At 35.2% G+C, this 57671-nt stretch carries 54 protein-coding genes and 2 other annotated features (2 of these 56 cut by a window edge); of the genes, 46 read left to right on the top strand and 8 right to left on the bottom strand.

The annotated features are described in order from the left end of the window. The 6 genes from CD30_RS06240 to CD30_RS06215 all read left to right on the top strand — a co-directional run. Positions 1–128, top strand: the end of a protein-coding gene (locus tag CD30_RS06240; protein ID WP_036173982.1) for a FadR/GntR family transcriptional regulator. The gene continues 529 nt to the left of window position 1, outside the view; only the last 128 of its 657 coding nucleotides appear in the window; the start codon falls outside the window, past its left edge; the stop codon is at positions 126–128. A 23-nt stretch (positions 129–151) separates the two neighbouring features. Then, on the top strand, positions 152–1027 hold the full coding sequence (gene accD / locus CD30_RS06235) for an acetyl-CoA carboxylase, carboxyltransferase subunit beta (protein WP_036173979.1): 876 nt from the start codon (positions 152–154) through the stop codon (positions 1025–1027). Beyond that, positions 1020–1976 (top strand): acetyl-CoA carboxylase carboxyl transferase subunit alpha, encoded by a 957-nt coding sequence (gene accA / locus CD30_RS06230; RefSeq protein WP_036173976.1) that lies wholly within the window; start codon positions 1020–1022, stop codon positions 1974–1976. Before accD ends, accA begins: the two co-directional genes overlap by 8 nt. Before the next feature lie 189 nt (positions 1977–2165). Continuing rightward, a complete protein-coding gene (gene pfkA, locus CD30_RS06225; RefSeq protein WP_036173973.1) occupies positions 2166–3125 on the top strand; it encodes a 6-phosphofructokinase in 960 nt (319 codons plus the stop codon). A gap of 26 nt (positions 3126–3151) precedes the next feature. Then, the gene (gene pyk, locus CD30_RS06220) at positions 3152–4912 is read left to right on the top strand and encodes a pyruvate kinase (RefSeq protein ID WP_036173970.1); all 1761 of its coding nucleotides are present in this window, start codon (positions 3152–3154) and stop codon (positions 4910–4912) included. A 144-nt stretch (positions 4913–5056) separates the two neighbouring features. Further along, complete coding sequence (locus CD30_RS06215; protein ID WP_036173967.1) at positions 5057–5446, top strand: FxsA family protein; 390 nt, start codon at positions 5057–5059, stop codon at positions 5444–5446. Here CD30_RS06215 and CD30_RS06210 read toward each other — a convergent pair. Further along, entirely contained in the window at positions 5433–6395 is a 963-nt protein-coding gene (locus tag CD30_RS06210; RefSeq protein ID WP_052126066.1) for an AI-2E family transporter, read from the bottom strand. The two genes, CD30_RS06215 and CD30_RS06210, sit on opposite strands and share 14 nt — an antisense overlap. Before the next feature lie 254 nt (positions 6396–6649). Here CD30_RS06210 and citZ point away from each other — a divergent pair, with 254 nt between their 5' ends. The 21 genes from citZ (at position 6650) to thrS (ending at position 31894) form a co-directional block, all read left to right on the top strand. After that, the gene (gene citZ, locus CD30_RS06205) at positions 6650–7765 is read left to right on the top strand and encodes a citrate synthase (protein ID WP_036173964.1); all 1116 of its coding nucleotides are present in this window, start codon (positions 6650–6652) and stop codon (positions 7763–7765) included. An 85-nt stretch (positions 7766–7850) separates the two neighbouring features. Next, entirely contained in the window at positions 7851–9116 is a 1266-nt protein-coding gene (icd, locus tag CD30_RS06200; RefSeq protein WP_036173961.1) for an NADP-dependent isocitrate dehydrogenase, read from the top strand. Positions 9117–9348: 232 nt separating this feature from the next. Continuing rightward, entirely contained in the window at positions 9349–10287 is a 939-nt protein-coding gene (gene mdh, locus CD30_RS06195; RefSeq protein WP_036173958.1) for a malate dehydrogenase, read from the top strand. 241 nt (positions 10288–10528) lie between these two features. Beyond that, positions 10529–10966 (top strand): MaoC/PaaZ C-terminal domain-containing protein, encoded by a 438-nt coding sequence (locus CD30_RS06190; protein ID WP_036173955.1) that lies wholly within the window; start codon positions 10529–10531, stop codon positions 10964–10966. A gap of 51 nt (positions 10967–11017) precedes the next feature. After that, positions 11018–11731 carry a response regulator transcription factor gene (locus CD30_RS06185; RefSeq protein ID WP_036173952.1) on the top strand — a complete coding sequence of 238 codons (714 nt, stop codon included), beginning with the start codon at positions 11018–11020 and terminating at the stop codon, positions 11729–11731. Then, a complete protein-coding gene (pnpS, locus tag CD30_RS06180; RefSeq protein WP_036173949.1) occupies positions 11728–13176 on the top strand; it encodes a two-component system histidine kinase PnpS in 1449 nt (482 codons plus the stop codon). Before CD30_RS06185 ends, pnpS begins: the two co-directional genes overlap by 4 nt. Positions 13177–13407: 231 nt before the next feature. Then, positions 13408–14364 (top strand): FtsH protease activity modulator HflK, encoded by a 957-nt coding sequence (hflK, locus tag CD30_RS06175; protein ID WP_036173946.1) that lies wholly within the window; start codon positions 13408–13410, stop codon positions 14362–14364. Then, positions 14361–15392 carry a protease modulator HflC gene (gene hflC, locus CD30_RS06170; RefSeq protein WP_036173943.1) on the top strand — a complete coding sequence of 344 codons (1032 nt, stop codon included), beginning with the start codon at positions 14361–14363 and terminating at the stop codon, positions 15390–15392. Before hflK ends, hflC begins: the two co-directional genes overlap by 4 nt. Positions 15393–15576: 184 nt before the next feature. Beyond that, on the top strand, positions 15577–15999 hold the full coding sequence (locus CD30_RS06165) for a DNA polymerase I (RefSeq protein ID WP_235802010.1): 423 nt from the start codon (positions 15577–15579) through the stop codon (positions 15997–15999). A 262-nt stretch (positions 16000–16261) separates the two neighbouring features. Further along, positions 16262–18889 (top strand): DNA polymerase I, encoded by a 2628-nt coding sequence (polA, locus tag CD30_RS06160; protein ID WP_036173937.1) that lies wholly within the window; start codon positions 16262–16264, stop codon positions 18887–18889. Between the two features lie 12 nt (positions 18890–18901). Next, positions 18902–19774 carry a bifunctional DNA-formamidopyrimidine glycosylase/DNA-(apurinic or apyrimidinic site) lyase gene (gene mutM, locus CD30_RS06155; RefSeq protein ID WP_036173934.1) on the top strand — a complete coding sequence of 291 codons (873 nt, stop codon included), beginning with the start codon at positions 18902–18904 and terminating at the stop codon, positions 19772–19774. A 13-nt stretch (positions 19775–19787) separates the two neighbouring features. Further along, positions 19788–20384 (top strand): dephospho-CoA kinase, encoded by a 597-nt coding sequence (gene coaE / locus CD30_RS06150; RefSeq protein ID WP_036173931.1) that lies wholly within the window; start codon positions 19788–19790, stop codon positions 20382–20384. 242 nt (positions 20385–20626) lie between these two features. Then, on the top strand, positions 20627–20974 hold the full coding sequence (locus CD30_RS06145; protein ID WP_036173928.1) for a helix-turn-helix domain-containing protein: 348 nt from the start codon (positions 20627–20629) through the stop codon (positions 20972–20974). Between the two features lie 128 nt (positions 20975–21102). Beyond that, positions 21103–22731: a spore germination protein gene (locus CD30_RS06140; RefSeq protein WP_036173925.1), complete on the top strand. Its 1629-nt coding sequence runs from the start codon at positions 21103–21105 to the stop codon at positions 22729–22731. Then, the gene (locus CD30_RS06135) at positions 22724–23833 is read left to right on the top strand and encodes a GerAB/ArcD/ProY family transporter (RefSeq protein WP_036173922.1); all 1110 of its coding nucleotides are present in this window, start codon (positions 22724–22726) and stop codon (positions 23831–23833) included. The genes CD30_RS06140 and CD30_RS06135 overlap by 8 nt, the downstream gene beginning before the upstream one ends. Beyond that, entirely contained in the window at positions 23830–25035 is a 1206-nt protein-coding gene (locus CD30_RS06130) for a Ger(x)C family spore germination protein (RefSeq protein WP_036173919.1), read from the top strand. The genes CD30_RS06135 and CD30_RS06130 overlap by 4 nt, the downstream gene beginning before the upstream one ends. 283 nt (positions 25036–25318) lie before the next feature. Further along, a complete protein-coding gene (locus CD30_RS06125) occupies positions 25319–26341 on the top strand; it encodes a glyceraldehyde-3-phosphate dehydrogenase (RefSeq protein WP_036173916.1) in 1023 nt (340 codons plus the stop codon). Positions 26342–26652: 311 nt separating this feature from the next. Beyond that, positions 26653–27120 carry a transcriptional regulator NrdR gene (gene nrdR / locus CD30_RS06120; RefSeq protein ID WP_036173913.1) on the top strand — a complete coding sequence of 156 codons (468 nt, stop codon included), beginning with the start codon at positions 26653–26655 and terminating at the stop codon, positions 27118–27120. Between the two features lie 21 nt (positions 27121–27141). After that, positions 27142–28506 (top strand): replication initiation and membrane attachment family protein, encoded by a 1365-nt coding sequence (locus CD30_RS06115; RefSeq protein ID WP_036173909.1) that lies wholly within the window; start codon positions 27142–27144, stop codon positions 28504–28506. A gap of 10 nt (positions 28507–28516) precedes the next feature. Then, complete coding sequence (dnaI, locus tag CD30_RS06110) at positions 28517–29455, top strand: primosomal protein DnaI (protein ID WP_036173906.1); 939 nt, start codon at positions 28517–28519, stop codon at positions 29453–29455. A gap of 507 nt (positions 29456–29962) precedes the next feature. Then, on the top strand, positions 29963–31894 hold the full coding sequence (gene thrS, locus CD30_RS06100) for a threonine--tRNA ligase (RefSeq protein ID WP_036173901.1): 1932 nt from the start codon (positions 29963–29965) through the stop codon (positions 31892–31894). Positions 31895–31950: 56 nt separating this feature from the next. On the opposite strand, the gene CD30_RS06095 is transcribed toward thrS, so the two are convergent. Then, positions 31951–33315, bottom strand: a complete 1365-nt coding sequence (locus tag CD30_RS06095; RefSeq protein WP_036173899.1) for an S-layer homology domain-containing protein — start codon at positions 33313–33315, stop codon at positions 31951–31953. 258 nt (positions 33316–33573) lie between these two features. Then, positions 33574–33717, top strand: a sequence feature (ribosomal protein L20 leader region). A gap of 95 nt (positions 33718–33812) precedes the next feature. On the opposite strand from CD30_RS06095, the gene infC reads away from it, so the two are divergent. The 4 genes from infC (at position 33813) to CD30_RS06075 (ending at position 35374) form a co-directional block, all read left to right on the top strand. After that, positions 33813–34319, top strand: a complete 507-nt coding sequence (gene infC / locus CD30_RS06090; protein ID WP_036173896.1) for a translation initiation factor IF-3 — start codon at positions 33813–33815, stop codon at positions 34317–34319. Positions 34320–34350: 31 nt separating this feature from the next. Beyond that, on the top strand, positions 34351–34551 hold the full coding sequence (gene rpmI / locus CD30_RS06085) for a 50S ribosomal protein L35 (protein WP_036173894.1): 201 nt from the start codon (positions 34351–34353) through the stop codon (positions 34549–34551). A 69-nt stretch (positions 34552–34620) separates the two neighbouring features. Beyond that, on the top strand, positions 34621–34980 hold the full coding sequence (gene rplT, locus CD30_RS06080; protein WP_036173891.1) for a 50S ribosomal protein L20: 360 nt from the start codon (positions 34621–34623) through the stop codon (positions 34978–34980). 130 nt (positions 34981–35110) lie between these two features. Next, positions 35111–35374, top strand: a complete 264-nt coding sequence (locus CD30_RS06075) for a DUF1294 domain-containing protein (protein ID WP_036173888.1) — start codon at positions 35111–35113, stop codon at positions 35372–35374. Between the two features lie 74 nt (positions 35375–35448). Here CD30_RS06075 and CD30_RS06070 read toward each other — a convergent pair whose 3' ends face one another. After that, complete coding sequence (locus CD30_RS06070; protein WP_036173885.1) at positions 35449–35838, bottom strand: hypothetical protein; 390 nt, start codon at positions 35836–35838, stop codon at positions 35449–35451. A gap of 90 nt (positions 35839–35928) precedes the next feature. Here CD30_RS06070 and CD30_RS06065 point away from each other — a divergent pair, with 90 nt between their 5' ends. Together CD30_RS06065 and CD30_RS06060 are read left to right on the top strand one after the other, a co-directional pair. Then, complete coding sequence (locus CD30_RS06065) at positions 35929–36411, top strand: dUTP diphosphatase (RefSeq protein WP_036173882.1); 483 nt, start codon at positions 35929–35931, stop codon at positions 36409–36411. A gap of 59 nt (positions 36412–36470) precedes the next feature. Beyond that, positions 36471–37559 carry a M42 family metallopeptidase gene (locus CD30_RS06060; RefSeq protein ID WP_036173879.1) on the top strand — a complete coding sequence of 363 codons (1089 nt, stop codon included), beginning with the start codon at positions 36471–36473 and terminating at the stop codon, positions 37557–37559. Between the two features lie 87 nt (positions 37560–37646). Here CD30_RS06060 and CD30_RS06055 read toward each other — a convergent pair whose 3' ends face one another. Together CD30_RS06055 and CD30_RS06050 are read right to left on the bottom strand one after the other, a co-directional pair. Then, positions 37647–38828 carry a hypothetical protein gene (locus CD30_RS06055; RefSeq protein ID WP_036173875.1) on the bottom strand — a complete coding sequence of 394 codons (1182 nt, stop codon included), beginning with the start codon at positions 38826–38828 and terminating at the stop codon, positions 37647–37649. After that, positions 38825–39349, bottom strand: coding sequence for an RNA polymerase sigma factor (locus CD30_RS06050; protein WP_036173871.1), 525 nt, complete (start codon positions 39347–39349; stop codon positions 38825–38827). The genes CD30_RS06055 and CD30_RS06050 overlap by 4 nt, the downstream gene beginning before the upstream one ends. Positions 39350–39633: 284 nt before the next feature. Here CD30_RS06050 and rsgA point away from each other — a divergent pair, with 284 nt between their 5' ends. The 4 genes from rsgA (at position 39634) to argF (ending at position 45558) form a co-directional block, all read left to right on the top strand. Next, entirely contained in the window at positions 39634–40716 is a 1083-nt protein-coding gene (rsgA, locus tag CD30_RS06045) for a ribosome small subunit-dependent GTPase A (protein ID WP_235802008.1), read from the top strand. Between the two features lie 107 nt (positions 40717–40823). Further along, positions 40824–41660 carry an SDR family NAD(P)-dependent oxidoreductase gene (locus CD30_RS06040; RefSeq protein WP_052126065.1) on the top strand — a complete coding sequence of 279 codons (837 nt, stop codon included), beginning with the start codon at positions 40824–40826 and terminating at the stop codon, positions 41658–41660. Beyond that, the gene (locus CD30_RS06035; protein ID WP_170933641.1) at positions 41657–43192 is read left to right on the top strand and encodes an AMP-binding protein; all 1536 of its coding nucleotides are present in this window, start codon (positions 41657–41659) and stop codon (positions 43190–43192) included. The genes CD30_RS06040 and CD30_RS06035 overlap by 4 nt, the downstream gene beginning before the upstream one ends. Positions 43193–44592: 1400 nt before the next feature. Next, positions 44593–45558, top strand: coding sequence for an ornithine carbamoyltransferase (gene argF / locus CD30_RS06030; RefSeq protein ID WP_036173868.1), 966 nt, complete (start codon positions 44593–44595; stop codon positions 45556–45558). Positions 45559–45804: 246 nt separating this feature from the next. On the opposite strand, the gene CD30_RS06025 is transcribed toward argF, so the two are convergent. Beyond that, complete coding sequence (locus CD30_RS06025) at positions 45805–47184, bottom strand: FAD-binding oxidoreductase (protein WP_036173865.1); 1380 nt, start codon at positions 47182–47184, stop codon at positions 45805–45807. Between the two features lie 158 nt (positions 47185–47342). Then, the gene (gene sspI, locus CD30_RS06020) at positions 47343–47552 is read right to left on the bottom strand and encodes a small acid-soluble spore protein SspI (protein ID WP_036173862.1); all 210 of its coding nucleotides are present in this window, start codon (positions 47550–47552) and stop codon (positions 47343–47345) included. Positions 47553–47754: 202 nt separating this feature from the next. Here sspI and CD30_RS06015 point away from each other — a divergent pair, with 202 nt between their 5' ends. From CD30_RS06015 to CD30_RS06000, 4 genes are all read left to right on the top strand, one after another. Continuing rightward, on the top strand, positions 47755–48624 hold the full coding sequence (locus tag CD30_RS06015; protein WP_036173859.1) for a YitT family protein: 870 nt from the start codon (positions 47755–47757) through the stop codon (positions 48622–48624). 176 nt (positions 48625–48800) lie between these two features. Then, positions 48801–49565 carry a TrmH family RNA methyltransferase gene (locus tag CD30_RS06010; RefSeq protein ID WP_036173856.1) on the top strand — a complete coding sequence of 255 codons (765 nt, stop codon included), beginning with the start codon at positions 48801–48803 and terminating at the stop codon, positions 49563–49565. A gap of 96 nt (positions 49566–49661) precedes the next feature. Continuing rightward, the gene (locus CD30_RS06005; protein WP_036173853.1) at positions 49662–49856 is read left to right on the top strand and encodes a hypothetical protein; all 195 of its coding nucleotides are present in this window, start codon (positions 49662–49664) and stop codon (positions 49854–49856) included. Positions 49857–49940: 84 nt separating this feature from the next. Beyond that, positions 49941–50699, top strand: coding sequence for a DUF2935 domain-containing protein (locus CD30_RS06000; protein ID WP_036173850.1), 759 nt, complete (start codon positions 49941–49943; stop codon positions 50697–50699). 50 nt (positions 50700–50749) lie between these two features. On the opposite strand, the gene CD30_RS05995 is transcribed toward CD30_RS06000, so the two are convergent. Further along, positions 50750–52117, bottom strand: a complete 1368-nt coding sequence (locus CD30_RS05995) for a methyl-accepting chemotaxis protein (protein WP_036173847.1) — start codon at positions 52115–52117, stop codon at positions 50750–50752. Positions 52118–52353: 236 nt separating this feature from the next. Further along, positions 52354–52584 (top strand) — a binding site (T-box leader). A gap of 259 nt (positions 52585–52843) precedes the next feature. On the opposite strand from CD30_RS05995, the gene pheS reads away from it, so the two are divergent. The 5 genes from pheS to tnpC form a co-directional block, all read left to right on the top strand. Continuing rightward, positions 52844–53881 (top strand): phenylalanine--tRNA ligase subunit alpha, encoded by a 1038-nt coding sequence (gene pheS, locus CD30_RS05990; protein ID WP_036173844.1) that lies wholly within the window; start codon positions 52844–52846, stop codon positions 53879–53881. A 12-nt stretch (positions 53882–53893) separates the two neighbouring features. Then, complete coding sequence (gene pheT, locus CD30_RS05985) at positions 53894–56302, top strand: phenylalanine--tRNA ligase subunit beta (RefSeq protein ID WP_036173841.1); 2409 nt, start codon at positions 53894–53896, stop codon at positions 56300–56302. Positions 56303–56557: 255 nt separating this feature from the next. Next, complete coding sequence (locus CD30_RS05980; RefSeq protein ID WP_036173838.1) at positions 56558–56752, top strand: hypothetical protein; 195 nt, start codon at positions 56558–56560, stop codon at positions 56750–56752. Continuing rightward, on the top strand, positions 56742–57095 hold the full coding sequence (gene tnpB, locus CD30_RS05975; RefSeq protein ID WP_036173835.1) for an IS66 family insertion sequence element accessory protein TnpB: 354 nt from the start codon (positions 56742–56744) through the stop codon (positions 57093–57095). The genes CD30_RS05980 and tnpB overlap by 11 nt, the downstream gene beginning before the upstream one ends. A 62-nt stretch (positions 57096–57157) precedes the next feature. After that, positions 57158–57671: the 5' end (the start) of an IS66 family transposase gene (gene tnpC, locus CD30_RS05970; RefSeq protein ID WP_088350728.1), read on the top strand. It continues 1064 nt past the right edge of the window; 514 of the gene's 1578 nt are visible here — the first part of the coding sequence; it begins with the start codon at positions 57158–57160; its stop codon lies off the right edge, out of view.

Below are 57671 nucleotides of genomic sequence, written 5' to 3'. Positions count from 1 at the left end.
CAAAAGAAGAAAAACCTATTCTTCTAGTATTATTAAAATCACTCCAGCTAGGTTATACAAAAGAAGCATTAAATGCATACGACAGTTGGATGAATTATTTAAGAAATATTGATGAAAATGAGAATTAATATTCAAATTAAGGGGGATTATGATGGCGATAAGAAATTTTATATCGTTAAATCGTAAGAAATCGAAGGGCGGGGTCGTAATCGAACGAGATAAAGAAAATGAATTTCCCGCAGATTTAATGACAAAATGTCCAGAATGTAAAAAAATATACTTAACAAAAGAGCTAGAAAATAACAAAAAGGTTTGCCCAAATTGTGATCATCATTTTAAATTAACTGCCTGGGAAAGAGTAGATTGTTTCCTAGATGAAGGTTCTTTTGAATCATTAGATGATCATTTACAAACATCCAATCCGTTAAACTTCCCTTCTTACATAGAAAAAGTGGAAGTTGATGTGAAAAAAACAGGTTTAAATGAAGCTGTTCTTACTGGAATTGGTACTTTAAAGGAAGAAAAAGTAGTAGTAGCAATTATGGATTCTCATTTCCGTATGGGGTCTATGGGATCTGTTGTTGGTGAAAAGATTACTAGAGCAATTGAAAAGGCGACAGATTTAAAAGTTCCATTTATTATTTTTACAGCAAGTGGTGGAGCACGTATGCAAGAGGGTGTTATTTCTTTAATGCAAATGGGAAAAACAAGTGTTGCATTAAAGCGTCATAGCGATGCTGGGTTACTGTTTGTTTCGATTATGACACATCCAACTACTGGAGGAGTTTCAGCAAGTTTTGCTTCTTTAGGGGATATCAATATAGCTGAACCAAAAGCACTAATTGGATTTGCAGGGCGCCGAGTAATTGAACAAACTGTACGCGAGAAACTACCTGATGACTTCCAAACAGCTGAATTTTTACTTGCACATGGACAATTAGATGCAATCTTTCACCGAAAAGAAATGAGAGATAAAGTTGCAACGATTGTGAAGCTTCATCGTAAAGGAGGGGTTTCGAATGTCTAAAAACTTGGCATTTGAAGAGCCTGTTGTAAAACTTCGTGAAAAAATTGAAGAGCTGAAAGATATAGCGAAAAATGCAGAAGTAGATATGTCTGAAGAAATTGAAACATTAGAAACAAGACTACGTCAGCTAGAAATAAAAATTTATTCGAATATGGAGCCATGGGATCGTGTTCAAGTTGCAAGACACCCAGAGCGTCCTACTACATTAGATTATATTCAAGAAATTTTTACGGACTTTATCGAATTTCACGGTGATCGTTATTATAGTGATGATGAGGCAATCGTTGGGGGCATTGCATTCTTTGAGGAAGAACCTATTACGATTATTGGCCACCAAAGAGGTAAAGCGACTAAGGAAAATATTCGAAGAAACTTTGGAATGCCACATCCAGAAGGCTATCGAAAAGCACTTCGCCTGATGAAACAGGCTGAGAAATTTGGGCGTCCAATTCTTTGCTTTATTGATACAAAGGGAGCGTATCCAGGTAAAGCTGCAGAAGAACGTGGGCAAAGTGAAGCAATTGCTAAAAATTTATTTGAAATGGCAGGCTTAAAAGTACCGGTTATTAGTATCGTAATTGGAGAAGGCGGAAGTGGTGGTGCACTAGCACTAGGTATTGCAAATCGCATTTTTATGCTAGAAAACTCAACTTACTCTGTTATTTCCCCAGAAGGAGCTGCTTCGATTTTATGGAAGGATGCTAGCCTAGCAAAACAAGCAGCTGAAGCTATGAAAATAACGGCACAGGATTTAAAAGAAATGGGTATCATTGATGGTATTATTTCTGAAGTTTCAGGTGGTGCACATCGAAATGTTACTGCTCAAAGCTTAGCCATAAAAGAATGCTTAATTGAATCGCTAAAAGAGCTAAGTTTACTATCGGCTAAAGAAATTATTGATGACCGATATGATAAATTTAGAGCAATTGGTCAATATACTGAATTGTAAAAGAATGAATGAAACATCGACAAAGTCTTAAAGAAGATTTTGTCGTTTTTTCTTAAACAACAAGTTCTAGAGCTTATCCAAAATATATTTTTTTGTAAAAGTAATGTATTTAGTTTTTTGGAATACTTACAATGTTTCCATTTTATGATAATGTGTTTATTATGAGGAATTGTTTGGGAGGTTGATTCTTTGAAGAAAATTGCAGTTTTGACAAGTGGCGGAGATGCCCCAGGGATGAATGCGGCAATTCGTGCAGTTGTTCGAAAAGCGAACTACCATCAAGTTGATGTAATGGGAATTTACCGTGGATATGAAGGGTTTATCGAAGGTAAAATGGAACTATTAGATTTAGGTGCGGTAGGCGGGATTATCCAACGAGGCGGAACAATGTTATTTTCTTCTCGATGCCCGGAATTTAAAGAAGACAAATATCAACAACAAGGCTTAGAAAAAATGAAACAGGCGGGTGTTGAAGGACTAGTTGTAATTGGTGGAGATGGTTCATATCGTGGAGCTTTGGCCCTTAGTAAAAAAGGTTTCCCATGTGTTGGAGTCCCTGGAACAATCGATAATGATGTTCCCGGAACAGAATATACAATAGGATTTGATACGGCACTTAATACCGTTGTTGAGTCGATTGATAAAATTCGAGATACTGCAACTTCACACGAGAATTCATTTATTGTAGAGGTGATGGGCCGTGATGCAGGTGATTTAGCCTTATGGGCTGGTCTTGCAGCAGGAGCTGAGTCGATATTAATTCCTGAAGAGCCTTATGACCTTGATGATATAATAGAACGTATGAATCGAGGAGTAGCGAGAGGGAAAAAGCATAGCATCATCATCGTTGCTGAAGGTGTTATGTCAGGTGGAGAGCTTGCACAAATATTAAAGGAAAAAGCAGGCGTTCATACGCGTGTATCGGTTCTTGGACACATTCAACGAGGAGGAGCCCCTTCTGCAAGAGATCGGGTACTTGCTGGTCGTTTAGGTGCAAGAGCTGTTGAAGTGTTACTTGAAGGTGGAAGTGGTCGTGCAGTTGGGATAAAAAACCACGAAGTGTTTGATTATGATTTAGATGAAGCTTTCAAGATGAAACATAAGGCAGAAATAAGCTTATATACATTATCAAAAGAATTGTCGATTTAAATCTAAGTAAAACGGAGCGAATAATAATGAGAAAAACGAAGATAGTTTGTACAATTGGACCTGCTAGTGAATCACCAGAAATGCTAGAACAATTAATGATAGCAGGTATGAACGTAGCAAGATTAAACTTTTCCCATGGTAATCATGAAGAACATGCAGTTAGAATTGCAACAATCCGAGATGTAGCAGCAAAATTAAATAAAACAATCGGCATTTTGCTTGACACAAAAGGACCAGAAATTAGAACTCATAATATGGCAAACGGAGAGCTACATTTAGTTTCTGGACAAGTTATAGATATTTCCATGACTGAGGTTGAAGGAAATGAAAACGTATTTTCAGTAACCTACGAAAAACTAATCGAAGATGTAAATCAAAATGATCGCATTTTATTAGACGATGGATTAATTGAGCTAAGAGTTTTAGCGAAAGATTTAGAAAAGGGGTTAATTCATACAATCGTTGAAAATGCGGGGGTATTAAAAAATAAAAAAGGTGTTAATGTACCAGGTGTTTCGGTAAAACTTCCAGGTATTACAGAGAAAGATGCTCAAGATATACTATTTGGTATTGAGCAAGGCGTTGACTTTATTGCAGCATCTTTTGTTCGAACTGCAAAGGATGTACTTGAAATACGCGAATTATTAGAGCAAAATGGCGGGAATCATATTCAAATAATTCCTAAAATTGAAAACCAAGAGGGTGTCGATAATATTGATGAAATTATCGAGGTTTCAGATGGTTTAATGGTGGCTCGTGGTGATTTGGGTGTGGAAATACCTGCTGAGGTTGTACCATTAGTACAAAAATCGCTTATTAAAAAATGCAATCAAGTTGGAAAACCTGTTATTACAGCTACGCAAATGTTAGACTCAATGCAAAGAAATCCTCGCCCAACACGTGCAGAAGCAAGTGATGTTGCAAATGCAATTATCGATGGAACAGATGCAATCATGCTTTCTGGTGAAACGGCTGCAGGCCTATATCCAGTGGAGTCAGTTAAAACGATGAATAACATCGCTGAATTTACGGAAAACTCACTAGATTATCGATCGATTGTTTCTACTAGAAGTCGCGAAAAAGGTACAACGATGACTGAAGCATTATCACAAGCAGTATCATATACTTCCATTAATTTAGGGGTAAAGGCTGTTTTAGCTCCTACTGCAAGTGGTACAACTGCTAAGATGATTGCAAAATACCGTCCAGGTGTTCCGATAATTGCAATTACAGATTTACCTTCAACTGCTCAACAGCTTACTTTAGTTTGGGGTGTCACACCAATTGTCACACCAAGAGTGACGACAACGGATGAAATACTTGAATTGGCGGTTGATGAATCACTAAAACATGAATATGTAAACCATGGAGATGTTGTAGTTATTACAGCTGGTGTTCCAGTTGGAGAAGCTGGTACAACGAATTTAATGAAGGTACATGTAATTGGTGACTTATTAGCAAAAGGACAAGGAATCGGGAAATCTTCTGTAGTATCAAAGGCTGTTGTAGTGAAAAATGCAAGTGAAGCATTAGCTTATGACACAGAAGGTTGCATACTAGTCACAATCGGAACTGATCGTGAAATGATGCCTGTAATTGAAAATTGTGCAGGGATTATTACAGAAGAAGGTGGCTTAACAAGTCATGCTGCAGTAGTAGGACTAAGTCTTGGAATTCCAGTAATTGTTGGGGTCAAGGAAGCTACAACATTGATCCGTCATGGACAAGAAATAACAATGGACGCCGAAACAGGTGTAATTTATAAAGGGCATGCAAGCGTTCTATAATAAAGCTAAAAGTAGACAAAATTCCACAAGAATTTGTCTACTTTTTTTATCCTACATATTGATAGTAATAAAAGGATACTTTCAATTTGAACAAACATAGTCTTTCATATACAGTTTTAATAGAAACTTATTGGGGGAATCGTATTGAAAAAATTAATGTTTAGTTTTATGGCAATGATATTAATCGAAATAGCGATTTTTATATTAGTAGGAAAACTAATAGGTGTTTTTAATACATTACTTTTAATAATATTAACTAGTATTATTGGAGTGGTAGTTGCAAAAAAACAAGGAATGTATTCTATACAAAATATGCAGACTAATATGAAAAGAGGAGAAGCACCTGGACCAGCCATGGTCGATACTTTTTTAATTTTTATCGGTGGAGTGCTCCTCGTGTTACCGGGTTTTTTAACTGATGTTATTGGACTTTCTATGCTTTTTGGCTTTTCTCGTAAGATCTATAAACCATTTATTTATAAATGGCTTCGTAAAAAAATGGAAAGTGGAAATGTCATCATTATAAATAAGTAGACCTTTGCTTTAACTTTAATGCTAGTAAAATAATAAATGGACTTAATAAAATTCCGTAAATACCAAATAATAAGATGGATGCACCACTTATAAAAAAGGTATGAATGGCTCTTAGCTGGAAAGTTGAAGCCCATAATGAGGACTCAAGGATTTGTCTAGTAATCATGATAAAAATGAAAAGTACGATAAGGGCAAATCCTAAATAACTTTGTCCAATAACAATAAAGTAAATAGCAATGGGTATAATAAATAATCCGATACCGAAAAACGGAAGGAAATCAGCTAAGGAAATCAAAAATGCTTTACTTATAGGTTGTTCAAATTGTAATAACGCAAAACCGCAGCTTAATAAGAAAAATGTAACCATAAATAATTGGAAGCTAACAAATAAGAAATAGCTAAATAGGTCAATTGCGCGAGTGAAATATTTTTTCCACTCTAATCGAAATTGCTTCGGAACATAGATGAAAAACCAACTTCGGTCTTTTCTAGATTCAAATAATGAAAAGTAAAATGCAAAAATAAAGATGAAAAATTCAAGTATATAACCAAATAGAAGCTGGATAGAATTGATGATGGTCATAATTGCCGAATCAATGAGAGACATTGATTGTTCATAGATTGTATCGAAAATTATAAAATTATTTGATTCGATAATTGGTATGTTTTCAACTTGGAACTTAATTTCTGGGTAAATACTGATTAAACTTTGAATGGTAATATAAAATAATGAATATATTAGCAGAAAGATCAATATAGATATAGTGATGGCACTTAAAATGTACGGAAGTTTCAATCGCTTATGACAAAATTCAACAATTGGATAAGTAAGATAAGCAAAAAATATTGCAATTGATATAGGGAAAATGAACCACAATATTAATAAGTAAACAACTAAAACAATGTATTTTAGTATCGGTTTGAAGGAAATTTCACTAAGTTTATTCATTTACAAATTACACCACCTAATTTTTTTGCTACTCTTATCTCGTTGGGTAAAAAATATTCTCGATAATGTAGAAAAATTATCCAAATTGCAACTTTTTCTTAAATTCTACTAAATTCATTCACAAAGCCGTCAATATTTATTATAATGTTCATGTAAGCGATTTACTTATAGGTTCATTGAGCAGAACTACTTAAGTGTCTATTTTGAAAGAAAAGAAAGCACTTACAAAATATTTATAAGGGGAGAGATTATTTATGACAGCAACACGCGGATTAGAAGGTATCGTAGCGGCTGAGTCTAAAATCAGCTCAATCATCGATGACACACTTACATATGTTGGCTATAATATTGATGATTTAGCAGAAAACGCTTCTTTTGAAGAGGTAGTATATCTTTTATGGCATACTCGTCTTCCAAAAGCTGATGAGCTAGCTGAGTTAAAACAACAATTAGCAGAAAATGCTGCTATTCCACAAGATATCATTGCTACGTTTAAAGCTATGCCTTTAAACACTGTACATCCAATGGCTGCATTACGTACGGCGATCTCATTACTAGGTGTATATGACGAAGAAGCTGATGAAATGACTCCGGAAGCAAATTATCGTAAAGCTATTCGTCTACAAGCAAAAATTTCTACAATTGTAACTGCGTTCTCACGTGTGCGTAGAGGTTTAGAACCAGTTGCACCAAAGCCTGAATTAGGTTATGCTGCAAACTTCTTATATATGCTACACGGTAAAGAACCTGAAGCAATCGAAATTGAAGCATTCAACAAAGCATTAGTACTACATGCTGACCACGAATTAAATGCATCTACATTTACTGCTCGTGTTTGTGTAGCTACTTTATCTGATGTATATTCTGGTATTACTGCTGCGATCGGCGCTTTAAAAGGCCCACTTCATGGTGGTGCTAATGAGCAAGTAATGAGAATGTTATCTGAAATCGGTACAATCGATAATGTTGAATCTTGGGTTCAAAATAAATTAGATAATAAAGAAAAAATCATGGGCTTCGGTCACCGCGTATATCGTAAAGGTGATCCACGTGCGAAACACTTACGCTTAATGAGTGAAAAGTTGACGAAATTAACTGGTAAGCCAGAGCTTTATGATATGTCAGTGAAAATTCATGATATGGTTGTTGGTCAAAAAGGTCTTCCAGCAAATGTTGACTTCTTCTCAGCATCTGTATATGATTCATTAGGAATCGAACATGATTTATTCACACCAATTTTTGCTGTATCTCGTACTTCTGGTTGGATAGCACATATTCTAGAGCAATATGCTAATAACCGCTTAATTCGTCCTCGTGCTGAGTACGTTGGACCTGGTATCCAAAAATATGTACCAGTAGATGCGCGCTAATTAATAAAATATGTTAAAATTGTCTAGGACTGCGTTTGTGATAAACAAACACAGTCCTAGACTTATGAATTTAGGAGGCTATATCATGACTAACGGTAAAATTGTAGTAGAAAATGGCGTACTTCAAGTACCAAATAACCCAACGATTCCTTTCATTGAAGGAGACGGAATTGGTCCAGATATCTGGGCTGCAGCATCTCGCGTAATCGACGCAGCTGTTGAAAAAGCTTATAATGGTGAAAAGAAAATTGAATGGTTAGAAGTTCTAGCTGGTGAAAAAGCATTCAACCAAACTGGTGAATGGTTACCACAAGAAACTTTAGATAAAATTAATGAATACCTTATTGCAATTAAAGGCCCTCTTACTACACCAATTGGTGGCGGTATCCGTTCTTTAAACGTTGCATTACGTCAACAACTAGACTTATATGTTTGCTTACGTCCAGTACGTCACTTCGATGGTGTTCCTTCTCCAGTAAAACGCCCAGAAGATGTTGATATGGTAATTTTCCGTGAAAATACTGAAGATATCTATGCTGGTATTGAATACGAAGCAGAATCTCCAGAAGCTAAAAAACTTATTAACTTCCTACAAACTGAATTTGGAGTAAACAAAATTCGTTTCCCAGAAACTTCAGGTATCGGTGTAAAACCAGTTTCTAAAGAAGGAACTGAACGTTTAGTACGTTCTGCTATCGAATATGCAATTAAACATAAACGTCCATCTGTTACATTAGTACACAAAGGTAACATCATGAAATTCACTGAAGGTGGATTCAAAAAATGGGGTTACGAATTAGCTGAGCGTGAATATGCAGATAAAGTATTCACTTGGAACCAATACGATGCAATTAAAGCAGAACAAGGCACTGAAGCTGCTAACAAAGCACAAGCTGATGCTGAAGCTGCAGGTAAAATTATCGTAAAAGATTCTATCGCTGATATCTTCTTACAACAAATCCTAACTCGTCCAACTGAGTTCGATGTAGTTGCTACAATGAACTTAAACGGTGACTATATTTCTGATGCATTAGCTGCTCAAGTTGGTGGTATCGGTATCGCTCCAGGTGCGAACATTAACTATGTAACTGGACATGCGATTTTTGAAGCAACTCACGGTACAGCTCCAAAATACGCAGGCCAAGATAAAGTTAACCCATCTTCTGTGTTACTTTCTGGCGTATTAATGCTTGAACACTTAGGCTGGCAAGAAGCTGCAGATTTAATTACTAAATCTGTTGAAAATACAATTTCTTCAAAAGTTGTTACTTATGACTTCGCTCGTTTAATGGATGGTGCTACTGAAGTTAAATGTTCTGAATTCGCTAATGAGTTAATTAAAAACCTTTAATTCTTACGCATAATATATAATTTATAAATGAAAAATGGGTAGCTTTTATGAATAAAGTATTAATACTTTATGAATTAATGGCTACCCATCTTTTTATTTCTTGCTCTTTTGGATATATTAAGTTTAGATGGTTAATTTATCAAATTTAGTTTATGAAAGGGATAGTAATAATGGTGTCCTCCCTTTATATAAAAGATCAAAGCAAACTTAAAATAAAAAGGAGTGCTATAATATGTCACTAAAAAGAAAGAAAATATCTGTAATTGGTGCAGGGTTCACTGGAGCAACAGCAGCGTTTTTAGCAGCACAAAAAGAACTGGGCGATGTCGTATTAGTTGATATTCCACAGGCGGAAAATCCTACTAAAGGAAAGGCTCTGGATATGTGGGAAGCGGCTCCTGTACAAGGCTTTGATTCACATGTAAAGGGTACCTCTAACTATGTGGATACTGCAGATTCTGATTTAGTAATTATAACTGCTGGTGTAGCTCGAAAGCCTGGTATGAGTCGAGATGACTTAGTTCAAATAAATCAAAAAGTGATGAAATCCGTATCAGTTGAAATTGCAAAGTATTCTCCCAATGCTGTTATTTTAGTCTTAACGAATCCAGTAGATGCCATGACCTATACAGTATTTAAAGAAACGGGCTTTCCAAAAAACCGTGTAATTGGTCAATCGGGAGTTCTAGATACTGCCCGATTCTGTGCATTTGTTGCGGAGGAATTAAATATTTCGGTGAAAGATATTCGAGGCTTTGTATTAGGTGGACACGGAGATACAATGGTACCACTTACGCGCTATTCATATGCTGGTGGTATTCCGTTAGAAACATTAATTTCACCAGACCGATTAGAAGAGATTGTTCAAAGAACTAGAGTTGGTGGAGGTGAAATCGTTAATCTATTAGGTAATGGTTCAGCTTACTATGCTCCAGCTGCTGCACTAGTTGAAATGGCTGAGGCCATAATTAAAGATCAAAAACGTGTATTACCATCTATCGCATATTTAGAAGGTGAATATGGTTATGAAGGAATTTACCTTGGCGTTCCTACATTGCTAGGTGCAGATGGAATCGAAAAAATCTTTGAATTAGATTTAACTGAAAAGGAAAAAGCAGCATTAGATGTATCAGCCGAAGCAGTTCGAGAGGTAATGACGGTATTAGAATAATTCATAAATGGTGGGTAGGGATTTTTTCCTTACCCTTTTTTTATTATTACTTGGGTAATTCTTCTCCAAAACTAGATGCCGTAGGTGAAAAATGAAGGTAGCAGAAATGATTTCTACCAACTTAAGCAAATTACTAATTGAAGTAAAATCATCGACACAATTTTAGCTTTGTATATAAGATTGTTATTTTCTGAAAAAATTGTTACTATGAAATTAAACTGAGAATGAAGGAGATGCTTTATTGTTGATACGAAAGGGGATAAAGCTAGGGAAGAAGGTTGAGGAAATTTCAATTGGTGAAAAGTTATATTTAACCGAGAAAATTGAAGATAAAGACTTATTATTGTATTTAGGTTTAACAAACGATAGTAATCCTCTTTATATCCAACATGATTATGCAGCTGAAACAGCGTATCAAAAACCAATTGTCCCTACTATTATGCTTAATGGTATTATTACATCTGCCATTTCCAAACATATTCCAGGACCAGGTTCTCGAATTATCGAACAAAATATGAGATTTATTGAACCTGTTTATCATTATGAAACAATTAATATTATACTTGAAGTAGATAGCGTAAATATTTCAGAAAATATAATTTATATTCATGTAAACGCAACTAACGAAAGTAATAAGCCAGTAATAGAAGGCATTGTAATAGTTATGCCTCCTTTGTAGGAAATACTGATTTGAGATGGGGGTTTCAAATCATTTTTTGGAGGACTTTGTATGTCAAAAGTAATTTTAGTAGTAGAAGATGAAGTATCCATTGCTACTTTATTAAAGTACAATCTTGAACGAGTTGGCTTTGAGGTTTTATTAGCCCATGATGGAAAAGAAGGTCTTGATACAGCTTTAGAAAAATCTCCGGACCTAATTATACTTGATTTAATGCTACCGACAATGGATGGAATGGAAATATGTAAAGAATTACGCAGTCAGAAGAAGAATATTCCGATTATTATGCTGACGGCAAGAGATGATGAGTTTGATAAAGTTCTAGGGTTAGAGTTAGGTGCAGACGATTACATGACGAAACCGTTTAGCCCTCGTGAAGTAATTGCTAGAGTTAAAGCGGTATTAAGACGTTTTACACCGTCTTCTGATATTGAAGAAGAGGATTTAGAAAATAAAACATTACAATTTGGCAAACTAGTCGTATATCCAGAACGATTTGAAGCATTGCTTGATGATGAACCACTAGAGTTTACACCAAAGGAATTTGAGTTACTTGTTTATTTACTAGAAAATAAAAATCGAGTATTAACACGTGATCAATTATTAAGTGCAGTATGGAATTATGATTTTGCTGGAGATACTCGGATTGTCGATGTTCATATCAGTCATCTTCGTGAAAAAATTGAAGAAAATAGTCGAAAGCCAAAATTTATTAAAACAATTCGTGGTATTGGATATAAGTTTGAGGAGCCGAAAAATCTATGAAATCGTTCAGTAATCAACTGTTCTTATTCTTTATGTTAATAACTGTTTCGATTTTTGCTGTCCTTGGAATTATCTTAGGTCAGCTTTTTCCTTTCTTTCTGAAAAATTATTTTATAAAAAACGACATTCCATTTAATGAAGAATCGCTACATCATATAAATTCTCAATACTTTTTGGCATTATTTATCTTAATTGTCCTTGCAGTTGTACTTATAAGCTTTGGAGCATATCGACTAATCCGAAACATGATAGAACCACTTGAAAATATTACGAATACAGCAAATGAGCTAACAAAAGGGAATTATCGTGCAAGAGCATATGCAATGGGCCCAGCAACAATTGTAGAATTAAGAAGTTCAGTAAATAATTTAGCCCGCACTTTACAAGAAATAGAAAAAACCCGTGAAGTGGAAGAGGAAAGGCTAAAAACCTTAATTGAAAATATGGGCAGTGCACTTATTATGATTGGGCGAGAAGGAAATGTATCCATAGTAAATCGGCGCTTTTTAGAAGGATTTGAGTTATCTTTTGATGAAGTCCGAGGCAAAAACTTCTTAACACTAGGCTTACCAAAAGAAGTTGAGAAATTTATCGATCACGTTTTCCTAACAGAATCACCATACCGTAAACAAATAGAAGTGGAAGTGCAGCAGGAAATATTCTATAAACAAGTATACGGAGCACCAGTAGTTGGTGAACATGGACGTTGGTTAGGTGTAGTCATTGTATTACATGATATATCCGAGTTAATTCGATTAGAGCAAATACGTAAAGATTTCGTAGCAAACGTAAGTCATGAGCTAAGAACACCCATCACTTCAATAAAAGGATTTTCAGAAACGCTACTAGATGGTGCATTTAAAGATGAAAAAATGCTACTTTCCTTTTTAGATATCATTTATCAAGAAAGTAATCGACTTCAAATGTTGATTAATGATTTGTTAGAACTATCTAAGATTGAACAGCATGGCTTCTCTGTTAACATTGCTCCAACAAGCCTTCAAGATGTATTAATACGTGCGGTGGAGTTAACAAGTCCAAGATTAGATGAAAAGAACATGGAATTTAAAGTAGATATCGCCCGTGATGTAACAGTTATGGGTGATGCAAACAGGTTAATTCAAATATTTACAAATCTAATAACAAATTCAATCACTTACTCCCCTGAGGATAAGACTATCACGCTTCGTATTAAACAAAACGAAGATTATGGTATTGTAGAAGTGGAAGACCAAGGGATGGGTATTGAAAAAAATGAAATTGCTCGTATTTTTGAACGATTTTACCGTGTTGATAAAGCAAGAAGTAGAAACTCTGGGGGAACAGGATTAGGGCTTGCTATTGTAAAACATTTAGTTGAAGCACATCATGGTAAGATTCAAGTGGATAGTGAAGTTGGGAAAGGCACTTGTATGAAAGTGATGATTCCTTTAAAGAAAAAATAATTAACAATTCATTTACATTATTTTTATATCAACTTCATAGTATATAGTTATAGTTTTTTATAGAAACCCCCCCTGTTTCAGATTTAGTATAGCTGTGAAAAAAATGCTGTCTTAAAAAATAGTGGACGATAAGTATATCGTTCGCTATTTTTTATATTTTGAAACTTTTTGAGGTAGTACTCCGTAGATTAATAGAAGCGAAAGTTCGAGTATTTAAAGGGAGGTTCTTACATGAGCGTAAAAAGAGCTCTATTATTAATTAGTACTGCAATCGTAGGTCTGATTATCATCGTTGCAGCATTAACTTCTTGGTATACAGTTGATGAATCAGAGCAAGCGGTTGTTATTACGTTTGGTCACGCTGATCAAACAGTAGCAGAAGCAGGATTGCATTTTAAATTACCATGGCCAATACAGCGAGTAGAAGTGTTATCGAAAGAAACATTTAGTTTAACATTTGGTTATGACCAAAATGAGAACGGTGAAATTGTTGCCCATGAAAGTGATACGAAAATGATCACAGGTGATGAAAATATTGTCCTAACTGACTTAGTTGTACAATGGAGAATTACGGATCCAGAAAAATATTTATTTAATGCAGATAATCCAGAAGATATATTACATAACGCGACATCTGCAGCAATCAGATCTATTATTGGTAGTTCTACAATTGATGAAGCTTTAACAGCAGGAAAAGCAGAGATTGAAGCAAGTACTCGAGATTTACTTGTAACTTTAATAGATAAATATGATATTGGCATAAGTATCTTAACTGTTAAATTACAGGATGTTGAGTTGCCAAATCAAGAAGTCCGTCAAGCTTTCACAGCTGTAACAGATGCTCGTGAAACAAAAAATACAAAATTGAATGAAGCACAGAAATATAGAAATCAAAAGATTAGTGAGGCGCAAGGAGAAATAGATGCTATTATTTCTATTGCTGAAGGTGAAAAAACGTCTCGAATTCAGCAAGCTGAAGGGGATGTTGCTGTCTTTAATGGTCTATATGCACAATATAGCCTTAATAAAGATATAACAAAATCTCGTTTAATATTAGAAACATTAGAGCAGGTATTACCTAATGCGCAAATTTATATTATGAATGATAATGGTGATACATTAAAGTATTTACCAATTCAACCTTCTACTACGAAGCCACCTGTAACGGAAGGGAGCGATAAAGAATGAGCAACGATAAATTTAATTCAGATTTAGATAAATTCGTTCAGTCTCTTTTTGGGAATGGAAATAACAAAAAAAAGAAGAATGATGAAGAAGCAAAAGAAGTAAAAGAAGCAAAAATCATTAATGATAACAAAAAACCAACTAATTTTAAGCACCTTGGTAAAATAGCTACTGTAGTCATTCTATTCTTTGCAGTTTTAGTGATTTTAATTTCTAATTTGTATGTAGTAAAAGAAAATGAATATAAAGTAGTACGACAATTTGGTGAAGTTGTTCAGTATCAGGATGAGCCAGGTTTATATTTTAAAATCCCATTTATTCAAACTGTATCAACATTACCTAAAAATGTAATGACTTATGATATGAGTACTGAAGAAGAGATTACTACATTAGATAAAAAGCGTATTATTGTTGATAATTATGCGATTTGGCGAGTAACAGACCCGAAAGCGTTAATCTCAACGGCAAGAACAATTGCAAATGCTGAAGCGCGTATGGATGAATTTATATTCTCAGTTCTACGTACAGAGCTTGGTCAATTAAACTACGATGAAATTATAAATGATGAAAATTCTTCAAGAGGTAGTTTAAATGACATCCTTACTGAAAAAGTAAATGAATTATTAAAAAATGATAATTATGGTATAGAGGTAGTAGACGTGCGAATTCGTCGAACGGATTTACCTACAGAAAACGAACAATCAGTATATACACGAATGATCTCGGAACGTGAATCAATGGCTCAGAAATATTTATCTGAAGGGGATGCTGAAAAGCGTAGTATTGAAGCTAATACAGACCGAGAAGTGACTGAATTACTTTCAACGGCTAGAAAAGAAGCTGCGTTAATTAAAGCTGAAGGAGAATCAGAAGCTGCAAGAATTTATAATGAAGCATTCTTAAAAGATCCTGAGTTCTACGAATTATATCGTACATTAGAAACATATAAACAAACAATCGGAGAAGATACGGTAATTATCATTCCGTCCGACTCTCCATATGCATCTATCCTTTCAGGGTATTTAGAATAATAAAAAGTGGGCATCTAAGGGTTTGAACCTTTAGATGCCTTTATGTTCATTGCTTATTTAAAAAATTTGTAACGCTTGATGTAGAATTGAAAATTGAATAACAAAAATTACTACTATCTAATAATATAATTCTTGTTATAATAATATATATATCAAAAATTTATTAGATTTGAGGGGATTTTTGTTGCAAACATTCAATAAATATTTTCAAAATTGTCTTGTAGCAATTATGATGGCCTGTTCTGTAACTGCACTGTTTAGCTCAACATCATTTACGTGGTTAAAAATAGAAATCTTCCATATTCCTATTCTATTTATCTTCATTTTATCGCTATCATTATTCATTTCTGAAGAGGTAAGAAATAGTTTTAAAAAGGTACTGAAGTTTGATAAAAGGGAAGATAAGCGTCCGATTTGGCAAGTTGGTGTTGGAATGATCTTCTTTTTTGTACAAGTTGGCTTAATCGAAGTATTTTTCCGATCACTTATGGGATATGATTTAGGTGGAATGCCATTATATATCGTCTTTGCGTTTATGAATGCATTTTTAGCGACTGTTATTTATGAAGAGATTTTTTATGAAAAAAACGAAATTCATCATGCATAATTAAATATAAAGATTAAAAATAACACGTATTCGTCGATTAAGATGGATACGTGTTTTATAATACAATTAAGAGTGTTTTAAATGATACAGTTGATTTTCGTTCCAAACAGTATTTCCGATGAAAGCAATAGGCAGATGAAATAGTCTCCTCTAGCAATTAACAATAATCTTTTAATAATCAATTTTAAATTTATAACAAATCCTCTAGAAGATAAAAAATGAAAATGCATTTCTATACAGTGTTGAAAAAGGAGATTAAGTGATGACAAAAGAAAAGTTACTACTATTAGATGGAAATAGTTTAGCCTATCGAGCATTTTTTGCATTACCACTATTAACAAATGATAGCGGCATACATACGAATGCTGTATATGGCTTCACGACGATGCTACAAAAAATACTAGATGAAGAAAAACCGACAAAAATGCTTGTCGCATTTGATGCTGGAAAAACAACCTTTAGACATGAATCCTATGGGGAGTACAAGGGTGGAAGACAAAAAACGCCACCAGAATTATCAGAACAATTCCCTTATTTACGTAAGCTAATTGATGCTTATCAAATTAAACGTTATGAACTTGAAATGTATGAAGCAGACGATATTATCGGTACCCTTGCAAAACAGGCTGAAAAAGAAAATATGCAAGTGATTATTGTTTCAGGTGATAAAGACTTAACTCAGCTCGCGACGGATAATGTGACAGTTTACATTACACGAAAAGGTATGACAGATATAGAGCACTATACACCAGCTCATATTGAAGAAAAATACGGATTAACACCTGAACAAATTATTGATATGAAAGGGTTAATGGGTGATTCTTCAGATAATATTCCTGGTGTTCCTGGTGTCGGTGAAAAAACAGCCATTAAGCTTTTGAAAGAATATAACACTGTGGAAAACCTTTATGAAAATATTGACGGAATGAAAGCGTCAAAAATGAAAGAAAAGCTTGTAGAGAACGAAGAACAAGCCAAAATGTCAAAGCAGCTTGCTACCATTTATACAGAAGCACCAATTGAAATTACACTTGATGATTTACATTATGCTGGTCCTAACGAAGAAGAAGTTCTAAATGTATGGCAAGAGCTATCCTTCAAGTCATTAATAGAAAAAAGTAATTTCACAATGGAAGAAAAGGAAACTAAGGAAGTTGCATTTGAAATTGTAGATCAAATTACTGAAGATATGCTAAACGATGTGATGGCTGTACATTTAGAAATAGAAAACGAACACTATCACTCTTGTCGTTTACTTGGATTGGCAATGACAAATGGAATTAAAACCTATTATGTTCCTTTTAACGTAATGCATCAAAATGAAATAATTAAAAATTGGCTTGAGGATGAAACAAAGAAAAAATATGTTTCTGACAGTAAGGCTGCACAAGCTATTTTAAAAAGAATAGATATTGATTTACGTGGTGTAGCATTTGACCTACTATTAGCATCTTACATTGTGAATCCCTCTATTTCAGGTGATGATGTAGCCACACTCGCAAAAGAGTTTGGTTATATTGATGTTCAAGCAAATGAAACGATTTATGGTAAAGGTGCGAAATGGGCAGTTCCAGAGGAGAATGTCCTTGCCGAACATGTGAGTCGCAAAGCATTTGCTATTTGGACATTACAACCGATTGTGGAACAAAAGCTTCATGAGAACGAGCAATTTGACTTGTATCATGACTTAGAATTACCTTTAGCAGCTATCTTAGGAAGAATGGAAAGTGAAGGAATTAAAGTAGACATTTCTACACTAGAAAAAATGGGTGAGGATTTAGAACGAAAAATTTCTCAGCTTGAAAATGAAATCTATGAGCTTGCAGATGAAAAATTTAATATTAACTCACCAAAACAGCTCGGTGTAATTTTATTTGATAAATTAGGGCTTCCTGTTGTAAAGAAAACAAAAACGGGATATTCAACGGCAGCAGATGTATTAGAAAAGCTAAAATCAAAACATAAAATTGTTGCCTCCATTTTGGATTACCGTACACTTGCAAAACTTCAATCCACTTATATTGAAGGGTTAATGAAGGAAGTACATTGTGAAGACAGCAAAGTGCATACACGATTCCAACAAGCTTTAACTGCTACAGGCAGACTTAGTTCAACTGACCCGAACCTACAAAACATTCCGATTCGTTTAGAAGAGGGACGTCGAATTAGACAAGCCTTCGTACCTTCCAAAGAGGGATGGGTATTGTTTGCGGCTGACTACTCTCAAATTGAGCTGCGCGTATTAGCACATATGTCAAAAGATGAAAATCTTGTGGATGCATTTATAAAAGGAATGGACATTCACACCCGTACAGCTATGGATGTATTCCATGTATCAGAGGATGAAGTAACATCGAATATGCGACGGGCTGCAAAGGCAGTAAACTTTGGAATTGTTTATGGAATTAGTGACTACGGACTCTCTCAAAACTTAGATATAACACGTAAAGAAGCGGCTGAATTTATCGATAAATATTTACAAAGCTTCCCAGGTGTTAAAGAGTATATGGAGTCAATTGTTCAAGAGGCAAAACAAAAAGGATATGTTACGACAATCTTAAATAGAAGAAGATATTTGCCTGATATTACAAGCTCAAATTTTAATTTAAGAAGCTTTGCAGAGCGTACAGCAATGAATACACCAATCCAAGGAAGTGCAGCAGATATCATCAAAAAAGCTATGATCGATATGGATGCACGATTAAAAGCTGAAGGGTTAAAATCGAAACTTTTACTTCAAGTACACGATGAATTGATCTTTGAAGCACCACAAGATGAAATAGCAATATTAGAACGAATTGTACCTGATGTAATGGAACATGCGATTGAACTTGCCGTTCCGTTAAGAGTGGACTTTTCATACGGAAATACATGGTACGATGCAAAATAAGGAAGTGAATTTATGCCTGAATTACCTGAGGTAGAAGGAGTTGTTCGGGCACTTTCGCCAGCTGTAGAAGGCAAAAAAATTGCGAAAGTCGAACTATCCAAAACAATCTATGAGTCATGTGCAGCTGGAAAGCAATGTATAGTAAAAAATATGGATCCAATCGCATTTGAAGAAGTCATGCAAGGTATGGCGATTCATAAAGTCACGAGAAGATCGAAATATATTTATTTTGATGTGGAAAAAAATGACCAACATTATTTATTTGTTAATCACTTAGGGATGACAGGTGCATGGTTTGTTGTACAAAGCTTACATGACATTCATGAAGAGAAATTTAAAAAGCATGTTCATGCAATCTTTCATTTAACATCGGGTGAGATGCTTATCTATTCAGATATTCGTCGTTTTGGAGAAATGCGGTTACTAGCTAGCATCGAAGATCATCCGCCACTATTAGAAATGGCACCTGAACCCTTTGAGGAAGAAGCTTTAAAATATTTTCTCATGAAATGTGAACTTCCTAAGTATCAAAATAAGCCAATTAAAGAAGTAATTATGGACGGTCAAGTGATTTCTGGCTGCGGAAATATATATGCCACTGAAGCCTTGTTTAAAATGAGTATTCATCCAGGGAGAAAAACAGGTCGAATTAGTAAAACACGAAAAATAGAATTGTTTAAAACTATCCGTACTATTTTACAAGAAAGTATTGATAATGGCGGTTCAACGATTTCTGATTACCGCAATGTAAATGGCGAAGCTGGTAGTATGCAGCACCGATTAAAAATGTATGGAAAAAAAGTATGTCCTAATTGCGGGACAATAACGAAATCGTTGATTATTGGGGGGCGAACTTCCGTCTATTGTCCACAATGTCAACATTAAAAGGTGTGTATGTATGATTATTGGATTAACAGGTAGTATTGCAAGTGGGAAAAGCACCGTTGCAAAAATGTTAAAAGAATATGGCTTACCAATTGTTGATGCCGACGTAGTGGCACGTTTAGTCGTTGAGCCTGGGTCTCCTACATTAAAAAAAATCGCTGAAGCCTTTGGACAAGAAGTACTAACGGAAAAGGGAGAAATGAATCGCACAAAGGTAGGCGAATTAATATTTCATGATGAGACTAAACGGAAAACATTAAATAATATTATTCATCCCGCTATCCGTGCTGAAATGCTTCGTCAGAAAGAAGAGCATTTAGCAAATGGTGCGAAAACCGTTATTATGGATATTCCCCTTCTATTTGAAAGTAAACTACAGCATTTTGTCGATAAAATTTTAGTTGTAACGGTTTCAGAGGATACACAGCTAAAAAGATTAATGGATAGAAATCAATTAAGCGAAGAAGATGCGCTGGTCCGTATTCGTAGTCAATTACCATTATCTGAAAAGGAACAGGGGGCAGATGCGGTTATTTATAATAATGGTTCAATCGATGAAAGTCGTAATCAACTAGAGGTAATACTACGTCAATGGCATGTTATTGACTAAATAAAATATCAACATATAAGCCGATCAGATAATTCTGGTCGGTTTTTTCTATTTTAATGTTATTGAGTAAAAGTAATTATTTCCAAAGAGGAAAATTGCTTCTATTCTCCTATTTTCTTTCTTATTTTTGGGTATACTTTTAAAAGCTTAACGGAGAGAATAATTCTATAAATCCGTATAATTTATTTCCCCGAAGAGTCGTTAAAATGGGAAAAAAAATAAAACGAAAGGAGGATATAAATATGCATGGGCAGCGTCTGAAAGAACTACGGCTTGAACATGGATATACTTTAGAGGAAGTAGGTAGGAAATTAGGCATTAAAAAATCTAGCTATGCTTCTTATGAATCTAAATATCGGAGACCACCATTAGAGCGATTACGTCAATTATCTGAGCTCTATGATGTCAGTGTCGATTACATATTGGGAATTACAGATGTACGAAAAGAACAACAAAATGTCCGTACCCTTTTGAATCAGAAAGGACTTCACTGGGATGGTCTCTTATTGGATGAAGAACTATTAAATCAAATTCAGCAAATACTAGAAGAAGCAATAAAGAAAAAAACTCAATTAGGTATACAAAATTAATCGACATCTTTTAAGGATGTCTTTTTTTCTTTTACACTAAGTACGTTTGATGTATGTTTAAGTTCGCTAACGGCATACTAACCTTAGCTGTTCACTACGAGTGAACATAGTAGGAGGGAAGTCTGCTAATGTTTTTTAAAAAAACAAAAGAAAAGAACAAGCAGTCTCAATCTCAAACTCCACCAAGCAAGGTTATGGAGAAATTGAGTCACGTAGAAATACATGATAAGCAGCAAGAAACCATCCAAGAAATTCAAAGTATTTTTGGGGAAGATAAAGATTTCTGCAAAAGGGAAATCTTCATATTCGGAGATATCCCTTCTACGGTTTTATATCTCAATAGTATTGCAGATAAAGAATGTATAAGTACCGATATAATTAAACCCCTAACGGAAACCTTCACCCTCGTAGATAAAGAAGGAACTAAAGAAATAAATAGTAATTTAAAAACAACGATTTTAAAGAAAGTTCTTTATCATGCGGATGTTAAAACTGATAGGAAACTAGTGAAAGTAATAGATGCATTACTTCGCGGAAAAACGATTCTACTTGTTAATGGGATAGACGAAGCTTTTCTTATTGATACATTTAAGACTGATAAGAGGAGCATAGCCCAACCGGAAACAGAACAGGTTATTCGAGGGCCGAGAGATGGTTTTATTGAAGATATCCGAACCAATACAGCCTTAATCCGCTCCCGTTTACCTATCCCGGAGTTCCGTATTAGGGATATGGAAATTGGAACATTAACGAAATCTTATGTAGCCTTATGTTACATTGAAGGAATTGCTAATGAAGCGTTAATTGAAGATGTGGAACGAAGATTATCTACTATCGATGTAGATCGAATTCTTGATGCTGGGTACATTGAACAATTTATTCAAGATAATCCACGTTCCCCATTTCCGCAAATTAAAAGCTCAGAAAGACCCGATGTAATAGTAGGGAATTTAGTAGAAGGAAGAATCGCCATTTTAGTAGATGGATCTCCTTTTGGACTCGTTGCACCTGCAACGTTTAATCAATTTTATCATACGAGTGAAGATTATAATGAACGATTCATTATGGTTAGTTTGATTCGAATGGTTCGATTAGCAGCATTATTATTTTCTCTAATTATACCATCAATGTATGTTGCTGTAATATCCTACCATCCAGAGCTTATTCCAACAGCCTTTGCTGTAGCTGTAACAAGTGGAAGGGCGGGTGTCCCATTTCCGGCAGTGGTAGAAGTATTCTTAATGGAAGCGGCGATGGAGATTTTACGGGAGGCTACAGTTAGAATGCCAAAACAAGTAGGTGGTGCCATCTCGATTGTTGGGGTCCTTGTAGTTGGACAGGCAGCGGTTGAAGCAGGATTTGTGTCACCCATTACAGTTGTAGTTATTGCCTTGACATCAATTGGTTCCTTTGCCACCCCTGCTTATAACGTGGCAATTGGTTTTCGAATGCTGAGATTTCCACTTTTAATTTTAACGGGGATATTAGGTTTTTATGGCCTCATGATTGGATTGCTATTCGTAACAAATCACGTCTTATCATTAAAATCCTTTGGAGTCCCATATTTAAGTCCTATCGCTCCGTTAAACTTTGGTGGATTAAAGGATACAATTTTTCGAGCGCCTTTAAATTGGTTATTAGATAGACCAGAGGAGCTTCAAACACAAAATCAACGACGAATTAATCCTCATGACTCCTCTCCTAATAATCCCCTTTTACCAGAAAATAAGCAAAAGAGTGGATATGTAGATGAATGAGTCAAAACAAATTACGACATTCCAATGTATTGCAATCATTATAAATAGTACAATTGGACTAAGTGTATTGGCGTTACCACGAATTGCCAGTGAAAAGGTTGGATCTGGAGCATTTTTGGTCACTTGCATTGGTATGCTTTTTTCTATTATTAGCGTGCTCATAATTGCTCTATTGTCCAAACGTTTTCCAAGTGAATCGATTATTCAATATGGACAAAAGCTTATAAGCAAGCCTTTTGGAAAAATATTTGGATTAATTCTAATCGTTTACTTTTTTACGATTACATCACTTGTCCTAAGAGAGTTTGGAGAAGTGATGAATACTACTTTATTACAAGAGACTCCAATGAGTGCAACGCTTATAGCGATGCTTCTTGTAGTAGCAGTTGCGACAAGAAATAATTTGTCAACAATAGCATACATGCAATCATTTTATTTACCTTTTATAGTTATTCCAATCCTTTTGATGGTACTATTTGCGATTCAAGATATTGATCCAAGACATATGAAGCCTTTCGTGGGCAATGATACAACAACAATAGATTTTTTAAGCAGTGGATTAGCAGTTGCAGGACTACCATTTATTCACATTGGAATGTATGTAATCTTTATTTTTGCATCACACATGATTGACACGAAAAAAGTTTTAAAGGGTAGTATGTGGGGAATCGGATTATCAGCTTTTATTATCTTACTAGCTACGGGAGTAACTGTAGCAGTTTTCGGATCTGAAGAAATTGATAATTCCCTCTGGCCTATGCTTGTACTTACTCGCATGACCGAGTTACCAGTCGCCATTTTAGAGCGATTAGATATACTTTTTTTAGTAGTTTGGATTATTTCAGCTTTTACCACGATTTTATCAGGATATTTGATTGGTATAGAGTTATCGAGTAAATTATTTAAATTACGAAGTCATCGAGTATTATCATATCTCGTTTTACCATTTGTTTTTGTAATATCACTTTATCCTCATAATATACTTCATCTTTACGATTTAATGGAAGTGATTGGTCGGTGGGGAACGCTTTTAGCAATGGGGTATCCAATTTTTCTTTTAATAGTTTCTCTTATCAGAAAGAAAGGGGGAAAGCATTCGTGATCAGAAATACTCTTTGTGTACTTTGGATGATTAGTATGCTTTTAGTTCTTTCAGCTTGTTGGGATCGAAAGGAAATTGAAGAGAGGGCAACGATTGTAGGTCTTGCCATTGATATTGCTGAAAGTGGTGAAGAGGTTATTCCACTCACTTATCCAGAAGGGACTCAAGTTCCTACAACAGACTTAGGAAGAATAAAGGTTACTGCACAGCTAGCTGTACCAGGACAAATTCCTTTAGGCCCCTCAAAAGATGGGAATAGTAGTCCAGAAGATAAAGTTTGGGTTGTAGAGGCGATCGGAAATACTATGGATGATGCAATCCAAGGACTGCAACAACAGCTAGCTCACAAAGTCTTTTTTGGGCAATTACAAATCATCATTCTTTCTGACAAGGTTGCTAAATTGGGTATCGAACATATAAATGATTATTTAAGAAGAAGACCAGAGATTAGAAGAACTGCCTGGATGGCTGTAAATGAAGAAGATGCCGCTAAAACAATGCAGGTTGCTCCGAAATTAGAACAAGTACCAGCAATTTACTTATCTACAATGTTTGAAGAAGCAGTTAAAATGGGGAAGTTTCCAGAAAACGACTTAGGTAAGTTTTGGATACATTCATCGAATAAAGGTTATGACGGCTTTCTACCCTATATAAAAGTAAAAGAAAACAATATCGAAATAAGTGGCATTGCCTATTTCAGTGAAGACAAAATGGTTGGAAAAACTGAACCCTATCAAATTGCATACTATAACGGATTAATTGGTCAGAATCCTGGTGGTGCAGCTGCATTGGTTACATTATCTGATGCAGAGTCAGTAATGTTTCAATCTACAAAAAGAAAAGCTAACTTTGAAGTGAATTTAAGAAATGGCAAACCACATTTTGATATATACATTGAAATATGGGGTATTATTCGAGAAAAAAGTTCTGAAAGTATCCATTTAGATGATGATAAAATTATTAGTAAAATTGAAGATATCGCTGAGAAGCAGTTTGAACAGGAAATGATCAAACTAATAAAAGAAACACAAGATAAAAAATCAGATATTTTCGGGTTTGGTGAATATGTACGAGGTAATTTATCTCGATATTGGGACAACGAGGTGGAAACATCGTATAAATGGAAAGAAATCTATAAAGATTTAAGCGTAGATATTCATCCGACTGTACACATAGAACGAGTTGGTATGAAAGCTTCCTGATTTATTCGGGAGGCTTTTTTCATCCTGTTTATTCGCTCATAATTTCCTTTAAAGAGTAAATAATATCTATACTATTAACGAATGAAGAATTTATTGATAACAATGACTTGAGATGAGATAACTGACTTAAAAACTATCACATTACAATTTTAATAATATTTAGAAAACAATAACTTTTTGTTTATGAAATAAATGTGTTCACCTTTATTTATAATGTGTTATACTATTTTGGAATAAAAGCAAAAACATAATGATTTTCCAAATACAGGAGGCTTTAAAAATAATGACAGTTTCTATTGCTATTAATGGTTTTGGCCGCATTGGTCGTATGGTTTTCCGACAAGCTATTTTACAAGATGAATTGAACATTGTGGCAATTAATGCGAGCTATCCAGCTGAGACATTAGCTCATTTAATAAAGTATGACACAAATCATGGTAAATTTGAAGGTACTGTAGATTTTGAAGAAAACGCTTTAATTATAAATGGCAAACGTGTTGAATTAATTAGTGAACGTGATCCATTAAAATTGCCATGGAAAGAAATGGGCGTTGATATAGTAATCGAAGCGACAGGTAAATTCAATGAACGCTCAAAAGCAGCGATGCATATAGAAGCCGGTGCTAAAAAAGTGATTTTAACAGCACCAGGTAAAAATGAAGATGTTACAATTGTTATGGGTGTTAATGATGAATTATTAGATGTTAACAAACATGATGTTATTTCCAATGCATCATGTACGACAAACTGTTTAGCCCCTGTAGCAAAAGTATTAAATGATACTTTTGGTATTGAAAATGGTTTAATGACAACAGTTCATGCGTATACAAACGATCAAAAAAATATCGACAACCCACATAAAGACTTACGTCGTGCTCGCGCATGTGCAGAGTCAATCATTCCTACATCAACAGGCGCTGCAAAAGCGTTATCACTAGTTTTACCTGAACTTAAAGGTAAATTACATGGAATGGCATTACGTGTACCTACTCCAAATGTATCTTTAGTTGACTTAGTAGTGGATGTTCAAAAAGATGTAACAGTTGAAGAAGTAAATGATGCATTTAAAAAAGCAGCAGAAGGTCCAATGAAAGGGGTTCTTCAATTTACAACTGAACCATTAGTATCATCTGATTACAACACTACAACTTATTCATCAACGGTGGATGGTCTGTTAACAATGGTAATGGGTACTCGAAAAGTGAAAGTACTAGCTTGGTACGATAATGAATGGGGTTACTCTGCACGTGTTGTAGACTTAACGAAAAAAGTTGTCAATGCTTTAGAAGCAGTTGTAACAAATTAATTACTAGTAAAAACCACTCCGGCTCAGTTTTAAATTGGGCCGTTTTATTTTGAACAATTCAACAAAAATACATACCTCGTCCTTTTTATATCGTGAACTGCCCCGAAAAAATTAGATTAGTGTCTAACTTTTACGGGGCAGTTCATTTATATCGAGGTATGTCTTTTAATTTCCATGAAAAATCACCTATAAAAATTCCGAGAAATCATTTATAATGAACTCTTGCAAAACAATTGAAAGTTTTATTTTTAATAGATATTTATTTGATATAATAATGATACGACAATAGAGAAATAGGAGAATTATTAATTATGAGATGTCCAGCTTGTCAATATAACGGTACACGTGTTGTGGACTCAAGACCCGTTGATGAGAACAAGGAAATAAGAAGGCGCCGTGAATGTGAATCATGCGGATATCGTTTTACTACTTTTGAAAAAATTGAAGAAACACCATTAATTGTTGTCAAAAAAGACGGTTCTCGAGAAGAGTTTAGTAGAGAAAAGGTATTGCGCGGTCTAATTCGAGCATGTGAAAAACGCCCTGTACCGTTAAATAATCTTGAAGAAATTGTGATGAAAATAGAAAAAGAGTTAAGAAGAATTGGTAATCCAGAAGTAAAATCTAAAGATGTCGGAGAAATGGTAATGGATCACTTATCAAAAATTGATGAAGTGGCTTACGTCCGTTTTGCATCGGTTTATCGCCAATTTAAAGATATTAATGTGTTCATAAAAGAACTAAAGGAATTACTTCATCGACAAACAGATTTAAAATAAACATTAAGGGGGAAAGTTAAAGTGGTTCATTTGTATAAAGAATTACAACCAGCGGATCATTTTGATATAAGTCTCCCTCACTATCTTTCAACACAAGAGCGTCAATTGTTAACATTGTTTTATCAGCCATTAACTGGACCAGATCCAATTAGTTTGTATTTAACACTTTGGGCAGAAGGTGAGGATAGTACAAACTCAACCTTCAATCACTATCATTTAATGAATGTACTAGGGATGTCCATTGGTAAAGTGTTTGAAGCTCGAATTGCATTAGAGGCAATCGGATTACTACGAACATATCGGAAGGAAACAGAAGATGGACGTTCTTTTCTATACGAATTAGAAAGACCTCTTGATGCACATAATTTTTTTCAAGATCCATTATTATCTATGTTTTTATTTAGCAAAATTGGCGAACAAGCCTACCGAAACTTAAGGAAACGCTTTATTAAACCGAATAATAAAGATTCCTATACAGAAGTTTCGCGTACTTTTGTAGATGTGTACAAGCCAGTACATACAAATGTCCCTAAAGAATTTGTTGAGCAAGAGAATAGTAAAGGACAAGGGTATCCCTTTTACTATGAACAATTTGATTTTCATTTATTAATGTCAGGCTTATCTGAACAGTTAGTACCATCTAGTGCCGTTACTTCAGAAGTGAAAGAATCGATTGCTAAGCTCGCGTTCCTTTATCATCTTACACCGCTTGATATGCAAAAAGTTGTTATTCTTGCCTTAGATGATAATATGAAGATTACACAGGAACGTTTAAAAAAGGCTGCAACAGATTATTATAAACTAACGATTTCGAAGGTTGCTCCAAAGCTTGAGAAAACTTTTGATCAAGTCGCTGTGAGTAGTGAACCAAATTTATCAAAAGAACAGGAGTTGCTTCACTATTTAGAGAAGACACCTCCAATCCAAGTTCTACGAGATATTAATAATGGGAAAGAACCGTTACCGTCATCAGTTCAATTGGCTGAGGATTTAATAATGAAGCATGGTATGCCAATTGGTGTAGTAAATGTACTGCTTGAATATGTTATGCTAACTACAGATATGAAACTTCCTCGTAATTATGTTGAAAGAATAGCGGATCATTGGATTAGAAAAAATTTGAAAACCGCAAAAGAGGCTATGGAGTTAGCTCGAACGGAACGTGACAAATATACAAAATGGAAAAATGAAAACGAAACAAAATCGACAACAAGCACAAATAAAAAACCATATCGTAAAAATAGTGGAAGAGAAGAAAAGGTTCCAGAATGGTTTTATAAGCGTAATGAACCAGTAGAAAATGAACAAGTGGATCCTTCAAAACAAAAAGAGCTTGAAGAACGACGCAAAAAGATTTTAGAAAAAATAGGCCAATTAGATGGGTAGGTGAACGAAAATCGAACCGATTAGTAGCGCATTGAAACGACAAATTGTAGTACCATCTTTCCAAGAAAGATATGATACTATTCGCCGTGAAATTTTAGAAAATGAGGAAGTGCAAAGGTTCCTAGCTGAAAATGACCGCATTGTAAATAAAGAAATGGTTGAACGTAGCTTGCCTAAATTACATGAGTTTATCAGTCAATCATCAGTTTGCTGTAATTGCGGTTCAACAGAAAACTGTACGAATTATTTAAAAGGTTTTATACCAAAATTGTTTATTTCACAAAATGCAATTGACGTAGAATATGTTAAATGTGAACAAAAAGTAATTGAAGATGAGCGCCGTGATATTGAATCGATGATATCTAGTATGTACATGTCGAAGGATGTATTGCGTGCAAGATTGAAAGACTTGTCATTAGATAATGATTCTCGTATAGAAGTTGCTGAACTTGCTACAGCCTTCGTTGAAAAAACAAAGCAAACAGGAAAGCTTCCTTCTAAAGGGTTATATATATATGGGAAGTTTGGTGTAGGGAAATCATTTGTATTAGGAGCAATAGCAAATGAACTAGCAACCATTAAAATTAAATCGGTTTTAGTTTTCGTTCCAGAATTTCTAAGTGAAATGAAACATTCCATTTCTGACAATACGTTTCAGGGAAAAATCGATTATGTTAAAAATGCTCCTGTTTTAATGCTCGATGATTTAGGTGCAGAAACGTTATCAAGCTGGACGAGAGATGAGGTATTAGGTACGATCTTACATTATCGAATGGCTGAAGAGCTACCAACCTTTATTACATCGAATTTTGATTATGATGGATTAGAATCACATTTAGCAACTTCTCAAAAAGGGGATGTTGAAGTAGTGAAGGCAGCTCGGATTATGGAAAGAATCAAAGCGATTACTATTCCTATTCAAATGGGTGGAAATAATCGAAGACAATAATTCAATAAATTAGTTGCAATTATTATGCTTCACGCGTATACTTTCAATGTAAATAATCAAAAGTAAAGCTTTGATGAGGACAACAAGCTTGTGAAACGCGCTTTTTAGAGAGGGGGGCCTTGGCTGTAAGCTTCCTAGTACGCCACAATCTTTACTACCTCGGAGCATTAGCGGGGATAATCCGCTAACGTTTATCGGTACGTTAACCGACCTAGAGCTTCGTCTGATACTATTAAATGTATCGGAAGGAAGAAGGGTGGAACCACGAGCAAATGCGTCGTCCCTTTTATAGGGACGGCTTTTTTTATTTTCTCAGGAGGTTCGTTGTTGTAGGATTCATAGAATTTTATGTTTAAGTGCGTTTTTTTGAGATCTACTTGCGGTTTTCGAACTTTTAAGTGGGCATCTTTGAAGTTTAGAGAGGTTTTCAAACTTTTATGTGCGAGTTCTAAAACTATAAGTGCAATTTGAAAAAACGACAAACTATAAATAAAAGGAGAATATACAATGTCAGAAGTAATCAAATTAACATTCCCAGACGGTACAGTAAAGGAATTTCCACACGGTACATCAACTGAAGAAGTAGCAGCTTCCATTAGCCCAGGACTTCGTAAAAAAGCATTAGCAGGTAAACTTAACGATCAGCTCATTGACTTAAAAACACCAATCGAAGAAGATGGTACAATCGCGATCATCACGCCTGAATCAGAAGAAGCATTAGAAATTTTACGACACTCCACTGCACACTTAACAGCTCAAGCGATTAAGCGTTTATACCCTGGAGTGAAGCTTGGAATAGGTCCAGTAATCGAAGGTGGCTACTACTACGATATTGATGCACCAGAACCAATTTCAGCAGATGATTTTCCTAAAATTGAAAAAGAAATGAAAAAAATCATTTCAGAAAACCTGGAAGTTGAGCGTAAAAACGTATCACGTGATGAAGCGCAACGTATTTACGAAGAAATTGGTGACGAATACAAATTAGAACTACTTGAGGCAATTCCAGCTGACGAGCAAGTATCAATTTATCATCAAGGAGAATTCTTTGACTTATGCCGTGGTATTCACGTACCTTCAACAGGTAAATTAAAAGAATTTAAATTATTATCTCTAGCAGGTGCATATTGGAGAGGTAATTCAGATAATAAAATGCTACAACGTATTTATGGTACTGCATTCTTCAATAAAGAAGATTTAAAACATCATCTACAAATGCTTGAAGAAGCAAGAGAACGTGATCATCGTAAAATTGGTAAAGAGTTAGAAATCTTTACAATTTCACAAACGGTAGGTCAAGGTTTACCACTTTGGTTACCGAACGGTGCAACAATTCGCCGAATTATTGAACGTTACATTGTAGATAAAGAAGTAAAATTAGGATACCAACATGTTTACACTCCAGTTTTAGGTTCTAAAAAATTGTATGAAACTTCAGGACATTGGGGTCATTATCAAGATGATATGTTCCCACCAATGGAAATGGATAATGAAACATTAGTCTTACGTCCAATGAACTGTCCTCACCATATGATGGTGTACAAATCTTCTATGCATTCATACCGCCAATTACCTATCCGTATTGCGGAACTTGGTACAATGCATCGTTACGAAGCTTCAGGTGGTTTATCTGGTTTACAACGTGTACGTGGTATGACTTTAAACGATTCACATATTTTCGTTCGTCCAGATCAAATTAAAGAGGAATTCAAAAAAGTAGTTGAACTAATCTTAGATGTATATAAAGATTTCAATTTAAATGATTATCGATTCCGTTTATCATATCGTGACCCTGCTGATACGGAAAAATATTACGATGACGATGAAATGTGGGAAAAAGCGCAAAGCATGTTAAAAGAAGCGATGGATGATATGGGCTTAGAATACTATGAAGCTGAAGGTGAAGCAGCATTCTACGGTCCAAAATTAGATGTTCAAGTAAAAACAGCTATTGGTAAAGATGAAACTTTATCCACTGTACAACTTGACTTCTTACAACCTGAACGTTTTGACCTGACTTATATTGGTGAAGATGGAAAACACCATCGCCCAGTCGTTATCCACCGTGGTGTAGTATCTACTATGGAACGCTTTGTTGCTTTCCTTATTGAAGAATACAAAGGTGCATTCCCGACTTGGTTAGCTCCTGTTCAAGTGGAAGTAATTCCAGTTTCAAACGAAGTACACTATGAATACGCTAAGCAAATCGTTGAAGGACTTCAAGCTGCAGGCGTCCGTGTAGAAATGGATGACCGTGAAGAAAAACTAGGATATAAAATCCGAGAAGCACAAATGAAGAAAATTCCTTACATGCTTGTATTAGGGGATAAAGAAATGGAATCTAACTCTGTAAACGTTCGTCGTTACGGTTCTCAAGATTCTGAAACAATCTCATTTGAAGAGTTTGTAAACAATATTACGAAAGAAGCTAATAAATAATAACGAAAGAGGATGGTTTAAAATTGAACCATCCTCTTTATTGTAATTAAATGTTGTTATTTTAATATTTGATACAGGAATACGGCAAATTGCTGACGTGTAACATTTTGATATGGATTGAATTTGCCATTAGTTCCTTTTGTAATATCATTTGAAGCTAATATTTTCACGCTCTCATAGTACCAATCAGTTGGTTTTACATCGCTAAATGTTGAGCTTCCTGATTTTAACGTTAAGTCAAATGCGTTTACTAGAATGACTGCAAGCTGCGAACGTGTTAAAGGCTGTTCTGGATTAAAGTATCCATTACTTCCATCTACAATGCCTGCACGATATAATGCCTGAATGCTATCGTAGTATGGGTGAGTCGTTGGAACGTCTTTAAACGTTGTACCTGGTCGGATTGGTGTTAATTTGACACCTGCATTTTGCAGAATAGTAGCTACATGCATACGAGCAATGGAGAAATTCGGTCTAAAAGTATTATCTGCATACCCTGAAATAACCCCTTTTTCTTTCATAAATGCAATTTGTTCATAATAAGGGTGTGATTTTGGAACATCCTTAAAAATAGAAGGTTCCGTTATATTAGACGGGAAGCTTGCTACAACTGAATATTCTCTCACATTATATCCACTAGATGTGTCATAAAGCTTCAAATAATAAATACCTTTCTTTAAATTTAAACGAATATCAAGCGGTTGTGACCAATCACTTTGGTTGTTTGAGAAATGAATCTCCCCGCCATTTGGTTGCTCAATTACAATTTTATTAACGATTCGAGTGTGTGGTGTAAATGTCATTTCTAATAAACCGTCTTCTGATAGTTCAAATTTATAGACGTCTACATCAGCAAATTGATTATCGTAGCCTCCATCATTTAACGTACCAGTAAAAGTCGTATTAGGAATCATCAGCTTAGCAGTAGACTTTGTATTATTTAATTCATTTTCAAAATTGTCACCTTTACTGAATGAAGACGTAAAGGAATACTTCATTGGCTGATCATTCGAGAAGATACGTATATAGTAAGTACCTTTCGTTAAATAAAAAGGAAATGTTTCCTTGCCAGATTCTAGTTCATATAATGTAATACCTTCTCCTGTAGAAGCAAATAGTTGGAGTTGTAAGGCTTCATGATTTGAATGATCCTTTAGATGCTGAAGCATGGACAAATTTATAGAAAGCTTTCCATCTTGCGGTACATTAAGTACATAAAAGTCTTCGTCATATTGAACCTCATGCTTTGTTAATTCGCCAGTTACCGTATCTCCAATTTTAATAGCATTTGCAGTAGCAAAAGAATTGTTTGTTTCCTGTTCGGAAATAGAAGCTGCATGTGCAACGTTCATTCCGTTTAAACCTATAAAACAAAAGAATACCCCAATAAAGCTAAAAATCACGTATAATGTTTTTTTCAAACTAAAAACCCATCCTTCCTATTTATTAAATAAAATTCACCACTTTAAATTTAAAAGTATTTTTCAATGTATTTCATCGAACTTCCTTCCTAATTGTAAAAAGTGTAAAATAGTAATAAACTTCCGCTATTTTTCGCTATTTTTTTTAACCTTAATAAAAAAATGAATTGTAAATTGAAAATCAATCTGTTATATTTAATTTTGTTGACATTCACATTGTAAGAGTGTTATGATTGTTTAGGTTATGAATACAGTTTGTGGTTGAAGTAGAGGCTGCCCGCTTCTCACCTGAGATGACGCATTTGCTGTTAGCAGGTATGACACGTTGAATTTATTACGCTCGAATGCGTATGGATATATAGCGGGCGGACATCTTCTAAATGTCCGTCTTTTTTTATGGACATACATAGGAAGTGTACCGTTCAACCAGGCAATATTTGCTGTAAACACATGTATTCCCGACACAACCTTGGAGGTGGATTCGTATTAGCAAAGACATGTATGTAAACGAAGGTATTCGTGCGCGTGAACTTCGTCTAATCGATCATAATGGTGATCAGCTAGGAGTTAAATCTCGAAACGAAGCGTTAGAAATTGCCGCTCGTGTAAACTTGGATCTTGTCCTTGTGGCCCCTCAAGCTAAGCCACCAGTCGCACGTATTATGGACTATGGTAAGTTTAAGTTTGAACAGCAAAAGAAAGATCGTGAAGTTCGTAAAAATCAAAAAATCATTAATATTAAGGAAGTTCGTTTAAGTCCAACAATTGATGAACATGATTTTCAAACGAAACTACGTAATGCAATCAAATTCCTAGAAAAAGGCGATAAAGTAAAATGTTCGCTTCGTTTCAAAGGACGTGCCATTACACATAAAGAGATTGGTCAACGTGTACTAGATCGCTTTGCTGAAGCTTGTGCCGAAGTCGCAACGGTTGAACAAAAACCGAAGATGGAAGGCCGCAGCATGTTCTTAGTTCTTCAACCAAAGAACGAGAAAAAGTAATATTGACGAATAGTTTAGGAGGAAATTCGAAATGCCAAAAATGAAAACTCACCGTGGCGCTGCGAAGCGTTTCAAAAAAACGGGCAAAGGAAAATTGAAATTTGACCGTGCTTACGGAAGCCACTTATTCGCTAACAAATCTACAAAAGCAAAACGTCACCTACGTAAAGCGAAAGTTGCAACATCTGGTGATTTCAAACGTATTAAATCTTTATTAACTTACATGAAATAATTTATGAAAATAAAATTGTACGGTTTTTTATAATTAAACATTCGGAAGAATTAGCAGGAGGTAATTAGTATGCCACGCGTAAAAGGCGGAACAGTAACGCGCAAGCGTCGTAAAAAGGTATTAAAATTAGCTAAAGGTTATTTTGGTTCAAAACATACTTTATATAAAGTTGCTAACCAAGCAGTAATGAAATCAGGTCAATATGCATACCGTGACCGTCGTCAGAAAAAACGTGATTTCCGTAAATTATGGATCACTCGTATCAACGCTGCTGCTCGCATCAACGGTCTTTCTTATAGCCGTTTAATGCACGGTTTAAAAGTAGCTGGTATCGAAGTTAACCGTAAAATGTTAGCTGAATTAGCTGTAAACGATGCAGCTGCATTCGCACAATTAGCTGAAGAAGCTAAAAAAGCGGTAGCGAAATAATTAATTCACGGAAGTGAATTAATTATTTCTGCGCCGAAAGCGTAAGCGACAGGCGCAAAATAAATAATTATAATAAAGACTGATAGGATATATCCCTATCAGTCTTTTTAACTATAGGGGGCAGATACATATGTGGATTACACTATTGGCCTTTATGATTGTTGAATCAATTTTCTTGCTTGCTTTGATGGGGATAGACAAATCGCGTGCGAAAAAACATGAATGGAGAATTTCTGAAAAAACGCTATTCACCATTGCTATTTTTGGCGGAGCTTGTGGGGGAGTACTTGGAATGTATTTATTCCGACATAAAACTAGACATAATGCATTTGCATTTGGCTTTCCATTAATTGCAGCCATTCATATTTTTATACTTGTTAAGCTGTACTCATAATTAAAAGAATAAGAGTTAAGAGCTAATACATATTTAATGTATTTAGCTCTTTGTTTATTTATTTATTTATTTATTTATTCATTTTCCTCATTCATAAGCTTTTCAATTGGATTTTTCCAATTTATCTTTGCATTTGGATAGTTTAATAAAATTTCTTTTTCTAAATAGTAAAAATCCTCTTTTGTAAAACCTTGTAGCTGCATCGTATCAAGCACCCACACAAAAATTGAGACGACCTCAAAGGCATTTTCAGTCGTGCCTAAATATTTTTCACCTTCAAATAGGGCACCTTTATATGAAATGAAAAAGTTCTTTCTTACATTTTTTACATCATCATAAAAATAGTACTGTCCTTTTTCATAAGCTTCGTCTAGCTTTCGCTTAGGATCTAAAAGATAACGTATAATTCTATAGAATATGTAAATGACAATAATAAATACGAGCACTCGAATAAGAAGAGCCATGAAAGTTCCCCCTTGTAAATACGTTGTACTTTCATTTACGATTAGAAGGGAAAAGAAGTTTCATTTTTATATGAAAATGAGGGATAATTTATGGAATTTAAAGAACTTTTTACGATGCAACAAGCCCTTGACGCCTTTATAGAGAATAATCGTGATATTCAGAGAGACGTTTTTATTGAAAAAGGACTAGCACTAACAATTGAATTGGCAGAACTAGCAAATGAAACAAGATGCTTTAAATATTGGAGTTCCAAAGGTCCTTCAGAAAGAGAAGTCATTTTAGAGGAATTTGTGGATTCGATTCATTTCTTGCTTTCATTAGGAAATGAAAAGGGATTTACCCTTGATATATGGCCGGAAATTCAAGAAAAAGTAGACTTAACAAAATGGTTTTTACGTACACAGGAATCTATTTTATCATTTATCCAAGCGCCTTCAAGTGAAAGCTATGAAATCGTTTGGCAGCAATATGGCGTTTTAGCATACAATTTAGGTTTTTCCTTAAATGATATTATCGAAGCATACATAGCGAAAAATGAAAAAAATTATGAACGTCAACGAACTGGGTATTAACATTAAAATTTGCAGTATACTTAAATATCTGATGGATTCTTTTTTTGGGAGGATAACAAATGACGAAATTAGATGAAACATTAACAATGTTTAAAGAGTTAACAGATGCGAACGGTATCGCAGGAAATGAACGTGCACCACGTGAAGTGATGAAAAAATATATTTCTCCTTATGCAGATGAAATTGAAATGGATGGTTTAGGAAGCTTAATCGCCAAAAAAACTGGGGACGAAAATGGTCCGAAAATTATGATCGCTGGCCACCTTGATGAAATCGGATTTATGGTGACTCAAATTGATGAAAAGGGATTTGTTAAATTCCAAACAGTCGGTGGTTGGTGGAGTCATGTAATGCTTTCCCAACGTGTGACAATCACGACTCGTAAGGGAGAAGAAATCATAGGAGTCATTGGTTCAAAGCCCCCTCATATTTTACCAGCAGATGCACGTAAGAAAGTAATGGAGATGAAAGACTTATTTATCGATATTGGTGCATCTTCAAAGGATGAAGTGGAAGAGTGGGGCATCCGTCCGGGCGATATGATTACGCCTTATTTTGAATTCAATGTTATGAAAAATGAAAAAATGCTTCTTGCAAAAGCTTGGGATAACCGAATTGGTTGTGCCATTGCAATCGATGTTTTAAAAGCATTGAAGAAGGAGAAACATCCGAATGTTGTTTATGGGGTAGGTAATGTGCAAGAAGAAGTTGGCTTGCGTGGAGCAAAAACTTCTACATTTAAAATTCAACCTGATATCGGTTTTGCTGTAGATGTTGGTGTAGCAGGTGATACACCTGGTATTACTCCAAAAGAATCAACATCAAAAATTGGAGACGGCCCGCAAATCATCATTTATGATGCATCAATGGTTTCTCATAAAGGTCTTCGCGATTTAGTAATTGATGTTGCCGAAGAAAAAAATATTCCTTATCAGTTTGATGCAATGGCTGGTGGTGGGACAGATGCTGGCTCAATGCATTTAACGGGTAGCGGAGTACCAACATTATCAATTGGTATCGCAACACGCTATATCCACTCCCACGCAGGAATATTACACCGTGATGATTACGATAACACAGTGAAATTAATCGTAGAAGTCGTAAAACGATTAGATCGGGAAACAGTAGATAAGATTACGTTTGGATAATCGCTTATAAAACCTTCTAACTAAAGAAAGTTAGAAGGTTTTTTATATTTAAATGAAAAGCACCTTCTAAGAGGTGCCTAAGTATTTTTAAAACGAAACATCTGGATACTTATTCTTCAATAATTCCATCCAAATTTTTTCAGAGGTTAACTTTTCAAGTGTTTCAGAATGATTCCCTGTTTTGATTTCTTGCAAAATAGTTTTTGACAATTCACTTACAACACTATTCTCGTCGATAAATTGATTTAACACTGATAGGAAACCTGAAGTATAGACATTGTTTTCTTTTATTTTATAAGTATCTGTTCCAGTAAAAAGCTTCAGCATCCCAATCTCATAATAGGATTTCACTAATTCATAGTCTTGAAAATGTTCATAGTCTTCATTTGTTAAAAGGGTTTCTAATTTCACTAACGACTTAGCCATTTCTTCTGGTGAGTACAAAAAATCTCCAGCATAAAAATAAGGCTGCATTGATAAAACTTCAAAATAACTTAAAGCAGACGGAGAAAACTTTTCGGTAAACAACGCTTCATATGCTTCGAAGTTATATTGATAAACAGCCCCTCTTTTATTTGTTGATAAAAAGAAACCTTGGTCATTTAATAACGGCTCTTTTCCTTGCAAGCTATTTGTTGTGAGAAGTTCGTTATAAAGAGAAGAAAGCTGCATTACTTTATCCCCATATTCCTGTAAAAACGCTTGTTCTTCTTGTAACGATAGTTTTTCCCGATCTTTTATATCCTCTAGCATCTTTTTTGGTGATTGAATCGCAGTCATGATGTCCTGTTCCGTATCTTGTAATTTCTCCGGAGATATTTTATTATGCTCTACTAAATCTAAACTATAATTTAATGTTGTATAAGCAAATTGGATATATTGAAGAGTTTTTATTTGTTCATTTGTTAAACCTAATTCATTGGAAGCTTGAGTAATAGTATCATCAATTCTTTCCTTCATTTGCTGTGCCCAAATGACAGTATTCAAATCTTCAGATTCTTCGTTTTCAGTTGAACTCATTTCTGTATCTTGTAAACTTGAATTTAAATTTGGATTGTTGATAATCCAAAGTGTACTAACTGTTCCTAAAAAAATAAAAGTAACAAATACAAGTGCAGGAACTGGTAAAATGAATTTTTTCTTCGCTTTTTTCCCTTCAATTTTAATAGTAGAAAGCTGACCTACGATTTCATTTCGATCTGATTGCAATGGAAGCTTTTCATAACTTTGTTTTAAACGATGCAATCGCTTTTCCAAATCCTTTGTCATAAATTCCCCTCCAAAATGCTTTTTAATTTTTTCTTTGCTCGTAATAAACGAAGCTTCACGTTCGGCATTGAAATATGTAAAACCTTAGCAATTTCTTTGTATGTAAGCTCGTGAAAATAAAATAGTACAATCGGAATTTTATAATTGTCATCAAGTTGGATAATGGCTTGATGTAAATCCTCATCAAAATCTAAGTTAAATTTTTCATAAAGCTGTTGGGCTGCTTCTTTTTGATAATGAGCTATTTTAGTATGCATTGTTTGTTGTTTTCTGTAATCATCTCGTACAACATTTAAAGTCACTTGATAGAGCCAAGTTGTAAATTTTCCACCTTCATACTGATGTAAAAAACGATACAACTTTATGCAAACCTCTTGCGTCACATCGTCAATATGATGAAAAGGTACACCGCATTGAAAAGCAAATCGCTCAATGGTAGGGATATATTGTGCAATTAGATCCTCAAATGCACTTAAATCCCCTGACTTTGCCTGTTGAATGAGTTGTTCTGTATCAATCATAGAGTGCTCCCTTCTAATTGCTATAAATGGAACGAAAGAATTTTAATAAATGTTACATCAAGGGATAAAAAGTTTTCTTTTATTTTTTATAGATAAAGATTAAGATTAACCATATTTAGTTTAGAGAGTAGATTATGGTATATTGTATCAAAAGGTGAAAGGAGTTGTTTTTATGAAAAACAAGATGAACAAGGAGATTGTAATCATTAGGGAGGTATGTGCTAAATAAAGCATATTTGCATAAAACCTCCCAAAGGTAATGATTACTTTAGGAGGCAATAAAATTGAACATTAATATGCAGAATCTTGGACTCACAGAACGATTTATACAGGAGTCTAATAACTATGAAAATTTTTATATAGGTAGAGTAACCTCTCAATATAAAAATGGATATAAAGTGATGACGGAGAAGGGCGAAATGACTGCAAAAATATCAGGTAAATTTCGTCACAATTTAATCGGTCCTTCTGAATATCCTGCTGTCGGTGATTTTGTGATGGTTGATCGGATAGATAGCTTACAGGGCGAAGGTATAATACATCATGTATTGACACGAAAGAGTGTGTTTGTACGAAAGGTAGCGGGTAATAAAAACGATACACAAGTAGTTGCGGCAAATATTGATACAGTTTTCATATGTATGTCACTTAACAATGACTTTAATCTTCGAAGGTTAGAACGATATGTTTCAATCGCTTGGGATAGTGGTGCGGTACCTGTTATTGTTCTTACTAAATCAGATTTATGTTCAGACATAGAATATAAACTAAATGAAGTATCCTCTATTTCATTTGGTGTGGACGTACTTGTAACAACTAGTATGTCTGATGATGGATATCAATCGATAAAAAAATATCTTTCTAATGGCAAGACAGTTGCATTCATTGGATCGTCGGGTGTTGGAAAATCCACTTTAATCAATAGACTTCTTGGTCATCGTGTATTAGAAACGAACGATACTCGTAATGATGATAAAGGGAGGCATACAACGACAAGACGTGAACTATTCATGATTCCTGAATTAGGTGTTGTCATTGACACTCCTGGTATGAGAGAAATAGGGGTGATTAGTGCTAATTTATCAAAGGCATTTTCTGATATTGACGAACTAGCCTCTCAATGTCGATTTAACGATTGCACTCACGGTATGGAGCCAAACTGCGCAGTACAAAAAGCTATACAGGATGGAATTATTAAGGAAGAAAGATTAGAAAGCTATCTGAAACTGAAAAAAGAAACAAAGTATGACGGTTTAAATTCAAAAATGATTGAAAAAGAAAAAATCAATGAGATGTTTGGTGGAAAGGGCGGCATGAAAAACGCTCGGAAATTCATCAAAGAGCAAAAAAAGAAAAAGGGCAGATAATATCAAGAGAATCGGTTCAAATCGAGCCGGTTCTTTTTTATAAAGTAAAAACGAGGTATAGTTAAATAAAGCAGGCTAACGACAAAAGAAATAGGTGACATTACAAAATGAAAAAATGGATTGAGTCATGTATATTTCTACCTACATATTTAAATGAAAAGAAGTTAATGCGTCATCTTTCTGGAAAAACGATTTTAATTACAGGGGCAAGCTCTGGAATAGGAGCGCAAGTGATTTATCAGCTTGCCGATGTTCATTGTCATCTAATATTAGTTGCAAGAAACGAGGAACGACTTTCCGCAATAAAAAATGAAATTGAAAGTAAGGCCTCTGCAACAGTTAACATATATAAAGCAGATCTTCGTAATGAGGAACAGATGGGAGCCTTTTTAGATTTTCTACATTCATTTCCAAAGGGGATTGATATAGTCGTAAACAATGCGGGGCTCTCTATTAACCGATCCATCTTTGAATCTCTTGATAGATTTCATGATTTCTCACGAACAATGGCGATTAATTACTTTGCCCCAGTACAATTGTTGCTTTCTATGATTCCTGCACTTCGGAGTAAGCATGGCCAAATCATCAATGTTTCATCTGTTAATGTTCGTCTTGCCCCAGTACCTTATTTTTCAGCTTATCAGGCTTCAAAGTCTGCATATGATGTATTTTTAAGATCTGTAGCACCTGAGTTAAGGAGAAGTGGAGTTGTTGTTTCAAGCATTTATCTACCATTAGTCAGAACCCCTATGATTGAACCAACATCGGCTTATAAAAAAGTTCCTGCGATGTCACCTCAACATGCTGCTAAAATAATATGCAAAAATATGTATACGAAAAAGAAAAAGTATCAGCCATGGTGGTTATTATTTGGGCAGATAGCATCAATTTTTATGGAGAGTTTTCGTGATTTTACAAAGCGAGATAAGCGGGGGAGTCTATGAAAATAGTTAATCTTTTTTACGTATTGTATAAAGTGAAATTACTGTCACCTGTCGCTATATTTCATTTAACTGCTTCTATAATGAAATGTGGCATCAATTTAATGACTTTATTACACTTTGCGCAGAAGAAATATTCAGACCAAATTGCCCTCGTTGATGATAATGAAGTATTAACATATAAACAATTATTTGAACAATCTAATGGGATTGCAAAAACTCTGATTGATAAATTAAATCTTCAAGAGAATCAAAAGGTTGCTATTATGTGTAAAAACCACGCAATTCTTGTGAAATCAATTTTTGCCCTTTCTAGATTAGGTGTAAATATTTATTTCGTTAGTACTGAAATAAGTGCTACTCAATTAGGTCGTATCGTTAGGCGGAATTCATTTGATCTATTCATTTACGATGTTGAATTAAGTTCAATTATTGATGAATCGGAATTTACAGGGAATAAATTATTAAGCTATCATGATGAATTGCCAGCGATAAATCAATTTCTTTATTTTGATTCTCCAGAAAAAATGTATCTTCCTAGAAGAAACCAAAGTAAGCTTGTACTTTCAACAAGTGGTACAACAGGTGAATCGAAGCAAGCAGAACATAGACCGTCACTATTTAATTATTTAAATCCATTTGCTGCTTTTATACAAAGACTAAATATCTTGAACTATAAAACTGGCTATATCGCTACTCCCATTTATCATGGGTATGGAATTGCTGTACTACTTTTATTCATTCCTTTAGGAAAGAAAATGGTGATTAGTAGAGGCTTTAATGCTCAAACAGCTTGTCAATTAATCGAAAAACATCAGGTGGATATTGTCACAGTTGTTCCTACAATGCTTCAGAGAATGCTACATACAGATAAAAATGCATTAAAAACTCTATCTTGTATTGCTTCAGGTGGTGCGAAGTTGAATCCGAAACTAATTGAAGAAACTTTTCATAGTTTAGGCGAGGTACTTTATAATTTGTACGGAACAACTGAAGTTGGATTGAATTTTATAGCAACCCCGCGTGATTTAAAATATTCCTCATCAACGGTCGGTAAAATGATAGAAGGTACTCGTTTAAAGGTATTGGATGATAATATGAATGAAGTAAACGTAGGAGAAATCGGTCAGTTTTGTATACAAAATGCTTGGTCGATAGGGAATGAGAAGGGAAAATGGCGTAAAACTGGGGATTTAGGCTATTGCGATCAATTGGGTTATTATTTTTTATGTGGGCGAGTGGATGATATGATCATTTCTGGTGGAATTAATGTATATCCAGTTGAAATGGAACAAGTAATAATGGAACATCCTGAAATCGAGGAAGTGGCTGTTATAGGAGTACAGGATGAACAATTTGACCAAAGATTAAGGGCGTATGTAGTTAGAAAGAGAAATTCGAATCTTTCTGTAGAAGAATTAGTTGAATGGCTACGTCCAAAAGTTGCAAGATACCAACTCCCTAAGGAAATCAAATTTCTAAACGAAATGCCCTACACACCATTAGGGAAACTCGATAAAAAGCAGTTTAAGTAGCTGGAATCATAAATGAAGCAAGTAGAGAAAATTGATACTTTTCTCTACTTGCTTTTTTAGTGAAAATGAATAATAGACAAAATCGGTCGGATAATAGACAAACAGGGGCTGATAATAGACAAAGCCGAGTAGATAATAGACAAAGGGGAAAAGCGTGATCGGATAATAGACAAACCCGCTAGGATAATAGACAAACAGGGGCAGATAATAGACAAAGCCGAGTAGATAATAGACGAAGGAGAAAAGCGTGATCGGATAATAGACAAACCCGCTAGGATAATAGACAAACAGGGGCAGATAATAGACAAAGCCGAGTAGATAATAGACGAAGGAGGAAAGCGTAATCGGATAATAGACAAACCCGCTAGGATAATAGACAAACATGGGCTGATAATAGACAAAGCCGAGTGGATAATAGACGAAGGAGAAAAGCGTGATCGGATAATAGACAAACCCGCTAGGATAATAGACAAACATGGGCAGATAATAGACAAAGCTGAGTGGATAATAGACAAAGGGGAAAAGCGTGATCGGATAATAGACAAACCCGCTAGGATAATAGACAAACATGGGCAGATAATAGACAAAGCCGAGTAGATAATAGACGAAGGAGGAAAGCGTAATCGGATAATAGACAAACCCGCTAGGATAATAGACAAACATGGGCTGATAATAGACAAAGCCGAGTGGATAATAGACGAAGGAGAAAAGCGTGATCGGATAATAGACAAACCCGCTAGGATAATAGACAAACATGGGCAGATAATAGACAAAGCTGAGTGGATAATAGACAAAGGGGAAAAGCGTGATCGGATAATAGACAAACCCGCTAGGATAATAGACAAACAGGGGCAGATAATAGACAAAGCCGAGTAGATAATAGACGAAGGAGGAAAGCGTGATCGGATAATAGACAAACCCGCTAGGATAATAGACAAACAGGGGCTGATAATAGACAAAGCCGAGTAGATAATAGACGAAGGAGGAAAGCGTAATCGGATAATAGACAAACCCGCTAGGATAATAGACAAACAGGGGCTGATAATAGACAAAGCCGAGTGGATAATAGACAAAGGGGAAGGTGTGATTGGATAATAGACACCAAGTCTACACATCGCTTAAATCACCCAGAATCTAGATATCCTCAAACGTGTAAGCTCCAAATCTATCATAAAACCGTTTTTGTATAAAAATAAAAATGCATACAAATAGAAAGAATATTTATTACTTAATACAAATTAATATTCGAAAAAAATATCATATGTACAACTTTCCTTTGGTTAAAATGAATAAACATTTAATTTTATCCACTCTAATTAATCATAAAAATTCACTTGATTTAATAAATATACATATGTATAATGAATTACATCATCAGAAATAAGGGAGCGGAATGCTACATGAAATTGTTAGAAGAGGTGCAGCTTAAATTGGTGTCTAGTTTAAAGGGCAAGGATTTATTGACGCTGCTTGATTATACAAGTGAAGAAGTACATGACTTAGTTAAATTAGCTACTCAGTTAAAAACGATTACGAAAGCAGGCAAATGTCCTAAATTATTAGAGGGCAAAACGCTAGGAATGATTTTCGAAAAGCATTCAACACGTACTCGTATTTCATTTGAAGTAGGGATGAATCAACTAGGCGGAAAAGCAATGTTTATGCATTCTCGTGACATGCAAATCGGACGTGGTGAACCAATTTCTGATACAGGGAAAGTTTTATCTGGTTATTTAGATGCCATTATGATTCGTGCAAACTCACATGAAATGGTAAAAGAATTAGCAGATAACGCGTCAATTCCAGTAATCAATGGATTAACGGACCTTTATCATCCTTGCCAAGCATTAGCAGATCTTGAAACAATCTATGAAAATAAAGGCACTTTGAAAGGATTAAAGATTGCTTACGTTGGAGATGGCAATAACGTAGCCCATTCTTTAGTTGTAGCTGCAGCTCATGTAGGGATGAATGTAGCAGTAGCAACACCACCTGGATATGAGTGTGATACTGAAATTATTGCAAAAGCAAAAAATATTGCTCAAGCCAATGGTAGTCAAGTAACTGTAACATATGATCCAATTGAAGCTGTTTCAGGGGCAGATGCAGTATATGCAGATGTTTGGACTTCAATGGGGCAAGAAGAAGAGTCGGCAAAACGACTAGTAGATTTTAAAGACTATCAAATTAATGATGATTTAGTTGCTCACGCGAAATCTGATTACATGTTCCTGCACTGTTTACCAGCCCATCGTGAAGAAGAAGTTGCTAGCTCAGTTATTGATGGGCCAAACTCCTATATTTTTGAGCAAGCTGAAAACAGATTACATGCTCAAAAGGCAGTATTAGCGTCAGTTCTTTCATAAAAAGAAATAAAACAGTAAAAATATACGGGTTGTGTATTTTTACTAGTTCAGTTAAATCTTAAATCAATTTGTGGGGGACTCGCCGCAATTGATTTAAAGTGATAATGAATGCGATGTTGATTTCTAGGTGGAAAAACGCATCGCTACATAAGTAAAGGCAATCTGGGAGACGCTGGATTGCCTTTTAATTTTTGTCTGCCATAAAAGCTAAAAAAGTGGGTAATCTAATACCCACTTCATGAATTATCAATCTATAAAAATCTTTCCAGGATTCATAATATTGTTTGGATCTAATGTTACTTTTATTGCTTTCATAACTTGAAGAGCAGCCCCGTGTTCTTTCTGTTGATATTTTGATTTTCCAATACCAACTCCATGTTCCCCAGTACATGTTCCGCCTTGAGATAAGGCAAATTCCACGAGGTTTTCATTAAATTTAGTAGCACGGGCAACCTCGTCTTCTGAATTTGTATCGAACATTACCATTGCGTGGAAGTTACCATCGCCAACGTGACCTATAACGCCACCTTCAAGTCCAGTTTCCTCAATCTGTGTTCGCGCAAAACGAATTGCAGCAGCAAGCTTAGAAATGGGCACACAAACGTCCGTTGTCATCATTTTTCTTCCCGGATATCCATGGGTATAAGCATATGCGATATGGTGACGGACTTCCCACAATTTATTTCGCGAAGCTGTATCTGTTTCAAATGAAATGCTCAGACAGCCAAATTCCTCAAAGATTTCTTTTGTATAGGCAACATCTTCTTCCATCCCAGATTGATTGCCATGGAATTCTAAGAAAATGGTTGGTTTTTCCTCGTAATTTGTTTCCTTATAAATATTCGCCTGGCGAACAGAAAATGCATCAACTAATTCGACTCGCCCAATTTGAATGCCAGCTTGTCTTAAGACTGTTACAGCATCAATAGCAGCATCGACTGTCTCAAAGACTGCACGTCCTGCCGTTACGAATTCAGGAATTCCATAAACTTGAATGGTGATTTCAGTAAAGCAGCCTAATGTGCCTTCAGAACCAACGAATAACCCATTTAAATGATATCCTGATGAAGATTTTACTGCTAAATTTCCTGTATGAATAACAGAACCATCAGCTAATACTACTTCTAGATCACGAACTTGATCTCGCATGACGCCATAGTGTACGGCTGTTGTACCACTTGCATTTGTTGCAACCATTCCACCTATTGATGCGTCCGCACCTGGATCGACAGTAAATTGTAAGCCGTGTTTTTTTAATTCTTTATTTAACTGAAGTCGTGTAACACCAGGCTGTACTTTAACTAGCAAATCCTCAGGACTAATTTCTAATATTTCGTTCATTTGTGAAAAATCAATGGAAATACCCTTGTGCACTGGTATTGAGTTTCCTTCTAAACTCGAACCCGCACCAAATGGAACAATTGGTATAAGGTGTTGACTGGCAAGTTTTACAATAGCTTGCACATCTTCTGTGGAGCGTGGAAATACAACTACATCAGGTAAAATAGGTTTATGGTGTGATTCATCCTTTGCATGTAATTCACGAACCGTTTCATTTGTTGTAACTTGATCTTCTTTTAAAACAGTTAACAGTTCTTCAACAACTGTTGAAACAATATAAGACATGTTGTACACCTCAAACTTTAAATAATATGAAACTACTTTTTATTGTAGTCGAACAGAGTAAAATATGTAAGATGAAATGACAAATAAGTCTATTTTTTCTGAAAATAAAAAACTGACTCTTATTAGGGGTGCTAATGAAAAGAGTCAGTTACTTTTAATTAATTTTTAAAGGCTTGTGATAATTTCTCTGTAAATTGTTCCTGCTCTGTAGCACTTGAACTTTGCCACCATTTTTCTAAGAAGACACCAAGACCTGGTAGTAAATGTTCATCACCACGAGAAATAGCATCTTCTACAGTACTGCGAAAATCAGTTGCACTATCGCCTTTTACATTTTGTGTAATTGCTTCTCGAATTTGAAAATTCATTCAATCGCCTCCTCGAATTGTAGTCTGTTACTATTGAACGAAACTATACATAAAATATAATTTTTTGTTAAAGATGATATTATATAAAAAAATAAATCGAATATATCGATTTATCAATTTTCTGTGCGATTGCTTTGCTCCATTGGTAGAACTTTTATATAATTATTATAGAGAGAGAATAAATTAGAATCGAGGAAATTTCATGGGGAATACGAAAGACAAATCCAATAAAACCATGCTCTTAATTCGTGGAGTTATGGTAATAATTGGTGGGTTTATTGCAGCGTATGGATTAGAAGCAGTATTAATCCCGAATAATGTATCAGATGGTGGTGTGACAGGTCTTAGCATCGTAGGATCACAACTTTTTGGTATACCATTAGGCGTTCTTATTGCTATTTTAAATATACCGTTCATTTTTTTAGGATATAAACAAATAGGTAAAACCTTTGCAATGTACTCAGTTCTTGGTATTGTTTCCCTTGCTATTGGTACAGTTTGGATGCATCATATCCCAGCGATTATTGAGGGGGATACTCTACTAGTAACTGTTGTTGGTGGTATTATTCTCGGCTTTGGTATGGGTCTTGCACTTCGTAATGGTGGTGCCCTTGATGGTATTGATATGCTAGCTGTTTTGCTTTCTAAAAAATTACCCTTTGGGACAAGTGATTTAATCCTATTCTTAAATATGTTTGTCTTTATTGTTGTATCCTTTGTATTTGGGTTACAGGGGGCAATCCTATCCGGAATCGCATATTTCATTGCTTCAAAGGTCATTCATATTGTTGAAGAAGGTTTAAGTGGTTCAAAAACGTTTAAAATTATTACAAGTGAACCAGAAGAAATGGTTGAGGCAATTCGAGATCGATTAGGTCGTAGTGCTACATACAATATTGTACGTGGTGCCTATTCAAACGAAGAATTTAGAGAAATTACGTGTGTTATTAACCGTTTAGAAGAAAGTAAAATGAAAGAAATTATTCGTGACCTTGATCCATCGGCTTTCGTAACAGTTTATGATGTTGCTGAAGTAAGAGGCGGAAACTTTAAGAAGAACGATATACACTAAACTAAATTTTAATCGAGAGATCCGCGACTTCTTATTGGACAAGAAGTATCGCGGATTTTTTTGGGGTAGAGCGAACCGGATTAGTTTTTTCGTTAGTAGTATATCTCCGGTTTTTACAGTTCGCCGTCAATCATGTAAAATAGACCAATATGAAATTGTAAAAGGCGGAAAAAATCATGAAGAGAATCGAATCGACTCAAAACGCATTAGTGAAACATTGGAAAAAGCTTGTAACAATGCGAAAAGAACGTGAGAAAACAGGCGAGTTTTTAATTGAAGGGTTTCATTTAGTAGAAGAAGCTTTAAAAAACAAAGACCAAATCATTCAACTGATTGTTCGTGAAGGTGTAGATTTACCTTTACTATGGTCAATAGACAATGTAATGATTATAGAGGTTACGGATACGGTTGCTAAAGAAATTGCTGAAACGGAAACTTCCCAAGGAGTATTTGCCCATTGTAAACAATTGAACGTAACTGAAAATGACATGCAAAACTGGAACAAAGTATTGTTAGTGGATGCTGTACAGGATCCTGGCAATGTGGGAACGATGATTCGAACAGCTGATGCTGCTGGAATTGATGCAGTCATTTTAGGTAAAGGAAGTGCGGATGCATATAATCCAAAAACTGTTCGTGCAGCACAAGGTTCTCATTTCCATATCCCAGTTGTTCGTGGAGATTTATTAGAGTGGGTAGATCAGCTGCAAGATAAAGGGGTTCCAGTTTATGGAACGGCATTAGATGATGCGATTGGTTACACAGATGTTGAGAAATCTGATGCCTTTGCTGTGATAATGGGGAATGAAGGTAGTGGCATTCATCCACAATTACTCGATAAAACAGATCAAAACGTGATTATCCCTATTTTAGGACAAGCGGAATCTTTAAATGTTGCAGTAGCAACAGGAATTTTACTATATCAATTTATTAAAAAATAATTATTAGGACCAGATCGAGATGATTTGGTCCTTTTTGTATTCCATAATTTGTATTAAATGGTAAAATGAAAACATCAAAAATTTCAGGAGGCAGATATGGATTACATAATTTTAAGTCTAGCATTTTTATTGTTATTATACGGTATTATTAGAAATGCTGTAACAAGAGGTATTGATAACTCAAGACTAATCAAAGAGTTAAAAAATGAAATGACAGATTTAAAGAAACAGATAAAGAAAGTAGAAGAAACGAAAGAGGAAGAAATTCATTTGTTTGATAAAAAAATTTAGGTTGAATGAATATACTGATTAGTCATAAATGATGCACACGACGAATAAAGTAGGTACGAAGTGAAAAAAGGAGATGTGAATAGCTTGAAAAGTTTCCTAAAGAGCGCGGTTTATGAACATCGGTTTTGGCTTCAGGTATTAGGGGATCATTCGCGTTTTATTCACGATTCACTTTATCCTTCCGAAAAGTCGGATATTGAAAAAGCAACTTTTTTTATTCAACACTTTGATCAGTTACTAGCACAAGTAAATTCCCTTAACGATACAAATGTGATTTCATTTTCTCAACTTTGTGAGGACGCTGCAAACAAACTACGTACTTTTAAACTTTCCCTCATTAAAAAACATTTAACTGGAAATGCACGTATTCATTTAACGCCCACATTTATCAATCATATGGTGAACGAGTTAGAAGAATATTTACATGTTTTAAGCTATCTTAAACAAGGAAAAACTCCTCCTATTTTCCATGAGCTACATCATCATCTCATTTGGTTAGTGGATGCATCAGGTCATGCGAATGCAATAGATGCCCGAATGGATGGTGTTGAAAAAAGGTTGAAGGAAAAGAGTAGATTGTTTACGAAACACTTTGAACAGTTTTATTTAAAGGCTGTTGAATTAACTGGCTACTTAAGGACAAATATAAAAAAATTCCCAGCTTTACAGAAGTTTAACCATGATGTAGAGATTGAAATGGGACTATTCAAAACCTTCCTGCATGAACTAGAAGAAATGGAGCTAAGTGCTGAGGTACTAGGGACATTTACCGCATCGATGGCTGACCATATGTTAAGAGAAGAACAATACTATTTAACAAAGCTAGCTGAGTCTAAAAGTTAATAATGAAAATAAACCGTTTGGAAGAAATAAGCCAAACGGTTTTCTTTATTTTAATTGATCGAAAGGTCCGCCCCTAATACACCTACTATTTGTTCACCATCAAGGATTGGGTAGGATAATGTAATACAGTGCTTTTTGGTCACTGCAGAAATATACGGATCAGAAATGTATTCTTTTCCCTTCGAAGCTTCTATAAACCAAGGTCGCATTTTTGCATTGACAAGTGCAGCTGCTGGATTGGAATAAACAAATGTACCATCCAATCGATTTGTCCATACTGCCTCTAATTGTTTATTCTCTACTAAAATAGCATCTAAAACTTGACGATGCACCGACATATCCATTGATAAAAGTTTATCTGATTGAACTTGTTTAGATAGCGTTTGTTTCATCCTTCCAACTAACATTTTATCTATCTCAATATTATCTAGGTTTTGTTTTACAAGAGATTGTAACTCTTCGGAAGTGGCAGTTAGTGTATGATTGATGGAACGCATTTCTTCAACGTTCGTATGCTGGTTGTCCAAGGCGAAGGTTACTTGATCCACATATTCTTTATTTTCAATAGCCATTTGTGAAATTTCTTGAAGTAAGGTTGAGATTTCTTGTAGGCTATCTCTTTGATCGACGACGGCCTCAGAAGATTCTTGAACCATTTTTGTAATGTCAGCTAAATTTGATTTAAATCCATTAATAGATTGAAGAATTTTTTTCATTTCATTAGAGCCTTCTTCAACCTGAGTTGTTTCTATCTTCACCATTTCAGTAGAAGTGTTTATTTCTTTTTGAATTAAATTAATTGTTTCTCTAGTTTCATCAACAGCTTGAGAAGTTTGATTTGCAAGATTACCAACTTCATTTGCGACTACTGAAAATCCCTTTCCATGTTCGCCGGCTCTCGCTGCTTCGATAGAGGCGTTCAAGGCTAAGATCTTTGTTTTTTGAGAAATCGAACCGATTGTATGAACAATATCATGAATTTTATTTGAATGATCAACCAATTGATTCATTTGTTCTAGTAGCGAATAATGACTATTTCGTATGTTTTCAAATTTGTTTAATAATAGTTGGAATGAATCAAAAGAATGATGTAGTTCTTCATTGGATGTTTGGCTATTTGATAGTATTTCTTGTGAGAAAGCAGAGATGTGGAGAGCAGATGATTCGATTTCTTTCATTTTTTCTGCAACTTGAAGTGAATAATTTGCAGTTTTTTCACTATGCGACATTAATTTATTCGTCTTTTCTTTACTCGTTGCACTTGTGTCTTTTAAAGCAATGGAGGTAAGATCCATTTGTTCTACGACACTTTTTAACTGATCGACAGCTACCTGAATTTGGCCATCTATATTAGTTGTAGGAGCTTGTTCTGAGGTTGACTCGGAAGCTAATTCTTTCCTTTTTTTTACGAATAACATAAAAACACCCCTCTTTATGTAATATTAATTAACATCATTATAAACTAAAAAATGACAAATTGTGCAAAAGTTCAAAAAATTTATTGTTAAATAATAATTAGAAGAATAATAACGATAAATGAAGGAAATTATAGGATTGTTAATTTGTGTAAAGATAGACGGGGAATGGTTACAACACCTTGAAACAATGAATAAAATATCGTAGAATGTATTCAGATTGTTTTTTAATACATCTTATAAATGCGCTTGAGCGAGAAGAGTAAATGTTCGATTAGCTAAAAGGGAATGCAAGCCGTTGACTGAAAGCTTGCATAGCATCAATGAATATTGAAGTTCACCTCGCAAGCAGCTTCCGGGACCAGCTAGTATGCTGTAAAGGAATGCCGGCAACATTGTCGTTATCGTAATGAAGTGATTGCAAATTTGCAATAACTAGGGTGGTACCGCGAATAATCCTCGTCCCTTTTTGGGGCGGGGTTTTTTATTTTGTTTTGAGAAGTGATGAAATGTGCGATCGAAGAATAGTGTGATAGGTCGATAAGGACACAAAAAGATCGATTCAATTGCGATGGGTCGATTCGGACACAAAATGTATCGATTCAGACACAAATTATATCGATTCGGACACAAAATAGATCGATATTGACACAAAATAGAGCGATTCAATCGTGATAATTCAAAACATATACCACCCAAAAGGTTCAATAACTAAGGAGGTTATAATTAATGGAACAACAACTAAAACAATTAGAGCAAGAAGCTTTAGCGAAAATTGAAGTGGCTTCGAACTTAAAAGAATTAAATGAAGTTCGTGTTGCTTATTTAGGGAAAAAAGGTCCAATTACAGATTTACTAAAAGGAATGGGGAAATTATCTCCAGAAGAACGTCCGAAAATGGGTGCTCTTGTAAATACTGTGCGTGAAAATGTGACAGAAAAATTAGAACAAAAAGTAGCTCAACTAGAGGAATTAGCAATTCAAGAGCAATTGGAAAAAGAAGCAATTGACGTAACATTACCAGGACGTCCTGTTCGCATAGGAAACCGTCACCCATTAACTCGTGTAGTTGAAGAGATTGAAGACCTATTTATTGCAATGGGGTATGAAGTAGCAGAAGGTCCAGAGGTTGAAAAAGATTACTTCAACTTTGAAGCATTAAACTTACCAAAAGGTCACCCAGCTCGTGATATGCAGGATACGTTCTATATTACAGAAGAAACTTTATTGCGTACACATACTTCCCCTGTTCAAGCTCGTACAATGCTTGAGAAAAATGGTGAACCGTTCCGCATTATTTGTCCAGGGAAAGTGTTCCGTCGTGATAATGATGATGCAACGCACTCTCATCAATTTATGCAAATTGAGGGTCTTGTTGTGGGAGAAAATATTCGTATGAGCGATTTAAAAGGAACGCTTAATACAATGGCGAAAAAAATGTTCGGTGAAGAGCGTGAAATTCGCTTGCGCCCAAGCTTTTTCCCATTCACTGAACCATCAGTAGAAATGGATATTTCTTGCTTTAAGTGCGGAGGATCAGGCTGTAACGTATGTAAACATACTGGCTGGATTGAAATTTTAGGAGCTGGTATGGTACATCCAAACGTTCTTGAAATGGGTGGCTATGATCCGAAGAAATATTCAGGCTTTGCATTCGGTATGGGTGTTGAGCGTATTGCGATGTTGAAATACGGTGTGGAAGATATTCGTCATTTCTATACAAATGACAATCGATTCGTATCACAATTCCATCGTACAGAAGGGTAAGGGGGTAAAATAATGTTAGTATCATTAAATTGGTTAAAACAATATGTAGATATAAAAGACTTAGCACCAGAAGATTTAGCAGAAAAAATTACACGCTCAGGTATTGAAGTAGATGCTGTCATCGACCGTTCTCAAGGAATGACGAATGTAGTTGTAGGTTACGTTGTTTCGAAGGAAAAGCATCCAGATGCAGATAAATTAAACATTTGCCAAGTAGAAGTTGGCGAAGGCGATGTTCGTCAAATTATTTGTGGCGCACCAAATGTTGATCAAGGACAAAAAGTAATCGTTGCATTACCAGGTGCTCGCTTACCTGGTGGCGTTAAAATTAAAAAAGCAAAGATGCGCGGTCAAGAATCAAACGGTATGATTTGCTCACTGCAAGAGCTTGGGATTGAAGGTCGTGTTGTACCGAAAGCATATGCTGATGGCATATACGTTTTACCAGAAGATGCAACACCAGGCAGTGATGCATTAGAATTAATCGGCTTACGCGATATCGTTCTTGAACTTGGATTAACGCCAAACCGTTCCGATGCATTATCAATGTTAGGTGTTGCTTATGAGGTTGCAGCGATTTTATCAGAAGAAGTAAAACTTCCAGAAATCAAATATGAAACTTCATACGAAAAAGCAGATGACTATATTCAAGTGCGTACAGATGCACCAGATTTAAATCCATTATATGCAGCGAAAGTAGTGAAAAATGTAAAAATCGCTGAATCACCACTTTGGTTACAAAATTATTTAATGGCTGCTGGCGTGCGCCCTCACAATAATGTTGTGGATATTACGAACTACATTCTTATGGAATATGGTCAACCGCTTCACGCCTTTGATTACGATGCGCTAAACTCAAAAGAAATCGTTGTTCGTTTAGCAAATGAAGGAGAAAAAATCGTTACTCTAGACGATCAAGAACGTACTTTAAAAGCGCATAACTTGGTTATTACAAATGGTAAAGAACCAGTTGCAATTGCAGGTGTTATGGGCGGTGCAAATTCTGAAGTAACAGAATCAACAACTACTGTAGTTATTGAAGCTGCATATTTTGATGGACTCTCTGTTCGCCGTACTTCGAAGGAACTAGGTTTACGTTCTGATGCTTCTGCTCGTTTTGAAAAAGGTGTAGATCCAAATCGCGTCCTTCCAGCAGCAGAACGTGCTGCACAATTACTCGCTGAAATTGCTGGTGGTGAAGCATTAGAAGGTACTGTAATGGTTGATGAATTGGACAAAACACCAGCACGTGTTGTCGTTTCTCCTGATTTCATTAACGCAAGACTTGGTATGAAGATATCTTTGGAAGATATGCTTTCAATTTTAAATCGTTTAAAATTTGACGTTGAAGCTGCAAATGGTTTATTGATTATTGATGCACCAACAAGACGCCAAGATATTAAAATTGAAGAAGATATCGTAGAAGAAGTTGCAAGACTTTATGGATACGATGAAATTCCGATGACTTTACCAGAAGGCAATGAGACTGTTGGTGGTTTAACACCATACCAAGCAAAACGTCGTATAGTACGTAGCTTTGTAGAAGGAGCGGGCTTGCTTCAAGCAGTTACGTATTCTTTAACTTCAGAGGAATTATCTCAAAAATTTGCGTTAAAAGTAGAAGAAACAACAAAACTATTAATGCCAATGAGCGAGGAACGTACTACATTACGTCAAAGTTTAATTCCGCATTTAGTTGAATCTGCAAGCTACAATATTGCACGTAAAGCAGATTCTGTAGGACTATATGAAATTGGCTCAGTTTTCCTTGGTCAGACGGATGAAGGTCTTCCATATGAAGAGGAGCATCTTGCGCTTATTTTAACTGGAAAATGGTTAGATCACTCATGGCAAGGTGAAAAACGCAACGTTGATTTCTTTGTTGCAAAAGGTATTGTTGAAGGTTTATTTGATAAATTAGGTTTAGTTGATCGCGTATCATTTGAAAAAGGTGCTGTGGATGGTTTACACCCAGGCCAAACAGCAATCATAAAATTAGATGGAGAAAAAATCGGAATTATCGGTGGACTTCATCCAGCTGAGCGTAAGAAAGTTGATTTAAAAGAAACATATGTAGCTGAATTGAATTTATATGCAATTTTACAAGCTACAACAGAAGCGCTTGTTTATACACCAGTACCACGTTTCCCAATGATAACACGTGATATTGCTTTAGAGTTAGAACGTACAACGCCAGCAGGAGAAATCGAAAGTATTATCCGCAATGCCGGTACGAAGTTATTAAAAGACGTAAAGGTATTTGACGTTTACCAAGGTGATAAAATTGAAGCTGGTAAGAAATCAGTAGCCTTCACGTTAACATACTTCGATCCAGAACGTACGTTAACAGATGAAGATGTATCAAATGCACACGATAAAGTGTTAAAAGCTTTAGCTGAAGCTGGTGCAGAAGTGAGATAGATTGTTGAGGTTCGCACATAAAATCGCAGAACCCGCACTTAAACTTCGCAAAATCGAACAAAATCTCGTGAACCCGCACATATCAACCTCATCACATAAAAAGGAGTTGCCATTTATTCTGGCAACTCCTCTTTTTTCGGTTTGGATAAACCAACAAACCCACCGATCAATCGTAAGCCCGTACTCAAATAACGCATATTTTCTAATCGCACCTCTCGGTACTATAAAGGTATCAATTCAAGGGAGGTGCTTTTTATGTCAACAGACAAAGTATCAATCGTTCCAGTCAAATTGGAAACGACTTCAAATACAACTACTTCAGCTGGTCGTGGACCAGCAAAACCTATTTGCGTTATTCAAGCAAATCATCTAAAAATCTCCTTCTTCCCTGACGTTAAGAACTACGTCATCCAAACGGTTATTAGGGAGTTGCGTAATTATGATTCATGATTTTACAAAGGTGAAAAATATCTATATTATTTGTGGTCGTACGGATATGAGAAAAGGCATTGATGGATTAGCAACGCTTATACAGGATACATTTCAACTTGATCCATATAGCGATGCAGTTTTTCTTTTCTCTGGATGGAGTCGTGATCGGTATAAATGTTTATATTTCGATGGTGACGGATTCGCATTATTATATAAACGTATTGATAATGGAAAGCTACAATGGCCAAAAAATGAAGCAGAAGTTCAAAACTTAACACAACAGGAATTGCGTTGGTTACTAGAAGGACTATCCATAGCACAACCAAAAGCAATAGCTAAATCTTCAAAAGGCATCTTTTAGACAATACATTTCAGATGGTATAATCATTCATAGATAAACTGTACTGAAATGTGGTGAATGAGATGAGTAATAAGAATTCAACTGAAAAATTAATTACGTTACTAGAGAATCAAATAGCTATTATGAAACAACAAAATGAAGAGCTTTCTAAAAAGTTAGATCAATCATTGGCTCAAAACAAATACTTATCAGAACAAATTCACCATTTAACAAAAACATTATATGGATCAAAGTCAGAAAAATCGAAATATCAAGCTCCAGATGGGCAGTGTTCTTTATTCGAGGATGACCCGTCTTTTAGCGATTCTGAGCACACAGATGAACAAAGCACGGAGAGTGTTAGCTATACAGTTATACGTAAAATCAAAAATAAAAAGCGCAATGATTCATTTAAGGAAGATGTAGAAATTGAAGAAGTTCATCATCATCCTTCGGACCTTCAATGTGACTGTTGTCAGAGTAATATGCATGAAATCGGCAGCACTATTGTTCGTGAAGAAGCCAAGTTTATTCCAGCGAAGATGGTTCGTGTTCAGCATATAGAGCATGCCTATGAGTGCAAGCGATGTAAAAAAG

Source organism: Ureibacillus massiliensis 4400831 = CIP 108448 = CCUG 49529 (assembly GCF_000772965.1).
Taxonomy (GTDB): domain Bacteria; phylum Bacillota; class Bacilli; order Bacillales_A; family Planococcaceae; genus Ureibacillus; species Ureibacillus massiliensis.
The sequence above is the reverse complement of the archived record's forward strand: the minus strand, read 5'-3'. Positions and strand labels throughout refer to the sequence as shown.

Excerpts from the sequence above, each read along its gene's own strand:
- accD (WP_036173979.1), top strand. The coding sequence starts at position 152 with ATGGCGATAAGAAATTTTATATCGTTAAATCGTAAGAAATCGAAGGGC.
- accA (WP_036173976.1), top strand. The coding sequence starts at position 1,020 with ATGTCTAAAAACTTGGCATTTGAAGAGCCTGTTGTAAAACTTCGTGAA.
- pyk (WP_036173970.1), top strand. The coding sequence starts at position 3,152 with ATGAGAAAAACGAAGATAGTTTGTACAATTGGACCTGCTAGTGAATCA.
- CD30_RS06210 (WP_052126066.1), bottom strand. The coding sequence starts at position 6,395 with ATGAATAAACTTAGTGAAATTTCCTTCAAACCGATACTAAAATACATT.
- citZ (WP_036173964.1), top strand. The coding sequence starts at position 6,650 with ATGACAGCAACACGCGGATTAGAAGGTATCGTAGCGGCTGAGTCTAAA.
- icd (WP_036173961.1), top strand. The coding sequence starts at position 7,851 with ATGACTAACGGTAAAATTGTAGTAGAAAATGGCGTACTTCAAGTACCA.
- mdh (WP_036173958.1), top strand. The coding sequence starts at position 9,349 with ATGTCACTAAAAAGAAAGAAAATATCTGTAATTGGTGCAGGGTTCACT.
- CD30_RS06185 (WP_036173952.1), top strand. The coding sequence starts at position 11,018 with ATGTCAAAAGTAATTTTAGTAGTAGAAGATGAAGTATCCATTGCTACT.
- pnpS (WP_036173949.1), top strand. The coding sequence starts at position 11,728 with ATGAAATCGTTCAGTAATCAACTGTTCTTATTCTTTATGTTAATAACT.
- hflK (WP_036173946.1), top strand. The coding sequence starts at position 13,408 with ATGAGCGTAAAAAGAGCTCTATTATTAATTAGTACTGCAATCGTAGGT.
- hflC (WP_036173943.1), top strand. The coding sequence starts at position 14,361 with ATGAGCAACGATAAATTTAATTCAGATTTAGATAAATTCGTTCAGTCT.
- polA (WP_036173937.1), top strand. The coding sequence starts at position 16,262 with ATGACAAAAGAAAAGTTACTACTATTAGATGGAAATAGTTTAGCCTAT.
- mutM (WP_036173934.1), top strand. The coding sequence starts at position 18,902 with ATGCCTGAATTACCTGAGGTAGAAGGAGTTGTTCGGGCACTTTCGCCA.
- coaE (WP_036173931.1), top strand. The coding sequence starts at position 19,788 with ATGATTATTGGATTAACAGGTAGTATTGCAAGTGGGAAAAGCACCGTT.
- CD30_RS06145 (WP_036173928.1), top strand. The coding sequence starts at position 20,627 with ATGCATGGGCAGCGTCTGAAAGAACTACGGCTTGAACATGGATATACT.
- CD30_RS06140 (WP_036173925.1), top strand. The coding sequence starts at position 21,103 with ATGTTTTTTAAAAAAACAAAAGAAAAGAACAAGCAGTCTCAATCTCAA.
- CD30_RS06135 (WP_036173922.1), top strand. The coding sequence starts at position 22,724 with ATGAATGAGTCAAAACAAATTACGACATTCCAATGTATTGCAATCATT.
- CD30_RS06125 (WP_036173916.1), top strand. The coding sequence starts at position 25,319 with ATGACAGTTTCTATTGCTATTAATGGTTTTGGCCGCATTGGTCGTATG.
- nrdR (WP_036173913.1), top strand. The coding sequence starts at position 26,653 with ATGAGATGTCCAGCTTGTCAATATAACGGTACACGTGTTGTGGACTCA.
- thrS (WP_036173901.1), top strand. The coding sequence starts at position 29,963 with ATGTCAGAAGTAATCAAATTAACATTCCCAGACGGTACAGTAAAGGAA.
- infC (WP_036173896.1), top strand. The coding sequence starts at position 33,813 with ATGTATGTAAACGAAGGTATTCGTGCGCGTGAACTTCGTCTAATCGAT.
- rpmI (WP_036173894.1), top strand. The coding sequence starts at position 34,351 with ATGCCAAAAATGAAAACTCACCGTGGCGCTGCGAAGCGTTTCAAAAAA.
- rplT (WP_036173891.1), top strand. The coding sequence starts at position 34,621 with ATGCCACGCGTAAAAGGCGGAACAGTAACGCGCAAGCGTCGTAAAAAG.
- CD30_RS06075 (WP_036173888.1), top strand. The coding sequence starts at position 35,111 with ATGTGGATTACACTATTGGCCTTTATGATTGTTGAATCAATTTTCTTG.
- CD30_RS06070 (WP_036173885.1), bottom strand. The coding sequence starts at position 35,838 with ATGGCTCTTCTTATTCGAGTGCTCGTATTTATTATTGTCATTTACATA.
- CD30_RS06065 (WP_036173882.1), top strand. The coding sequence starts at position 35,929 with ATGGAATTTAAAGAACTTTTTACGATGCAACAAGCCCTTGACGCCTTT.
- CD30_RS06060 (WP_036173879.1), top strand. The coding sequence starts at position 36,471 with ATGACGAAATTAGATGAAACATTAACAATGTTTAAAGAGTTAACAGAT.
- CD30_RS06055 (WP_036173875.1), bottom strand. The coding sequence starts at position 38,828 with ATGACAAAGGATTTGGAAAAGCGATTGCATCGTTTAAAACAAAGTTAT.
- CD30_RS06050 (WP_036173871.1), bottom strand. The coding sequence starts at position 39,349 with ATGATTGATACAGAACAACTCATTCAACAGGCAAAGTCAGGGGATTTA.
- CD30_RS06040 (WP_052126065.1), top strand. The coding sequence starts at position 40,824 with ATGAAAAAATGGATTGAGTCATGTATATTTCTACCTACATATTTAAAT.
- CD30_RS06035 (WP_170933641.1), top strand. The coding sequence starts at position 41,657 with ATGAAAATAGTTAATCTTTTTTACGTATTGTATAAAGTGAAATTACTG.
- argF (WP_036173868.1), top strand. The coding sequence starts at position 44,593 with ATGAAATTGTTAGAAGAGGTGCAGCTTAAATTGGTGTCTAGTTTAAAG.
- CD30_RS06025 (WP_036173865.1), bottom strand. The coding sequence starts at position 47,184 with ATGTCTTATATTGTTTCAACAGTTGTTGAAGAACTGTTAACTGTTTTA.
- sspI (WP_036173862.1), bottom strand. The coding sequence starts at position 47,552 with ATGAATTTTCAAATTCGAGAAGCAATTACACAAAATGTAAAAGGCGAT.
- CD30_RS06015 (WP_036173859.1), top strand. The coding sequence starts at position 47,755 with ATGGGGAATACGAAAGACAAATCCAATAAAACCATGCTCTTAATTCGT.
- CD30_RS06010 (WP_036173856.1), top strand. The coding sequence starts at position 48,801 with ATGAAGAGAATCGAATCGACTCAAAACGCATTAGTGAAACATTGGAAA.
- CD30_RS06005 (WP_036173853.1), top strand. The coding sequence starts at position 49,662 with ATGGATTACATAATTTTAAGTCTAGCATTTTTATTGTTATTATACGGT.
- CD30_RS05995 (WP_036173847.1), bottom strand. The coding sequence starts at position 52,117 with ATGTTATTCGTAAAAAAAAGGAAAGAATTAGCTTCCGAGTCAACCTCA.
- pheS (WP_036173844.1), top strand. The coding sequence starts at position 52,844 with ATGGAACAACAACTAAAACAATTAGAGCAAGAAGCTTTAGCGAAAATT.
- pheT (WP_036173841.1), top strand. The coding sequence starts at position 53,894 with ATGTTAGTATCATTAAATTGGTTAAAACAATATGTAGATATAAAAGAC.
- CD30_RS05980 (WP_036173838.1), top strand. The coding sequence starts at position 56,558 with ATGTCAACAGACAAAGTATCAATCGTTCCAGTCAAATTGGAAACGACT.
- tnpB (WP_036173835.1), top strand. The coding sequence starts at position 56,742 with ATGATTCATGATTTTACAAAGGTGAAAAATATCTATATTATTTGTGGT.